This is a genomic window from Caenimonas sedimenti (genome assembly GCF_007833165.1).
In the GTDB taxonomy this organism is placed as follows: domain Bacteria; phylum Pseudomonadota; class Gammaproteobacteria; order Burkholderiales; family Burkholderiaceae_C; genus Ramlibacter; species Ramlibacter sedimenti.
In genome coordinates this window covers 55,647-111,175 of record NZ_VOBQ01000003.1, presented here as the reverse complement: position 1 = coordinate 111,175, position 55,529 = coordinate 55,647, and the positions used below count along the sequence as shown (strand labels likewise).

At 67.3% G+C, this 55,529-nt stretch carries 53 protein-coding genes and 1 pseudogene (2 of these 54 cut by a window edge); 25 read left to right on the top strand and 29 right to left on the bottom strand.

Annotated elements, in window-relative coordinates; translation table 11 throughout:
* Positions 1-379, bottom strand: the 5' portion of a protein-coding gene (gene pgsA, locus FN976_RS03695) for a CDP-diacylglycerol--glycerol-3-phosphate 3-phosphatidyltransferase (protein WP_145891106.1). Its footprint begins 191 nt before the window's first position; 379 of the gene's 570 nt are visible here — the first part of the coding sequence; its start codon is at positions 377-379; its stop codon lies beyond the left edge, outside the window.
* 95 nt (positions 380-474) lie between these two features.
* Here pgsA and FN976_RS03690 point away from each other — a divergent pair, with 95 nt between their 5' ends.
* On the top strand, positions 475-1,998 hold the full coding sequence (locus FN976_RS03690) for a hypothetical protein (protein WP_145891104.1): 1,524 nt from the start codon (positions 475-477) through the stop codon (positions 1,996-1,998).
* 11 nt (positions 1,999-2,009) lie between these two features.
* On the opposite strand, the gene uvrC is transcribed toward FN976_RS03690, so the two are convergent.
* Positions 2,010-4,127 carry an excinuclease ABC subunit UvrC gene (gene uvrC, locus FN976_RS03685; protein ID WP_145891102.1) on the bottom strand — a complete coding sequence of 706 codons (2,118 nt, stop codon included), beginning with the start codon at positions 4,125-4,127 and terminating at the stop codon, positions 2,010-2,012.
* Between the two features lie 21 nt (positions 4,128-4,148).
* Between uvrC and earP the strand changes: the two genes are divergently transcribed.
* The 4 genes from earP (at position 4,149) to FN976_RS03665 (ending at position 7,675) form a co-directional block, all read left to right on the top strand.
* A complete protein-coding gene (gene earP, locus FN976_RS03680) occupies positions 4,149-5,219 on the top strand; it encodes an elongation factor P maturation arginine rhamnosyltransferase EarP (protein ID WP_145891100.1) in 1,071 nt (356 codons plus the stop codon).
* Between the two features lie 146 nt (positions 5,220-5,365).
* Positions 5,366-5,920, top strand: coding sequence for an elongation factor P (efp, locus tag FN976_RS03675; protein WP_145891098.1), 555 nt, complete (start codon positions 5,366-5,368; stop codon positions 5,918-5,920).
* 61 nt (positions 5,921-5,981) lie between these two features.
* Complete coding sequence (locus FN976_RS03670) at positions 5,982-6,797, top strand: heme-dependent oxidative N-demethylase subunit alpha family protein (protein ID WP_145891096.1); 816 nt, start codon at positions 5,982-5,984, stop codon at positions 6,795-6,797.
* On the top strand, positions 6,797-7,675 hold the full coding sequence (locus tag FN976_RS03665) for an AEC family transporter (protein ID WP_222432770.1): 879 nt from the start codon (positions 6,797-6,799) through the stop codon (positions 7,673-7,675). Before FN976_RS03670 ends, FN976_RS03665 begins: the two co-directional genes overlap by 1 nt.
* An 8-nt stretch (positions 7,676-7,683) precedes the next feature.
* Here the strand turns inward: FN976_RS03665 and FN976_RS03660 are convergent, their stop codons facing one another.
* Positions 7,684-8,358: a hypothetical protein gene (locus FN976_RS03660; RefSeq protein WP_145891094.1), complete on the bottom strand. Its 675-nt coding sequence runs from the start codon at positions 8,356-8,358 to the stop codon at positions 7,684-7,686.
* A 104-nt stretch (positions 8,359-8,462) separates the two neighbouring features.
* Here FN976_RS03660 and FN976_RS03655 point away from each other — a divergent pair.
* Positions 8,463-9,325: pseudogene (locus FN976_RS03655) on the top strand (LOG family protein).
* On the opposite strand, the gene FN976_RS03650 reads toward FN976_RS03655, so the two are convergent.
* Genes FN976_RS03650 through FN976_RS03635 form a run of 4 tightly spaced genes read right to left on the bottom strand, consistent with a single transcriptional unit; the run spans position 9,300 to position 14,214 of the window.
* On the bottom strand, positions 9,300-10,478 hold the full coding sequence (locus FN976_RS03650; RefSeq protein ID WP_145891092.1) for an MFS transporter: 1,179 nt from the start codon (positions 10,476-10,478) through the stop codon (positions 9,300-9,302). The pseudogene FN976_RS03655 and the gene FN976_RS03650 overlap by 26 nt on opposite strands.
* Positions 10,462-11,802, bottom strand: a complete 1,341-nt coding sequence (locus FN976_RS03645) for a DNA recombination protein RmuC (RefSeq protein WP_145891090.1) — start codon at positions 11,800-11,802, stop codon at positions 10,462-10,464. The genes FN976_RS03650 and FN976_RS03645 overlap by 17 nt, the downstream gene beginning before the upstream one ends.
* Positions 11,803-11,809: 7 nt before the next feature.
* A complete protein-coding gene (locus tag FN976_RS03640; RefSeq protein ID WP_145891088.1) occupies positions 11,810-12,793 on the bottom strand; it encodes a 2-hydroxyacid dehydrogenase in 984 nt (327 codons plus the stop codon).
* A gap of 11 nt (positions 12,794-12,804) precedes the next feature.
* A complete protein-coding gene (locus tag FN976_RS03635) occupies positions 12,805-14,214 on the bottom strand; it encodes a sodium:proton antiporter (RefSeq protein WP_145891086.1) in 1,410 nt (469 codons plus the stop codon).
* A gap of 150 nt (positions 14,215-14,364) precedes the next feature.
* Here FN976_RS03635 and FN976_RS03630 point away from each other — a divergent pair, with 150 nt between their 5' ends.
* On the top strand, positions 14,365-14,616 hold the full coding sequence (locus FN976_RS03630; RefSeq protein WP_145891084.1) for a CsbD family protein: 252 nt from the start codon (positions 14,365-14,367) through the stop codon (positions 14,614-14,616).
* Between the two features lie 76 nt (positions 14,617-14,692).
* Positions 14,693-15,196, top strand: coding sequence for a hypothetical protein (locus FN976_RS03625; protein ID WP_145891082.1), 504 nt, complete (start codon positions 14,693-14,695; stop codon positions 15,194-15,196).
* Between the two features lie 36 nt (positions 15,197-15,232).
* Here FN976_RS03625 and FN976_RS03620 read toward each other — a convergent pair whose 3' ends face one another.
* Genes FN976_RS03620 through FN976_RS03610 form a run of 3 tightly spaced genes read right to left on the bottom strand, consistent with a single transcriptional unit; the run spans position 15,233 to position 17,324 of the window.
* Positions 15,233-15,961, bottom strand: a complete 729-nt coding sequence (locus tag FN976_RS03620; RefSeq protein WP_145891080.1) for a nitroreductase — start codon at positions 15,959-15,961, stop codon at positions 15,233-15,235.
* On the bottom strand, positions 15,958-16,398 hold the full coding sequence (locus FN976_RS03615) for an acyl-CoA thioesterase (RefSeq protein WP_145891078.1): 441 nt from the start codon (positions 16,396-16,398) through the stop codon (positions 15,958-15,960). Before FN976_RS03615 ends, FN976_RS03620 begins: the two co-directional genes overlap by 4 nt.
* On the bottom strand, positions 16,395-17,324 hold the full coding sequence (locus tag FN976_RS03610) for a histone deacetylase family protein (RefSeq protein ID WP_145891076.1): 930 nt from the start codon (positions 17,322-17,324) through the stop codon (positions 16,395-16,397). The genes FN976_RS03615 and FN976_RS03610 overlap by 4 nt, the downstream gene beginning before the upstream one ends.
* Positions 17,325-17,491: 167 nt before the next feature.
* On the opposite strand from FN976_RS03610, the gene FN976_RS03605 reads away from it, so the two are divergent.
* From FN976_RS03605 to ggt, 5 genes are all read left to right on the top strand, one after another.
* A complete protein-coding gene (locus FN976_RS03605) occupies positions 17,492-18,046 on the top strand; it encodes a phasin family protein (RefSeq protein ID WP_145891074.1) in 555 nt (184 codons plus the stop codon).
* Positions 18,047-18,310: 264 nt separating this feature from the next.
* On the top strand, positions 18,311-19,348 hold the full coding sequence (locus FN976_RS03600) for an extracellular solute-binding protein (RefSeq protein WP_145891073.1): 1,038 nt from the start codon (positions 18,311-18,313) through the stop codon (positions 19,346-19,348).
* A gap of 114 nt (positions 19,349-19,462) precedes the next feature.
* Positions 19,463-20,221: a 3-hydroxyacyl-CoA dehydrogenase gene (locus FN976_RS03595; RefSeq protein ID WP_145891071.1), complete on the top strand. Its 759-nt coding sequence runs from the start codon at positions 19,463-19,465 to the stop codon at positions 20,219-20,221.
* Positions 20,222-20,299: 78 nt separating this feature from the next.
* Positions 20,300-20,998, top strand: coding sequence for a hypothetical protein (locus FN976_RS03590; protein ID WP_145891069.1), 699 nt, complete (start codon positions 20,300-20,302; stop codon positions 20,996-20,998).
* Positions 20,999-21,093: 95 nt separating this feature from the next.
* A complete protein-coding gene (ggt, locus tag FN976_RS03585; RefSeq protein WP_145891067.1) occupies positions 21,094-22,878 on the top strand; it encodes a gamma-glutamyltransferase in 1,785 nt (594 codons plus the stop codon).
* Positions 22,879-22,898: 20 nt separating this feature from the next.
* Here ggt and FN976_RS03580 read toward each other — a convergent pair whose 3' ends face one another.
* Complete coding sequence (locus FN976_RS03580; RefSeq protein ID WP_145891065.1) at positions 22,899-23,774, bottom strand: YihY/virulence factor BrkB family protein; 876 nt, start codon at positions 23,772-23,774, stop codon at positions 22,899-22,901.
* 156 nt (positions 23,775-23,930) lie between these two features.
* Between FN976_RS03580 and FN976_RS03575 the strand changes: the two genes are divergently transcribed.
* Positions 23,931-24,908 carry a tripartite tricarboxylate transporter substrate binding protein gene (locus tag FN976_RS03575; protein WP_145891063.1) on the top strand — a complete coding sequence of 326 codons (978 nt, stop codon included), beginning with the start codon at positions 23,931-23,933 and terminating at the stop codon, positions 24,906-24,908.
* On the opposite strand, the gene FN976_RS03570 is transcribed toward FN976_RS03575, so the two are convergent.
* Positions 24,905-26,551 (bottom strand): acyl-CoA synthetase, encoded by a 1,647-nt coding sequence (locus FN976_RS03570; protein ID WP_145891061.1) that lies wholly within the window; start codon positions 26,549-26,551, stop codon positions 24,905-24,907. The two genes, FN976_RS03575 and FN976_RS03570, sit on opposite strands and share 4 nt — an antisense overlap.
* Before the next feature lie 76 nt (positions 26,552-26,627).
* Here FN976_RS03570 and dnaG point away from each other — a divergent pair, with 76 nt between their 5' ends.
* The 3 genes from dnaG to FN976_RS03555 all read left to right on the top strand — a co-directional run bounded on the left by dnaG (position 26,628) and on the right by FN976_RS03555 (position 32,309).
* The gene (dnaG, locus tag FN976_RS03565) at positions 26,628-28,475 is read left to right on the top strand and encodes a DNA primase (protein ID WP_145891059.1); all 1,848 of its coding nucleotides are present in this window, start codon (positions 26,628-26,630) and stop codon (positions 28,473-28,475) included.
* A 248-nt stretch (positions 28,476-28,723) separates the two neighbouring features.
* On the top strand, positions 28,724-31,087 hold the full coding sequence (rpoD, locus tag FN976_RS03560; RefSeq protein WP_145891057.1) for an RNA polymerase sigma factor RpoD: 2,364 nt from the start codon (positions 28,724-28,726) through the stop codon (positions 31,085-31,087).
* 127 nt (positions 31,088-31,214) lie between these two features.
* On the top strand, positions 31,215-32,309 hold the full coding sequence (locus FN976_RS03555; protein WP_432417845.1) for a serine hydrolase: 1,095 nt from the start codon (positions 31,215-31,217) through the stop codon (positions 32,307-32,309).
* A gap of 28 nt (positions 32,310-32,337) precedes the next feature.
* Here the strand turns inward: FN976_RS03555 and FN976_RS03550 are convergent, their stop codons facing one another.
* Positions 32,338-33,843, bottom strand: a complete 1,506-nt coding sequence (locus FN976_RS03550) for an amidohydrolase family protein (protein WP_145891055.1) — start codon at positions 33,841-33,843, stop codon at positions 32,338-32,340.
* A gap of 146 nt (positions 33,844-33,989) precedes the next feature.
* Between FN976_RS03550 and FN976_RS03545 the strand changes: the two genes are divergently transcribed.
* Positions 33,990-34,415: a hypothetical protein gene (locus FN976_RS03545; RefSeq protein WP_145891053.1), complete on the top strand. Its 426-nt coding sequence runs from the start codon at positions 33,990-33,992 to the stop codon at positions 34,413-34,415.
* Between the two features lie 20 nt (positions 34,416-34,435).
* Here FN976_RS03545 and FN976_RS03540 read toward each other — a convergent pair whose 3' ends face one another.
* The 5 genes from FN976_RS03540 to FN976_RS03520 form a co-directional block, all read right to left on the bottom strand.
* Positions 34,436-34,681, bottom strand: a complete 246-nt coding sequence (locus FN976_RS03540) for a hypothetical protein (RefSeq protein ID WP_145891051.1) — start codon at positions 34,679-34,681, stop codon at positions 34,436-34,438.
* 79 nt (positions 34,682-34,760) lie between these two features.
* Complete coding sequence (locus tag FN976_RS03535; RefSeq protein WP_145891049.1) at positions 34,761-35,129, bottom strand: SnoaL-like domain-containing protein; 369 nt, start codon at positions 35,127-35,129, stop codon at positions 34,761-34,763.
* Positions 35,130-35,209: 80 nt separating this feature from the next.
* Complete coding sequence (locus FN976_RS03530; RefSeq protein WP_145891046.1) at positions 35,210-36,589, bottom strand: ATP-binding protein; 1,380 nt, start codon at positions 36,587-36,589, stop codon at positions 35,210-35,212.
* Complete coding sequence (locus FN976_RS03525) at positions 36,582-37,274, bottom strand: response regulator transcription factor (protein ID WP_145891044.1); 693 nt, start codon at positions 37,272-37,274, stop codon at positions 36,582-36,584. Before FN976_RS03525 ends, FN976_RS03530 begins: the two co-directional genes overlap by 8 nt.
* Before the next feature lie 37 nt (positions 37,275-37,311).
* Positions 37,312-37,782, bottom strand: a complete 471-nt coding sequence (locus FN976_RS03520; protein ID WP_145891042.1) for a Spy/CpxP family protein refolding chaperone — start codon at positions 37,780-37,782, stop codon at positions 37,312-37,314.
* Positions 37,783-37,899: 117 nt separating this feature from the next.
* Here FN976_RS03520 and FN976_RS03515 point away from each other — a divergent pair, with 117 nt between their 5' ends.
* On the top strand, positions 37,900-38,763 hold the full coding sequence (locus FN976_RS03515) for a DMT family transporter (RefSeq protein WP_145891040.1): 864 nt from the start codon (positions 37,900-37,902) through the stop codon (positions 38,761-38,763).
* Here FN976_RS03515 and FN976_RS03510 read toward each other — a convergent pair.
* Positions 38,760-39,773, bottom strand: coding sequence for an aldo/keto reductase (locus FN976_RS03510; RefSeq protein ID WP_145891038.1), 1,014 nt, complete (start codon positions 39,771-39,773; stop codon positions 38,760-38,762). The two genes, FN976_RS03515 and FN976_RS03510, sit on opposite strands and share 4 nt — an antisense overlap.
* A gap of 105 nt (positions 39,774-39,878) precedes the next feature.
* On the opposite strand from FN976_RS03510, the gene FN976_RS03505 reads away from it, so the two are divergent.
* Positions 39,879-41,399, top strand: coding sequence for a hypothetical protein (locus tag FN976_RS03505; RefSeq protein WP_145891035.1), 1,521 nt, complete (start codon positions 39,879-39,881; stop codon positions 41,397-41,399).
* A 25-nt stretch (positions 41,400-41,424) separates the two neighbouring features.
* Here the strand turns inward: FN976_RS03505 and FN976_RS03500 are convergent, their stop codons facing one another.
* From FN976_RS03500 to FN976_RS03465, 8 genes are read right to left on the bottom strand one after another with little or no spacing between them, the layout of a single operon-like run.
* On the bottom strand, positions 41,425-42,381 hold the full coding sequence (locus tag FN976_RS03500; protein ID WP_145891033.1) for a Gfo/Idh/MocA family oxidoreductase: 957 nt from the start codon (positions 42,379-42,381) through the stop codon (positions 41,425-41,427).
* 1 nt (position 42,382) lies between these two features.
* Positions 42,383-43,237 carry a class III extradiol dioxygenase subunit beta gene (locus tag FN976_RS03495; protein WP_145891031.1) on the bottom strand — a complete coding sequence of 285 codons (855 nt, stop codon included), beginning with the start codon at positions 43,235-43,237 and terminating at the stop codon, positions 42,383-42,385.
* Positions 43,237-43,626 carry a protocatechuate 4,5-dioxygenase subunit alpha gene (gene ligA / locus FN976_RS03490; RefSeq protein ID WP_145891029.1) on the bottom strand — a complete coding sequence of 130 codons (390 nt, stop codon included), beginning with the start codon at positions 43,624-43,626 and terminating at the stop codon, positions 43,237-43,239. Before ligA ends, FN976_RS03495 begins: the two co-directional genes overlap by 1 nt.
* Before the next feature lie 14 nt (positions 43,627-43,640).
* Entirely contained in the window at positions 43,641-45,314 is a 1,674-nt protein-coding gene (locus FN976_RS03485) for a tannase/feruloyl esterase family alpha/beta hydrolase (protein ID WP_222432769.1), read from the bottom strand.
* The gene (locus tag FN976_RS03480; protein ID WP_145891027.1) at positions 45,311-46,237 is read right to left on the bottom strand and encodes an amidohydrolase family protein; all 927 of its coding nucleotides are present in this window, start codon (positions 46,235-46,237) and stop codon (positions 45,311-45,313) included. The genes FN976_RS03485 and FN976_RS03480 overlap by 4 nt, the downstream gene beginning before the upstream one ends.
* Entirely contained in the window at positions 46,234-46,917 is a 684-nt protein-coding gene (ligK, locus tag FN976_RS03475; protein WP_145891025.1) for a 4-carboxy-4-hydroxy-2-oxoadipate aldolase/oxaloacetate decarboxylase, read from the bottom strand. The genes FN976_RS03480 and ligK overlap by 4 nt, the downstream gene beginning before the upstream one ends.
* Position 46,918: 1 nt before the next feature.
* Complete coding sequence (locus FN976_RS03470; RefSeq protein ID WP_145891023.1) at positions 46,919-47,947, bottom strand: amidohydrolase family protein; 1,029 nt, start codon at positions 47,945-47,947, stop codon at positions 46,919-46,921.
* A 22-nt stretch (positions 47,948-47,969) separates the two neighbouring features.
* Positions 47,970-48,671 carry a substrate-binding domain-containing protein gene (locus tag FN976_RS03465; protein ID WP_255440095.1) on the bottom strand — a complete coding sequence of 234 codons (702 nt, stop codon included), beginning with the start codon at positions 48,669-48,671 and terminating at the stop codon, positions 47,970-47,972.
* 111 nt (positions 48,672-48,782) lie between these two features.
* Here FN976_RS03465 and FN976_RS03460 point away from each other — a divergent pair, with 111 nt between their 5' ends.
* A complete protein-coding gene (locus tag FN976_RS03460; protein ID WP_145891021.1) occupies positions 48,783-49,694 on the top strand; it encodes a LysR substrate-binding domain-containing protein in 912 nt (303 codons plus the stop codon).
* 23 nt (positions 49,695-49,717) lie between these two features.
* Positions 49,718-50,677, top strand: coding sequence for an aldo/keto reductase (locus tag FN976_RS03455; RefSeq protein ID WP_145891019.1), 960 nt, complete (start codon positions 49,718-49,720; stop codon positions 50,675-50,677).
* Between the two features lie 49 nt (positions 50,678-50,726).
* Here FN976_RS03455 and FN976_RS03450 read toward each other — a convergent pair whose 3' ends face one another.
* Positions 50,727-51,488 carry an IclR family transcriptional regulator gene (locus tag FN976_RS03450; protein WP_145891017.1) on the bottom strand — a complete coding sequence of 254 codons (762 nt, stop codon included), beginning with the start codon at positions 51,486-51,488 and terminating at the stop codon, positions 50,727-50,729.
* A 111-nt stretch (positions 51,489-51,599) separates the two neighbouring features.
* On the opposite strand from FN976_RS03450, the gene FN976_RS03445 reads away from it, so the two are divergent.
* The 3 genes from FN976_RS03445 to FN976_RS03435 are packed head-to-tail and all read left to right on the top strand — an operon-like array spanning position 51,600 to position 54,195.
* Positions 51,600-52,568, top strand: a complete 969-nt coding sequence (locus FN976_RS03445) for a Bug family tripartite tricarboxylate transporter substrate binding protein (RefSeq protein WP_145891015.1) — start codon at positions 51,600-51,602, stop codon at positions 52,566-52,568.
* A gap of 20 nt (positions 52,569-52,588) precedes the next feature.
* A complete protein-coding gene (locus tag FN976_RS03440; RefSeq protein WP_145891013.1) occupies positions 52,589-53,269 on the top strand; it encodes an RraA family protein in 681 nt (226 codons plus the stop codon).
* Complete coding sequence (locus FN976_RS03435; protein ID WP_145891011.1) at positions 53,266-54,195, top strand: NAD(P)-dependent oxidoreductase; 930 nt, start codon at positions 53,266-53,268, stop codon at positions 54,193-54,195. The genes FN976_RS03440 and FN976_RS03435 overlap by 4 nt, the downstream gene beginning before the upstream one ends.
* An 86-nt stretch (positions 54,196-54,281) precedes the next feature.
* On the opposite strand, the gene FN976_RS03430 is transcribed toward FN976_RS03435, so the two are convergent.
* Positions 54,282-55,529 carry the 3' portion of an ABC transporter substrate-binding protein gene (locus FN976_RS03430; protein WP_145891009.1) on the bottom strand. Its footprint extends 483 nt past the window's final position, so the window shows 1,248 of its 1,731 coding nt (coding positions 484-1,731); its start codon lies beyond the right edge, outside the window; it ends in the stop codon at positions 54,282-54,284.

The following is a 55,529-nucleotide window of genomic DNA, read 5'->3' as shown; positions in this document are numbered from 1 at the left end:
CCAGCATGTGGACGGCCACGCTCTTGGACGCGCCGATCTGCGCCATCCACTCGCGCAGGGCGGAGATCGCGATCTCGCGGCCGATGATGATCAGCGCCACGAACACATCGGTGCGTTGCAGGTGCACCAGCACCAGCAGCGACGCGCACACCAGGAACTTGTCGGCCACCGGATCGAGGAAGGCGCCGAACGACGAGGCCTGGTTCAGCTTGCGCGCCAGGTAGCCGTCAAGCCAGTCGGTCAGCGCGAACACCACGAACATGACCGTGGCGATCAGGTTCTGCACGGGATGCGCAAGCCCCAGGTAGAACACGCCCACCAGCAGCGGGATCGCGATGATCCGCGTCCAGGTGAGGATGGTCGGGATCGTGAAGAACATGAGGCCCGATTCTGACACGCGCGCGCAGGCGTCTGCCGTTTCTCCGCCACGCAGACTCCTAGGCTATAAATCCGCCATCGGAAGTGAAGGCGGGAATGGACATGAACGAGGCCGCGAAGCAGCTGCTCGGCGCGTTGGACGACAGCCGCGAGGTGCCTGGCGGGCTGGCCCTGCGGCAAGCCCTCCGGCAGGCGCGGCTCGACGGCTCGCTGGAGAGCCTGGACCGCATCGACCAGTTGCTCGCGCAGATCCGCACGCGGACCCGGCCCACCCGTGAATCCTGGGCCGAGAAGCCCGGCACCGCGAACTTCAACCTGCTGCTGGCTTTCTACCTCGGGGAGACGGTGGCACGCCTCGGCCAGACGACCGTGGACTGGATGACGAACGCGCAGGCGCAGGAGCGCCTGCCGGAACAGGCGCGCCCGCCCGAGGCGCCGTGGTCGCGCATCATCGGCGTCGTGGGCGGCAGCGTGGCCGTGCCGCTCGGCGTGGTGGAAGACGGCCTGTTCGGCACCGACGTCCAGGTCAGCTGCCGGGCCTATGTGGAACGGCTGGTGGCACGTGTCGCGCCGCAGGAAACGGACCAGAACGTGCTTTGCCGGCAGTTCCTGCATGCGGGGCGCGGGGCCGGCGAGGTGAATGGCGGGCTGGCCTTCATCGACGCGTTGAAGGAGCTGGCGCCGGATTTCAGCATCGGCAGCCTGGAACGCGTGGACGACCTGCTGCGGGCCATCCGCAAGCAGGCGGCGCCCGAGTACGCGGATTTCGTGAACCGGATCAACACGCAGAACTTCCTGCGCTGGACGGCCTACTATGCGGGCTCCACCATCGCCCACAGCTGCGGCCTCACTCTGCGCTGGCTGTCTTTCGATGAACTGAAGACGCAGTTTCCGGAACTGGAGCCCCAGTTCGAGACGGCGTTCGGCTGCGTCATCGACGACAAGATCTATTTCCCGCTGGGCATCGCCACCGAGCTGCTGTTCGGCGAGAAGCCGCAGCGCAATTTCCGCGGGCTGGCGGGCCAGATCCAGCAGAAAGCGTCGCCACCGATGGTGTCGATCCGGCGGCTGCATGCGTCCGACGAAGCCCCGGCCAACATCAGCGCCATTTTGGAGAAGGGCGTGAACCAGGCCGGCTTTCTGGCAGCGCACGGCATGTTCATGATGGAAGGCGGCGCGTCGCTGGCGCCGACCGTCCTCGTTCCGGGCGCCGACGGGACGGCGACGTTCGTGGACTTTTCGTTCCACGGCGACCAGGAAAGCATCCTCGCCGCGGCGGATGAGAGGATGCAGGCGAATCCCGACAATGCGATCTTCCAGGTGCTGGCCTACGACGGCTACGCGAACCTGCCCACCGGCCGCACCGACGCCCTGCTGCTCGCCCTGCACCTCTATGGCGGCGGCACTTTGTCGGGGCGGGAGAGTCTCGTCCTGCGCTTCGCCTGCCCGTACCGGCCGGCCAGCCATCCCGAAGGCATGCGGATCTACAGCCCCAAGCTCATGCAGTACCCGGTGCCGAAGGAAGCGCTCCCCGCCTTGCTGCGCAGCTTCTACCTCGGCGTGCTGCGCTACAAGTCCAACACCTTTTCCTGGATGAAGCTGCTGGACGAATCCATCTGAGGACCACGCGCTCAATGCAGCGCGCGGTAGATTTCCTCGGCCAGTTCGTGCGAGATGCCCTCCACGGTGGCGATGTCTTCCACGCTCGCGGCCGCCACCCCTCGCACGCCACCGAAGCGCTGCAAGAGGCGGGCCCGCTTCTTGGCGCCCACGCCGGGAATCTCTTCCAGCTGGCTGCCGCCCACCCGCACCCGGGCGCGCCGCGCGCGCATGCCGGTGATGGCGAAGCGATGCGCTTCGTCGCGGATCTGGGCCACCAGCATCAGTGCCGCCGAATCGCGGCCCAGGTAGACCTTCTCCCGGCCATCGGCGAACACCAGTTCCTCCAGGCCCACCTTGCGGCCCTCGCCTTTCTCGACGCCGACAATCACCGACAGGTCCAGCCCGAGTTCGGCAAACACTTCGCGCGCCATGCTGACCTGCCCGCGGCCGCCGTCCACCAGCACCAGGTCCGGCAGGCGCTGCGCGCTGCCGCCGCCACCGGGCTTGGCGCGCTTGGCCGGCGCGGCCGGTGCCGCCGTCGCCGCCTCCACCGCGGGCTCAGCCACCAAAGGCACGGCTGCGCCGGGCGCCTCCTGCACAGCCTCTACCGCTTGCTCCTCGCCTGCCGGCACGTCCAGTTCCTCCGGAGGCGTCGCATCGGGCGTGTCGCGGCCGGCCTGGGCCAGCTTCGCGTAACGCCGGCTCAGCACCTGGCGCATCGCCGCGTAGTCGTCGCCGGGCGTGATGTCGTCGATGTTGTAGCGGCGGTATTCGCGGTTCTGCATGGCGTGGTGATGGAACACCACGCAGGAGGCCTGCGTCGCTTCGCCGGCCGTGTGCGAGATGTCGAAGCATTCGACGCGGAAGGTGTCGAGATGGTCCGGCGCCAGGTCCAGCGCTTCCACCAGCGCGCGCGTGCGGGCCTGCTGCGATCCTTCCTCCGCCAGCAGCCGCGCCAGCTGCAGGCCGGCGTTCTTCTGCGCCATCTCCAGCCACAGGCGCCGCTGACCGCGCGGGTTGTGCACTGCCGCCACGCGCGCCTGCGACTGCAGGCTGAGCGCTTCGACCAGCGAGTCGGCCACGGGGTGGCTGGTGATCAGCGCCGCGGGCACCGGCACGCCCAGGTAGTGCTGCGCGATGAAAGCCTCCAGCACCTGTACCTCGACCGGCTGCGCCGCCACGGCGTCGGCGGCATCGTCGAAATCCTGCACCGCCGCCGCGTCCTCGACGTGGCTGGGGAAATACGCGCGGTCGCCAAGATGCCGGCCCCCGCGCACCATCGCCAGGTTGACGCAGGCCTTGCCGCCTTGCACCTGCACGGCCAGGATGTCGACGTCCTTGTCGGAGACGGTCTCGACCGACTGCTGGTGCAGCACCTTGGAGAGCGCGCTCATCTGGTTGCGCAGCTCCGCCGCCTGCTCGAACTCCAGCTGTTCGGCGTGCGCCATCATCCTGGCCTCCAGGCTCTCCAGCACGGCCTGCGTGTCGCCGCGCAGGAAGGCTTCCGCGTGGAGCACGTCGCGCCGGTAGTCGTCCGGCGTCACCAGGTTGACGCAGGGGCCGGAGCAACGCTTGATCTGGTACAGCAGGCAGGGCCGCGCGCGGTTCGCGAACACGGTGTCCTCGCAGGTCCGCAGGCGGAACACCTTCTGCAGCAACTGGATCGACTCTTTCACCGCCCAGGCGCTCGGGTACGGCCCGAAGTAGCGGTGCCTGCGGTCGACGGCGCCGCGGTAGTAGGCCACGCGCGGGAAGACCGCGGCTGAGGGGGCGGGCTTGCCACCACTGGAATCGAAGCCCTGTTTGTCAGGGGCGCCGGTGATCTTCAGGTAGGGGTAGCTCTTGTCGTCGCGGAACAGGATGTTGTAGCGCGGCGCGAGCGTCTTGATCAGGTTGTTCTCGAGCAGCAGCGCCTCGGCTTCCGAGCGCACCACGGTCGTGTCCATGCGCACGATCTTCCCGATCATGTGACCGATGCGGGTGCCGCCGTGGTTCTTCTGGAAGTAGCTGGACACCCGCTTCTTCAGGTTCCGGGCCTTGCCCACGTAGAGCACGCCGCCGTCGGCGTCGTAATAGCGGTAGACGCCGGGCAGCGCCGGCAGGGCCGCCACTTGCGCCAGCAGTTCGTCGGAATGCACTTGCACCATGCGCACTATTATCCGAGCGACATGCGCTGGGACCTTTTCTGCCGGGTGATCGACAACCATGGCGACGTGGGCGTCTGCTGGCGCCTGGCCGCCGAACTCGCGGCGCGCGGCGAGTCGGTCAGGCTGTGGCTGGACGATCCGTCCGCGCTGGAATGGATGGCGCCGGGCGGCCACGCCGGAGTGACGGTCGTGCCGTGGAACACTTCGTCCCCCGTGCCGGAACCGGGGGACGTCGTGATCGAAGCATTCGGCTGCGACCCGCCGCCGGGATTTGTCGGCGCGATGGCGGCAGCCCGGCCGGCGCCGGTGTGGATCAACCTGGAATATCTCTCGGCCGAAGGCTACGTGGAGCGCAGCCACGGGCTGCCGTCGCCGGTGCAGGGGCCGGGCGCGGGGTTGACGAAGTTCTTCTTCTATCCGGGATTCAGCGCGCGCACGGGGGGCCTGCTGCGCGAGCAGGACTTGGCGGCGCGCCGGGCGGCCTTCGATCGCGACCGATTCCTGCGCGCCCTGGGGATCGAAGCGCAAGCGGAAGACTCGCTGATGAGCCTGTTCTGCTACGAGCCCGGCCCATTGCCGGAACTGCTGCTCGCGCTGGCGAGGGAGGAACGAGCGACACGGTTGCTCATCACGGCAGGGCGGGCGCAAGCCGCTGCCGCGTCCGCCCTGGCCCGGTTGAATGCGACCCACCCCGGCTGGAACGCCGCCGGCCGCTTGCGCCCGCATGCATTGCCCCTGCTCACGCAGGCCGGCTACGACCAGTTGCTCTGGGCCTGCGACCTCAACTTCGTCCGCGGCGAGGATTCGCTGGTGCGCGGCCTGCTGGCCGGCCGCCCCCTGGTCTGGCATCTTTACCCGCAGGCGGACGGCGCCCATCTTCCCAAGCTGGACGCATTTCTCGACTGGCTGGAAGCTCCCGCGTCACTGAGGAATTTTCACGCGGCCTGGAATGCCACGGGGGAGGCGACGTTGCCCGCGCTCGAGGCCTCCGGCTGGCAGGCCACAGCGGAAGCGGCCCTGCGAAAGGTTCACGCTTTGCCAGAGCTGGCGGCGGGGCTCCTGCGCTTCGCCCGCGACCGCGTTAGAATCTAGAGCTTTGCGCTACAGCCCGGGTGACAACCGTTTCCGGGGGACGCAAGTAATCCGCCAAAGTAATCCGCCGAATTTCGCCGTCCAGGCGGCGGCGCCCCGTGCAGGCTCCTTTGCACGCGCCGCGGCTGAACCTCAAGACACCGCCCATGAAAATCGCTCAAGAAATCCGCGCCGGCAATGTGATCATGCACACGGCAAACCCGTGGGTCGTGCTGAAGACCGAATACTCCCGCGGCGGCCGCAATTCGGCCACCGTGCGGATGAAGCTGAAGAGCCTGCTCAACAACCAGGCCACCGAAGTCGTCTTCAAGGCCGACGACAAGATGGACCAGATCGTGCTGGAGAAGAAGGACTGCACGTATTCCTATTTCGCCGACCCGATGTACGTGTGGATGGACTCCGAGTACAACCAGTACGAGGTGGAAGCCGAAAACATGGGCGACTCGCTGAACTACCTGGAAGAAGGCATGCCCGCCGAAGTGGTGTTCTACGAGGGCAAGGCCATCTCCGTCGAGCTGCCGACCAGCGTCGAACGCGAGATCACCTGGACCGAGCCGGCCGTGAAGGGCGACACCTCGGGCAAGGTGCTCAAGCCCGCGAAGATCGCCACCGGCTTCGAGATCGGCGTGCCGATCTTCGTGGCGCAGGGCGACAAGGTCGAGATCGACACGCGCACGGCCGAATACCGGAGGCGCGTCTGAACGGCTGCTCCTGAGAGCGCCGCTTGCCGCACCGAACCAGGCTCCGCAAGGAGCCTTTTTCATGCCCTCCACCCCTTCCCTGCCCTTCGATTTCGGCCAGATCGCCGTTCCGTTCCGCATGCAGCCCGGGCTGCGGCGGCTTGGAGCGGGGGCCAGGCACCTGACGGCGCTGGATGCCGGCAGCCCGATGTGGCGCGAGAAGAAGCGCGTGTTCGATGCAGGCGCTTCGCGGTTGGCGGTGCCTGGGTTCGATGAGGGCCCCATCGTCGATGCCATCCTGGCCCGCGGCCGCACCGAAGGCCTGGCCACCGCGGATGAAGGTCCACCCGAACTTGCCTTCGAGCAGGACTTCGCCCTGCTCGATGGCACGAACACCACCCTGCCCTGGCTCTGCGTCTGCGTGCCGTCGCACTGGGCGCCGGAGGACAAGCTGGGGCAGGCGTTCGCGGCCGTGCACGCGCCCGTCGCGGACAACCCTGCCCTGCTGGCAGCCGCCGGCCAGCTGGTGCAACTGGTCACCGGCGGCGGCGAATGGGAGCGCTTCGTCTGGACGATCAGTCCCAGCGGCCGCTTCGACCAGCATCCGGGGCGGCACGCGCGCCCTGAATGGCCCGCCGAAAATGATCCGTCCCGCTTCGCCGCGCAGTGCTTCTTCCGGGCCGAGCGCCAGACCTTCTTCCCCCTCGGTGATGGCAGCCGCCGCGCAGTCTTCACCATCCGCGTGATGCTGCAGCCGCTCGCCGCCGTGGTCGACACGCCGGCAAAGGCCCTGCAACTGCACGGCGCGCTCGCGTCGATGTCCGATGCCGTCCTGGCTTACAAGAACCTGGCCACCGCGCGTGCACCGCTGCTGCGCTGGCTGGCGGAAAGGCATTGATGGAACTGGTCTGGCGCATCGCGCAGGTCATCATCCCCGTTTTCCTGATCGTGGCGGTGGGGTACGCCTATGCGCGCCGCACCCGGCCCGACCTCACGGCCTTCAACCGCATCGTGCTCGACGTGCTGTCGCCGCTGCTCGTCTACACGGCACTGGCCGCCAAGGAATTCCGGCTCGGTGACTACGGCCCGCTGCTGGCCGGCGGCGCGATCCTGATCCTGGCGACCGGTGCGGTGGCGTGGGTCCTGTCCCGCCTCACCCACACGCAGCCGCGCACGCTGGTCCCGGTGGTGATGTTCACCAATTGCGGCAACATGGGCCTGCCGCTGGCACTGCTGGCGTTCGGCCCCTCGCATTTCGGCGCCGCCGTCGCGCTGTTTTCAATCAGCAACGTCATTCATTTTTCACTCGGCGCGCGCATCACGAGCGCGCATGCCCGCACGCGCGACCTGCTGCTCAGCCCGCTGATGATCTCCAGCGCACTGGGCTTCGCCAGCGCGGCCACGGGCGTGCGGCCGCCGGACGTCATCTTCACCGGCATGAAGCTGCTGGGCGAGGCGATGCTGCCATTGATGCTGTTCGCACTGGGTGTGCGGCTCACGCTGCTGAAGCGCGAGGACATTCCGCGCGGCCTGCTGGGCGCATTCGCCCGCCCCCTGATCGGCCTCGCGGTCGCGCTGCCGCTGGCCTGGATGCTCGACCTGCAGGGCGAGGCCAAGGGCCAGCTGATCCTGTTCAGCGCGTTGCCGCCGGCGGTGATGCAGTTCCTGCTGGCCGAACGCTACCGGCAGGAGCCGGAGCGCGTCGCCGCCATGATCCTGCTGGGGAATGCGCTGGCGGTGGTCTTCGTTCCGATCGGGCTCGCGCTGTCGCTCTGAAGCGCGATTCAGTGGCGGGCCAGCACCCACAGCAGCACGGCCGTCACGACCAGGATGGTGCCGACGACCGCGCCCCAGAGGAGCGGATGTGCCGCCCCGATCTTGCGGGACTTGGCAGGTGTGCCTTGCGCGGCCGCGGCCGAGCCCGGCCACGGCTTCGCGCTGGGCAGCCAGTCCACGAACTCACCGGCTGACTCGGGGGTGAACAGCTCCAGGCAGACCGTCTGGAAACCCGGCTCGCCGTCCCGGCGCAGCCACAGGTCCACCAGGCTGCCGCGGACGCGGGCATAGGCGATGGCGGCGAGGGGCAGCTTGATGCGGTCCTCCTTCCAGCCCAGACCCTGGCGGAAGCGGCCGGCGATGCGCAGCACGTCGCTCTGGACGCGCGCCTCGATCTCGCCCTTGAACTCCGGGATATCGATGCCGCGGCCCTCGACCTCGACCAGGCTGGCCACGTAGGTCGCCTGCACCAGCGAGTAGGTTCCGCTGCGATCCGCCTGGAATGCCTGCTCGGCGTCCCGGTTCTTGAGCAGGTCCCCCACGGAGAGCCGCACGCCGTCCGACGTGACCACCACGTGGTCACTGGTCAGCGTCTTCTTGATGCGCATGCCGACGATGGTGCGGCGGTCGTAGGGGCCCACCATCTGCCCATCCAGCACGACGTGATACACCGCGTCGTCCAACGTGTTCGTCCCCTCTTGTGTTGCCCGGCTCCTGCCTCAAGGATAGCGGCAAACGCGGCCATTCCACCCCGGGTTGCGCCCGTGATTGGGTCCACAATGACGCCATGTCTTCGACCCGCAACATCCACGACCGGCGGCTGGCCGACGCCTGGGCCACCTTGAAGGCCCATGCCGATGAGGGCCTGCCTCTGGACCCGGAGGCCGACCGCCTCGCTTTCGCCGACCCTGAATTCATGCTGCGCCGCGAAACGCGCGGGATCCGCTTCCAGCTCGAATTGCTCAAGCCCGACCTCGGCCAGCAGGCCCTTGGCATCGAAAACACCATCGTTGTGTTCGGCAGCGCCCGCTTCCGCGATCCCGAGGGCGCCGCGGCCATGGTGGACGCGGCCGGCAAGAGCGGTGACGAAGCGCTGGTGCGCCGCGCCAAGGCCCTGCAACGCAACGCCCACTACTACGAACAGGCCCGTGCTTTCGGCCGGCTCGTGGCGGACTACAGCGCCGGGAAGGAACCGCACGACAAGCTCTTCGTGTGCACCGGCGGCGGCCCAGGCATCATGGAAGCCGCCAACCGCGGCGCGCACGACAGCGGCGGTGTCAGCGTGGGCCTGGCGATCGCGCTGCCGATGGAGGAGGCGGCCAACGCCTACGTCACGCCGGACCTGTCGTTCAAGTTCCACTACTTCGCGTTGCGCAAGATGCATTTCATGATGCGTGCGAAAGCGCTGGTCGCCTTTCCGGGCGGCTTCGGGACGCTGGACGAATTGTTCGAGGTGATCACGCTGGTCCAGACGCGCAAGGCCCGGCAGGTCCCGATCGTGCTGTTCGGCACCGATTACTGGAAGCGGCTGATAATTTCGACATGATGGTGGAAGAAGGCGTGATCTCGCCCACCGATCTCGACCTGTTCCAGTTCACCGACGAACCCCAGGTCGCGTGGGACCTCATCCGGACGTTCTATCGGCTGTGAGCCCGGCGGCAAGGCGCGAGCCCAGGCCGACCACCGCGCCCACGACCCAGAACACCGCGCTGACGCCGACCAGCGCGCCGGCGGCCCCGAACAGCAGGGGCATGGCCACGCTGGATGCGTTGATCGCCATCATGCGCATCGCCAGCGCCTCCCCATGGCGGTGCCCCGGCGTGAGCTGGTGCAGCAGGCTCATGATCATCGGCTGCACGATGCCGAGCGCCACGCCCAGCGCCACCGAACAAACGGTCATCTGCACGGGCCCCTGCAGGAACGGATAGACCGCGAACAGCACGGCGGTGGCCAGCATTGCGCCCGTCAGCATGCGGGCTTCGCGCAGGTGCGCGGCCACCAGCGGGAGCACGACGCGGATCAGCGCGGCGGCGATGGCGAAGGCGCCCAGGATCGTCCCGATCACCGAAGCCGAAAAGCCGCGTTCGTGGCCGAGCACCGGCACGATGAAGGTGTGGACGTCCCAGCACGACGAGAGCACCCAGTTCACGATCAGCAGCCGGCGGAACATGGGCTCGCGCAGCAGGTCCCAGGCTTTGTCCCCGCCCGCCCCGGCGGGAACGGCAGGAGGCTGCAGTTCCTGCGCGGTGCGCACCCAGAACCAGGCCACGAGCGGCAGCACCGCCATCAAGAGGAAGGCGTAGCGGAATCCCGCGTGGTCGATGACCAGTCCGGCCGAAAACGGACCGAGGAAGTTGGAGATCGCCGGCCCGATGGCCAGCCACGAGAACACCTGCTTCAGCTGCGTCGGCGTCTTGGCCGCGCGGCCCACGTGACGCTGCAGCGCGATGGAGGCGGCACCGGTCGCGCCACCCGTCAGCATTGCGCTGACGCAAAGGACCGGGAAGACCGGCCAGGCGACCGCGATGGCGCCACCCACCGTCGCGGCGATCACGGAGAAACCCACCGGCCGCTTCAGGCCGTGCCGATCGGCATAGCGGCCCGCGGGCAGCGAAAGGAACACCTGCGTCAACGCAAAGAGCGCCAGCAGGACGCCGACCGCCGCCTCGCTGTAGCCCTCGCGCAGCGCCAACAGCGGCGACGCCATGCGCATGCCGGCCATGCACGCATGCAGGAAGATGTGGCCGGCGATGAGGCGCGCGAGTTCGCGGCCGAAGCCGCTGCCCTCAGGCGCTGTCGTCATCGTGGCTGTCGTCGAGCAGCGGCAGGACGGCCTGGACCTGTGCCTCCGGCAGCGCCTCGACCTTTTTCAGCGCGCGCCGCATCTGCTTGGCCCGCGAATCGGCTTTGTCCAGCGTGTCGGCCGCCTTGTGGATCTGGTCCTTCACGGCCTCGACCCACTTGCCATAGCGCTCGAACTCGGTTTTGACGGCGCCCAGCACCCGCCAAACCTCCGAGGCCTGCTCCTCCAGCGCCAGGGTCCGGAAGCCCATGTGCAGGCTGTTCAACATGGCCAGCAGCGTCGTGGGGCCGGCCAAAGTCACCCGATAGTCGCGCTGGATCTTGTCCATCAGGCCCGGGCGCCGCAGCACCTCGGCGTAGAGGCTCTCGATCGGCAGGAACAGGATCGCGAAATCGGTGGTGTGCGGCGGCGCCAGGTAGGCCTCGCTGATGGACTTCGCCTCGTCGCGGATGCGCACCTCCAGCGCGCGGCCGGCCGTCTCCACGCCGACGGCATCCGCGCGGTCATGCGCATCGAGCAGGCGCTCATAGTCGTCCCGGGGAAATTTGGCATCGATGGGCAGCCAGACCGGCTCGCCATCGGCGATACGGCCCGGAAAGCGCACCGCGAAATCCACCCGCTGATTGCTGCGCGGCTTGGTCTCGACCTGCTTGCCGTATTGCTCCGGCGTGAGCACCTGCTCCAGCAGCGCCTCGAGTTGCACCTCGCCGAACATGCCGCGCGATTTCACGTTGGTCAGCACGCGTTGCAAGTCGCCCACGCCCTGCGCCAGGCTTTGCATCTGCCCCAGGCCCTGGTGCACCTGCTCCAGGCGTTCGGCGACCTGCTTGAAGCTTTCGCCGAGCCGCGCGTCCAGCGTGGTCTGCAGCTTCTCGTCAACCGTCCTGCGCATCTCGTCGAGCTTGGCGGAATTGGTCTGCTGCAGCACGCCGAGCTGCTGCTCCAGCGTGGCGCGTACTTCCGACAGCCGCCGGACGTTGGACTCGCTCAGGCCCGTGAGCTGCTGCGCCAGGGTGTCGTTCAGCGTCTTCTGCAGCAGCGCGAGCTGCTGACCGAAGGCGTCGATCTGCGCGTTCTGCGTCCGCGTGGCCTCGGCGCCCTGCCGCACCAGCGCCTCCTGGAACGTGGCGAGCGTATGGGTCAGCTCGGTGCGTGCGCCGCGCGAAGACTCGCTGATCTCGCGCCGCAACTCGCGTTCCAGGCGCTCGTTCGCCGACAGCAGTTCAGCCCGTGCGCCGTCCTGAGAAGGTGGCTTGCGCAGCAGCAGCGCGACCAGCAGGCCGATGGTGACCAGCCCGAGGCCGATGAGTAGCCAGATTTCCACGCGTGGCTCAGCCCTTCAGCACTTCGGGGTTCAGCGGCGTCAGCGGCTTGCCGTGCACGAGGAAGCCGACCAGGTTGTCGGCGGCCAGTTTCGCCATCGCCTGGCGCGTGGGCACCGTGGCGCTGGCGATGTGCGGCGTGAGGACGACGTTGGGCACGGTCAGCAGGTCGGGATGGACCTTGGGTTCGCCCTCGAAAACGTCAAGGCCGGCAGCGGCGATGCGCTTTTCCTTCAACGCCTTCGCCAGTGCCGCATCGTCGACGATGCCGCCGCGCGCGATGTTGATCAGGTTGGCCGTCGGCTTCATCTTCGCCAGTTCGGCCGCGCCGATCGCATGGTGCGACTCGGCGCTGTAAGGCAGCACCAGCACCAGGTGGTCCGCCTGGGCCAGCAGTTCGTCCTTGCCCACGTAGCGGGCCTTGCATGCGGCCTCGAGATCCGGCGTCAGCCGCGAACGGTTGTGATAGATCACGTGCATGCCGAAGCCGTGGGCCCCGCGCCGGGCGATGCCTTGCCCGATGCGTCCCATGCCCAGGATGCCCAGCGTGCTGCCGTGCACGTCGGAGCCGGCGAACATGTCGTAGCTCCACTTGCTCCATTTCCCCGCGCGCAGGAAGTGTTCGCTCTCCGTGACCCGGCGGGCCGTGGCCATCAGCAGCGCAAAGCCGAAGTCGGCCGTCGTTTCCGTCAGCACGTCCGGCGTGTTGGTCCCCAACACCTGGCGCGCGGTCATCGCCGGCAGGTCGAAGTTGTTGTAGCCGACGGCCATGTTGGCGCAGATCTTCAGTTCGGGGCAGGCGGCGAGCAGCTCGGCGTCGATGCGCTCGCCGCCGGTGGTGAAGGCGCCCGCCTTGCCGTGCAGCCGGGCGATGAGATCCGCCTTCGACCAGGCCGCGTCGGCCTGGTTGTGTTCCACCTCGAAGTGCTGCTCCAGCAGTTCGATGATGTGCGGAAAGACGGCGCGCGCGACGAGGATGCGGGGCTTGTTCATGGCGGAGATGGCTAGCGGAACCAGATGAAGGTCATGACGATGAACAGCGGGACCAGGATGCCGAAGGACCAGAGCATGTACCCGAAGAAGCTCGGCATTTTGACACCCCGGTCCTCGGCGATCGCCTTCACCATCAGGTTCGGGGCGTTGCCGATGTAGCTGTTCGCGCCCATGAAAACGGAGCCGGCGGAGATCGCCGCCAGGGTCGTGGCCATGGTGGTCATCAGCACCTTCGGATCGCCGCCGGCGGTATTGAAGAACACCAGGTAGGTCGGTGCGTTGTCGAGGAACGAGCTGAGCAGGCCGCTGGCCCAGAAGTACATCGCCGGGTCCGGCGTGCCGTCCGGCCGCGTCACGGCCGCGATGACCGCGCCGAAAGGCCCGTTCACGCCGGCGCGCAGCATCGCGATCACCGGGATGATGGTCAGGAAGATGCCAGCGAAGAGCTTGGCCACTTCCAGCATGGGGCCCCATGAGAACTGGTTGTCCGCGTGGACGCTCCCGGGAGTCACCTTCAGAGAGATCAGGGTGACGGCGATGAGGCCGACATCCCGCACCAGTCCGGGCAGGCCGACCGGCGTGCCGGCGATGTCGAAGACGATGGCGGACTTCCAGCTTCCGCTCAGGAGCACAAGCCCCACGATGGCGCCAAGCAGCCAGAAGTTGCGGGCACCGTCGAAGCCGATCGCCCGCGTGTCCGGCGTGGGGTCCACCGGCAGCGTCTCCTCCTTGTGATGATAGAACCACCAGTCGAGCGCGTAGAAGATGGCAAGCAGCGTGCCCACCAGGAACAGCGTCTCCGGGAAGATGTGCCGCAGCGTCCAGAAGAAGTCCACGCCCTTGAGGAACCCGAGGAAGAGCGGCGGATCCCCCAGCGGCGTGAGCGAGCCGCCGGCGTTCGAGACGATGAAGATGAAGAACACCACCACATGGGCGGTGTGCGTCCGGTTGTCGTTGGCCCGGATGAGCGGACGGATCAGCAGCATCGAAGCCCCGGTGGTCCCCATGATGCTGGCCAGGACGGCCCCGATGGCCAGGATCGCCGTGTTCAGCGCCGGCGTGCCGTGCAGGTTTCCGCGGATGTAGATGCCCCCCGCGACCGTGAACAGCGCGGTCAGCAGGATGACGAAGGGCACGTATTCCGCCAGCAGGACGTGCACGAGGCTGGTCCCCGCCAGACCCGGGCCGTAGACCGCGGCGAAAGGCACCAGGAACGCCAGCGCCCAGGCTGCCGCGACCTTGCCGAAGTGGTGGTGCCAGAAGCTGGGGGCGACCAGCGGCAGCAAGGCGATCGACAGCAGGATGCCGGCGAAGGGCAGGCCCCACAGGGGGGACATGCGGCTGGCGTCCAGCTCGGCGGCGGCGGCGAGGCCTGGGGCCATGCAGGCCAGGACGGCGATCACGGATCGCGCTTGATTCATGGGGGTCTCCTCCGGGAGCCGGAAGCATAGCAACTGCGGCCCAGAGTAGGTGGCGGCCTACCTCTGGCGCGGCGAAGCTCCTACCGGCAGAGCCGGGCCGCATTTCCTAAAGTCACGTTGCGGGATCCGCCGCGGAAGAAGGCTGCAGCGATGAACCAGGATCGACTCGAAGGACGCTGGAAACAGCTGAAAGGCAAGGTCAAGGAACAGTGGGGCAAGCTCACGGACGATGACCTCGACGTCATCGCCGGCCGGCGCGACCAGTTGCTCGGCCGGATCCAGCAACGGCATGGCCTGGCGCGCGACGATGCGCACAAGCAGGTGAAGCAGTGGGAGGAGAGCCACCCGGACCACCGGCTGGAGCCTTCCCGTGCCGGCGACTTCCCCTACGAGAAATCCTGAGATGCCGCGCCCATCATCCCTTCATTGGCTGGCGTTCGCGGCCTGCCTCGCCTGGAGTGCCCAGGCTCCCGCCGCCATGAGCAAGGACGCGCACCGGGCCCAGGGGAAGAGCATCGAAGCCCACTACGACGCTGCGCAGGCGCGCTGCAAGCCGTTGAAGCACAACGCCAAGGAGGTGTGCCTGGTCAAGGCCCGCGGTGCACGCGACGTCGCGATGGCCGAACTGGAGATGCAGTACAGGCCCACCGCCAAGAACGACGAGCGGCTGCGCGTGACGCGTGCGGAAGCCGCCCATGCACTGGCCCGCGAGATGTGCGAGCCGCTGGATGGCAATGCCAAGGATGTCTGCCGCAAGGATGCGAAAGCCGTGTTGGCGCAGGCGAAGGCCGAAGCCAAGCTCCAGACCGCCGCGGTGGAGGACAGCCTGCGCTCGACCCGGGTGGTGGAAGAGCGCACCGAGGCGGAAGACCGTCAGCGCGCGGCGTTGTTCGCCGCGGCGCGCGAACGCTGCGACGCACTGGCCGGCGAGCAGCGCGCCGATTGCATGATCAACGCCAACAAGCGGTTCGGCAAACTGTGACGCCACATCCCCGCGCAGGCGGGGATCCAGGCTCCTTCAGTCCAGCCAGCGGGTGAAGCCTTCCACGGGCTCGCGCGGGGTGTGGAAGCTGTTCACCGGCTCGCTCTCGATCGCATGGCCCAGCGACATCCCGCAGACCAGCATCTCGCTGTCCGACGCCCCGATGTGCGGCAGGATGATCTTGGCGAAGCCGTTCCACGCCGCCTGCGGGCAGGTGTGCAGGCCATGCGAACGCGCGGCCACCATGATGTTCTGCAGGAACATGCCGTAGTCCATCAACGAGCCCCGGCCCATCACCCGGTCCATCGTGAACATCAGGCCGACGGGCGCGTCGAAGAAGCGGTAGTTGCGCTGGTGCTGCGCATGCATCTTGTCCTTCTCGCCCTTGGCGATGCCCAGCAGGCCGTACAGGCTCCAGCCGTTCTCGCGCCGCCGGTCGATGTACGGCGACACCCATTTTTCCGGGTAGTAGTCGTACTCCTCGCGGAATTCGGCGGCGCGCGCCGGGTCGGCGTAGATGGCGTCGTGCGCCGCGCAGACCTTGTCCACCAGCGCGTCGCGGCTCGCGCCCTGCAGCACGTAGACCTTCCAGGGCTGGGTGTTGGTGCCCGAGGGAGACCGGCGGGCCAGCGCCAGCAGTTCCTCGATCTGTTCGCGCGCGACCGGCTTGTCACGGTGGAAGGCGCGGCACGAAAAACGGCTGCCGATCGCGTCCGCCACGCTGGCGGGGTCGGCGACCACGGTACTCACCTGGGTGGGGTTCAAGTCAGGGCCTCGAGGACGGTTTGAAGGGGCGCGCGCAGCGCGGTGGGCCGCCGGGTCGCCCGGTCGACATAGACATGGACGAAGTGGCCCTTGGCAGCGGTGAGGTCTTCGCCCTGGATGAACAGGCCGACCTCGTAGCGCACGCTGGATTTGCCGATGCGCGCCACGCGCAGGCCCGCTTCCACGGTCTGCGGGAACGCCACCGAGGCGAAGTAGTTGCACTGCGTCTCGATCACCAGGCCGATGGTTTCGCCGGCATGGATGTCGAGCACGCCCTCGTCGATCAGATGCGCGTTGACCACCGTGTCGAACCAGCTGTAGTAGACGACGTTGTTCACGTGCCCGTAGGCATCGTTGTCCATCCAGCGGGTGGTGATCGTGCGGAAGGTCTTGTAGGCGGCGCGGGGCTCCGGCTGCGGCTTGGCGGCTTCGGTCATCGCGGCCGATTGTGCCAGCGGCGCGCATAGTCCGCCGCCGCACGGAACGTGTTCACCTGCACCTGCACCGTGTCCTCGATGCGGTTGCCGTAGCCGCCGGCCATCGCGAAGGCGAGCGGCACGCCGCGCTGCCAGGCCCAGTCGAAGACGCGCCGGTCGCGTGCTTCCAGGCCATCCCAGGTGAGCTTGAGGCGGCCCAGGCGGTCGCCTTCGTGCGGGTCGGCCCCGGCCAGGTAGATGACGAGGTCCGGCTCGAAGCGGCGCTCCAGGTCGCCCAGCGCGATTTCCAGCGCGTGCAGGTAGGTCTCGTCGCCGGTGCCGTCCGGCAGGTCGACGTCGAGGTCGCCGGCTTCCTTGCGGAACGGGAAATTCTTCTGGCCATGGATCGACAGCGTGAAGACCGTCGGGTCCGCCTGGAACACGCGCGCCGTGCCGTTGCCCTGGTGGACGTCGAGGTCGATGATGGCCACGCGCAATGGCTGCCTGCGGCTCCTGGCCGCCTCGGCCTGCATCAGCCGGGCGGCCACCGCGGCGTCGTTGAACACGCAGAAGCCGCCGCCCTTGTCGGCGTAGGCGTGGTGGGTCCCGCCGGCGATGTTCGCCGCCACGCCGTCCCGCTGGGCCGACCGGCAGGCGGCGATGGTGGCGCCGACGGAGCGCCGGGCGCGGTCCGCCATGGCGGCGCTCCAGGGGAAGCCGATCTCCCGCATCACGGCAGGCGCGACCGTTCCGTCGCTGATCGCCGCGATGTAGCCAGGTGTGTGAACCAACGCCAATTCACCATCCGTCGCGGGTTCCGCCTGCATGAGCTGGACCTCAGGCACCTCGGCGGCGAGCCGGTCGCGGAGCAGCTGGTACTTGCCCATCGGGAAGCGGTGGCCGGCCGGCAGCTGCAAGACGAACTGGGTGGCGTAGAAGGCCTGCATTTAGAGCCTGGGTCCTAGAATGTTGCAATGCAACAAAAAGAGCTTGCAAACGCCAGGGGCGCCCCTATACTTCGATCCATGCTGCACTGCAACATGACGGGATGGCCCGGAATCAGGGCAGTCAACAAGTACCGCACCTCAACCCTCTTTCTAACCGGAGAATTCCCATGCTGACCGCTGACCAACTGCTGGCCGCCCAAAAAGCCAATGTCGAAACCCTGTTCGGCCTGACCACCAAGGCCTTCGAAGGCGTCGAGAAGCTCGTCGAGCTGAACGTCACCGCTTCCAAGGCTGCCCTGGAAGAAGCCGCCGGCACCGCCCAGACCTTCCTGAACGTCAAGGACGCCCAGGAGCTGCTGGCCCTGCAAGCCGCCCTGTTCCAGCCCCTGGCCGAGAAGACCGCCGCCTACAGCCGTCACCTGTACGACATCACCGCCGCCACCGGCGCTGACTTCGGCAAGACGTTCGAAGGCCAGGTCGCCGACGCCCAGAAGAAGTTCCTGGCCGTCGTGGACAACGCCGCCAAGAACGCCCCGGCCGGTTCCGAGACGGCCGTCGCCGTGTTCAAGAGCGCCGTTGCCGCCGGCAACAACGCCCTGGAATCCGTGCAGAAGGCCGTCAAGCAAGCCGCCGACGTCGCCGAAGCGAACTTCAACGCCGTCGCCAGCCAGGCCGTGAACGCCACCAAGGCGACCACCGTCAAGGCCAAGCGCGCCGCCTGAATCTTGAACTAGCAGGCTCCGGCTCCAGCTTCCTGGAGTCGGAACTCTACAGCTCAGGGAGCGTCTATCGGATACTCGGTTCACTCGAACCTTGAGTTCTTCAGGTTGTCTCCTCGGGTCCTTTCGACACCTCAACGGTTCAGGGATCCTTCAGCCTCCAGTCGCAAGACTGGAGGCTTTTTTATTGCGCTTGCACGCCAGCTATACGATTGAGAATGATTCGTGTTTGCCGTATCATTCGCGCATCCCATCGCAGGAATCCTCATGTTTGCCAAGGCCCTCTCCCTCGCATTGCTCGTTGCCGCCGCGCCTGTTCTGGCCCAGGACCAGGTCCTGAATCTCTACTCGGCTCGCCACTACTCGACCGACGAAGCCCTCTACGCCAACTTCACGAAGGCGACCGGCATCAAGATCAACCGCGTCGATGCGGACGACGCCGGCATCCTCGCGCGCCTGAAGGCGGAAGGTACCGCCTCCCCGGCCGACGTGATCCTGCTGGTCGATGCCGCGCGCCTGTACAAGGGTGAAGTCGACGGCCTTTTCAAGCCCATCAAGTCGAAGGCGCTGGAAGAAGCCATCCCCGCCCAGTACCGCGGTGTGGCCGGCGCCGACGGCACGAGCTGGTTCGGCTTCTCCACCCGCGCCCGCGTGGTGGTGTACGACAAGATCAAGGTGAAGCGCGAGGACGTGGACACCTACGAGGAACTGGCGGATGCCAAGAACAAGGGCAAGGTCTGCCTGCGTTCCGGTTCGCACCCGTACAACCTTTCGCTGTTCGGCGCCGTCACAGAGCATCTGGGCGAGCAGAAGGCGGAGGCCTGGCTGAAGGGCATCGTCACCAACATGGCGCGCGACCCCAAGGGCGGCGATACCGACCAGATCAAGGCCGTCGGCGCCGGTGAGTGCCAGATCGCCGTGAGCAACAGCTACTACATTGCCCGGCTGCTGCGCTCTTCCAATCCGGACGACAAGGCGCTGATGGAGCGTGTCGGCGTCGTGTTCCCCAACCAGGCGACCTGGGGCACGCACCTGAACATCGCCGGCGGCGCCGTCGCGAAGAATGCGAAGAACACCGCCGCCGCCGTGAAATTCCTCGAATACCTGGCGAGCCCGGATGCCCAGAACTACTTCGCCAACGGCAACAACGAATGGCCCACCGCGAAGGGCGTGAAGGTCGCCAACCCCGCCCTGCAGGCCATGAGCGGCGGCGGCGACTTCAAGTCGGAGACGATTCCACTGGCGGCGGTTGGCGCGAACACCGTCAAAGTCCAACAGATGCTGGACCGCGTCGGGTTCAAGTGACCTCGCGATGGTGAGGTCGTCCCGTGCAGGCGGGGATCCAGGAAGCCCGCGCAAGCGGGCTTTTTCGTTTGCGATAATTGACGTTAACGTCAACGTCACTCCTGGAGCGAGAACATGGAAATCCAAGGCAAGGTCTTTATCGTCACCGGCGGGGCCTCCGGCCTCGGCGAAGGCACGGCGCGCATGCTGGCTGCCAACGGCGGCAAGGTCGTCATCGCCGACATGCAGGTGGAAAAGGGCGAAGCCATCGCCAAGGACATCGGCGGCGCCTTCGTCAAGTGCGACGTCAGCCAGGAGGCCGATGGCCAGGCCGTGGTGGCGAAGGCCGTTTCCATGGGCAAGCTGATGGGGCTGGTCAATTGCGCCGGCATCGCGCCGGCCGAGAAGACCGTGGGCCGCAACGGCGCCCACAGCCTGGCCGTTTACTCCAAGACGATCACGGTCAACCTGATCGGCAGCTTCAACATGATCCGCCTGGCGGCCGACGCCATGTGCAAGAACGAGCCCGAAGCCACCGGCGAACGCGGCTGCATGATCTCCACCGCTTCGGTCGCGGCTTATGACGGCCAGATCGGCCAGGCGGCGTACAGCGCCTCCAAGGGCGGCATCGTCGGCATGACGCTGCCCATCGCGCGCGACCTCGCGCGCAACGGCATCCGCAACATGACCATCGCCCCCGGCATCTTCGGTACGCCCATGATGTTCGGCATGCCCAAGGAAGTGCAGGATTCGCTCGCGGCCAGCGTCCCTTTCCCCTCCCGCCTGGGCACGCCCGAAGACTACGCCAAACTGGCGAAGCACATCTTCGAGAACGACATGCTCAACGGCGAAGTGATCCGCCTCGACGGCGCCATCCGCCTGGCCCCCAAGTAAGTCCCCGCGTTCGGCCCATGGCGGGCATCGCCCCGTCGGATTAGAGTGCGAAGACTTGCACCTCCGCCGGGGACCGCCATGCTCCTTCGCTCCGTCATCGCAGCCATCGCCTGCGCGGCAACCCTCGCTTGGGCCGACGCCGCGCTCACCGGGTCGTGGACCGCCCTGGTCGATGGCCAGCGTGTCAACGCCACCTTCGACGGCAAAGGCGGAGGACAGGTCGATGGGCGGCCGATCCGCTACCAGGTGAAAGGCAACATGCTGCTGGTGGAAGACCAGGGCGAGGTCGCGATGTACCAATTCCAGGTCCAGGGCGGCCAGTTGATGGTGGCGGGCGGACAGTTGCCAGGCATGGTCACCTTCTCGCGCGGCACCATCGCGGCGGCGCCGCAAGCGGCGCAGGGGCGCGGCGGTGGCAGCGGCGGCGGTGCCGGCGACCTCGTCGGAAAGTGGTGCAAGTCGTCGAGCTTCACGGCCAACGCCGGGGGCGGCTCGCAGAGCTCCGCCTGCTTCGAACTCCGCGCGGACGGCAGCTATACCTACGGCTCGGAGCGCAGCGCCTCGGCGTACGGCGGCGGCGCCTGGGGCGGCACCTCCGGCTCGAGCGGCGACTCCGGCCGCTGGACCGCCACCGCCACCTCGATCACGGCGCACTCGCGCTCCGGCCAGGTCAGCACCTACCAGCTGCAAAAGCGCAATCACCCGAAGAACCGCGACCCGATGCTCTGCCTCGACGGCGAGTGCTACACCACCTACTGGCGCAAGGCGCCCTGGTAGCACCTGCTGGCAGTGCCTTCCCGGCCGCTCTATAGTGGCTGCACACGCGTCACCGCCGCGCGTGCACAACCACACGAGAGAGCCAAGGAGAAACGATGCGACGCCATGTCCTTACCGTGCTGGCCACGGCCAGCCTGCTGGCCGCCTGCGCCAGCGCGCCCAGCAACTTCGCCTACAGCGTGCCGACGCAGCCGGAGGGCGCTTCCGGCATCACCGCCAAGCCCGGATGGGCGACGAGCAAGTTCGCCGTCGCGGCCGCCAATCCGCTGGCCACCGACGCGGGATACCAGGTGCTGAAGGCCGGCGGTTCGGCCATCGACGCGGCGATCGCCGTGCAGATGGTGCTGACCCTGGTCGAGCCGCAGTCCAGCGGCATCGGCGGCGGCGCCTTCCTCCTGCATTTCAACGGCAAGGACGTCGAAGCTTTCGATGGCCGCGAAACGGCGCCGGCCGCCGCCGACGAGAAGCTGTTCCTCGGCGCCGATGGCAAGCCGCTGGCTTTCTACGACGGCGTGGTCGGGGGGCGCTCGGTCGGCACCCCAGGCACCGTGCGGCTGATGGAAGTGGCGCACAGGCAATACGGCAAGCTGCCGTGGGCGTCGCTGTTCGCCCCCGCGATCACGTTGGCCGAAGGCGGCTTCAAGGTGAGTCCGCGCCTCAACACGCTGGCCAAGGCCGACGCGCATCTGAAGAAGGATCCGGTGGCCGCCGCCTATTTCTTCAAGCCGGATGGTGAGGCGCGTGACGTCGGCTTCAACCTGCGCAATCCGGAGCTGGCGGCCGTGCTGCGGCGCATCGCCAATGAAGGCTCGGGCGCGTTCTACGAAGGCGAGATCGCGCAGGCGATCGTCGACAAGGTCCAGCGCCATCCCACCAACCCCGGCAAGCTCTCGATGGCCGACCTGGCCGGGTACCAGCCGAAAAAGCGCGAACCGATCTGCCACGACCACAAGGCGCGCGGCAAGGACTACCGGGTTTGCGGCTTCCCGCCACCGAGTTCGGGCGCCATCGCGGTGGGGCAAATCCTGGGCATTCTTGCCAGTGCCCACGCCGACGCGATTCCGCTCGAGAACGGCCTGCCATCGGCGAACTGGCTGCACCTCTATACCGAGGCGTCGCGGCTCGCCTTCGCCGACCGCGGCCAGTACCTGGGGGACCCCGACTTCGTGCAGCCGCCCGGCGGCAGCTGGATGAGCCTGCTCGACCCCGCCTACCTGGCATCACGCGCCCGCACTATCGGCGCGCAGAGCATGAAGGTGGCGCAGCCCGGCACGCCCGGCCAGCGCACGAGCCGGTACGGTCCCAGCCCCGACCAGCCTGAGTACGGCACCTCGCACATCAGCATCGTCGACGGGTACGGTAACGCGATCGCGATGACCACGACAATCGAGGACCAGTTCGGCGCCCGCCAGATGGTCAAGGGCTTCTTGCTCAACAACGAGCTCACCGACTTCAGCTTCGCCCCCGCCGATGCGCAGGGCCGGCCCATCGCCAACCGGGTGCAGCCGGGCAAGCGCCCGCGGTCCTCGATGGCGCCCACCCTGGTGTTCGACAAGTCCAACGGCCAGCTCGTGATGAGCGGCGGCAGCCCCGGCGGCGCGCTCATCATCCACTACACGGCCAAAGTGCTCTACGGCACCCTGAACTGGGGCCTGAACACGCAGCAGGCCATCGACCTGCCGAACTTCGGCTCGCTCAACGGTCCGAGCCTGCTGGAGGAAAAGCGCTTCCCGCCCGCGACGGTGGAAGCGCTGCGCGCGCGCGGCGCCGAGGTGCGCGAGCAGAATCTCACAAGCGGTCTGCAGGCCATCCAGCGCACGCCCACCGGCTTCTTCGGCGGCGCCGACCCGCGCCGCGAAGGCGTGGTGATGGGGGATTAGTCGGACGAGGACGCGGCCTGTCAGGCCGCGTCCTTTTTCCGTTCGATCCTTTCGTACTCCGAGATCACCTGCGCACCCAGCAGCAGCAGCGTCGCCGCGATTTCCAGGCTGAACAGCACGACGATCGCGGTCGTCAACGATCCGTAGACCACGCTCACCTGCGACAAGGTGCCGAAGTACCAGACCAGCAGGTGCCGCGTGATCTCCCAAAGCAGCGCAGCCGTCACGGCGCCGATCAAGGCATGCCGCCACGACAGCTTGCCCACCGGCATGACCATGTAGATCGACGCCACCACGAAGATCTCGCCTGTCAGGCCGAGCAGATAGAGCAGCACGCCCGACACGCCTTCGAGTGACCATTGGCGGCCCAGGAAATGGATGTTGTTGTCCGCGAGGGCTTGCAAGCTTCCCGCCACCAGAGTCACCACCAGCAGCCCCAGCCCCACGCACAGGATGTAGAGGTACGGCAGCACGGCCGAGAGCAGGAAGTGGCGCCGCCGGATGGCGATCCGGTGCAGGAAGATGACCGACATCGCCTTCTCGAGCACGGTGAAAGCGAGCGAACTGAAGAAGAGCATCGTGCCCAGCAGCACCCAGCCGATCACGTCGCGATGCTGGACGAAGTTGGAAAGCTCGCCGACGACGGCGCGCGACTGGCCGGGCATCAGCCACTCCAGGTAACGGCCCAGCGTTTCCAGCAGTTCGCCCTGGTCGACCCAATGCGACAGGGCGATCACGACCAGGATCAGCAGCGGAACCACGGAAAGCAGCGCGTAGTAAGCGACAGCGCCCGCAAGCAACAGGCCCTGGTTGTTGCGGAAGCCTTTCAGCACCCGCCGGGTGAATTCACCGGGATGGGCCAGCACGTGCGCGGCGGTTGGACTCAGCAGGGACATGCGGGGCAGTATGCCGGGTGGCGCGCCGGGGCGGTTCGGACTGTTACAGAGGAGCCGCGGCCCGCACTCTCCTGCGGTGCAGAAGCCGCCCTCAGGCTTTCCCCTCATGGGCGGTGACCCGCCGTGCACTAGATTCAACGGCTCAGGAGATTTCCCATGCCCCAACTCGACCGTTCACGCCGCCGCGTGCTGCAAGCCGGCCTTGCCGCCTCCGCCGCCGTCGCGCTGCCCGCTTTCGGCCAGGCTTTTCCCGCACGGCCGATCAAGCTGATCTGTCCCTGGCTCGCCGGAGGCGCCACCGACGCCGTCCTGCGCGCAATCGCCATGAGCGCGGCCAAGAACATGGGCGGGGACATCATCGTCGAGAACAAGGCTGGAGCCAGCGGCATGCTCGGCCCGAACGATCTGGTGAAAGCGCCACCGGACGGCTACACGTTGTCGCAGCTCACGATTGGCGTGGCGCGGTTGCCGCACATGCAGAAGATGCTCTTCGATCCGCTCAAGGACTTCACTTACATCGCCTGCCTGACAGGCTACACGTTCGGGCTCGTCGTGAAGAGCGACACGCCGATCAAATCGGTGAAGGAATACGTGGACTACGCCAAGGCCAATCCCGGCAAGCTGTCCTATGCGACGCCTGGCATCGGAACCACACCCCACCTTGCCATGGAAGAGTTCGCGTTCAAGGCTGGCATCAAGTTGCAGCACGTGCCCTTCAAGGCCTTCGCCGACGGCTTCCAGGCGCTGATCGGGGGCCACGTGATGTCGCAAAGCGACTCGACCGGATGGGCACCGCACGTCGAGGCTGGCTCCACGCGGCTACTTGCAACCTACGGGTCGAAGCGGGCGAAGCGGTTTCCCAACATCCCTACCCTCAACGAACTGGGTTACGACACCATCTCCGATTCGCCCTTCGGGATCGGCGGGCCGGCCGGCATGGACGTGGCCGTGCGCACCAAGCTGCACGATGCATTCAAGAAGACACTGGATGATCCGGCGGTGCTGGCCTCCTTCGAGAAGTACGACCAGTCCGTCATCTACATGAACTCCGCCGACTACGAGAAGTTCATCCGCGAGCAGTACGTGAAGGAAAAGGTGCTGATCGAGAAGCTGGGGCTCTCGGCCAAGACCTAGACGTCGATCGCGGCGGCTGAACCCGCCTGCTTGCGCAGCTCGAACTTCTGGATCTTGCCCGTGGAGGTTTTCGGCAGCTCGCCGAAGACCACCGCCCGCGGCACCTTGAAGCCCGCCAGGTGCTTCTTGCAGTGCGCGACCACCGCTTCCGCCGTCAGGGTGGAGCCCGCCTTCAGCTCGACGAAGGCACAGGGCGTTTCGCCCCACTTCGCGTCGGGCTTCGCCACCACCGCCGCGGCCAGCACGTCCGGATGGCGGTAAAGCACGTCCTCGACCTCGATGGACGAGATGTTCTCGCCACCCGAGATGATGATGTCCTTGCTGCGGTCCTTGATCTTGATGTAGCCGTCGGCGTACTGCACCGCCAGGTCGCCCGTGCGGTACCAGCCGCCGGCGAAAGCTTCCTGCGTGGCCTTGGGGTTCTTGAGATAGCCCTTCATGGTGATGTTGCCCTGGAACATGATCTCACCCATGGTCTCGCCGTCCAGCGGCACCGGCTTCATCGTCTCCGGATCCAGCACGCGGGCGCTGCGCTGCAGGTGGTAGCGCACGCCCTGGCGCGCATTCAGGCGGGCGCGCTCGCCGATGTCCAGGCCGTCCCACGCTTCATGCTTGGCGCAGGCCGTGGCCGGGCCATAGACCTCCGTGAGGCCGTAGACGTGCGTGAGGTCGAAGCCGAGCGTCTCCATGCCCTCGATCAGCGACGCCGGTGGCGCGGCGCCGGCCACCATCGCCTTCACGCCTTGCGGCAGGCCGGCCTTGATCTCCTCCGGCGCGTTCACCAGCATGCCGTGCACGATCGGGGCGCCGCAGTAGTGGGTGACGCCGTGGGTGCGGATCGCATCGGCCATGGCGCGGGCCTCCACCTTGCGCAGGCAGACGTTGACGCCGGCGCGCGCCGCCACCGTCCAGGGGAAGCACCAGCCGTTGCAATGGAACATGGGCAGCGTCCACATGTAGACGGGATGCTTGGGCATGTCCCATTCCAGGATGTTCGAAATGGCATTGATGGCCGCGCCCCGGTGGTGGTAGACCACGCCCTTGGGGTTGCCGGTGGTGCCGCTCGTGTAGTTGAGCGCGATGGCGTCCCATTCGTCCGCGGGGAGCTCCCAGGCGAATTCCGGGTCGCCCTGCGCCAGGAAGTCTTCGTAGGTTCCACTGCCGATGCGCTGTGCCGCGCCGGTGTACAGCGCGTCTTCCACGTCGAGCACCAGCAGCGGAGCCTGGTCCTTCCGCATGGCCATGGCCTTCGCCATCACGCCCGCGAACTCCACGTCGACGATCACCGCCTTGGCTTCGCCGTGATCCAGCATGAAGGCGACAGCTTCCGGATCGAGCCGCGTATTCATCGCATTCAGCACCGCGCCCGCCATCGGGATGCCGAAATGCGCTTCCACCATCGGCGGAGTGTTCGGCAGCATCACGGCGACCGTGTCGCCCTTGCCCAGGCCTGCCTTCCGCAGCGCGCTGGCCAGCCGCCGGCAGCGTGTGTAGGTCTCGCTCCAGGTCTGGCGCAGCGGCCCGTGCACAATCGCCACCCGGTCCGGATACACGTCGGCGGCCCGTTCGATGAACGACAGCGGCGACAGGGCGGCGAAATTGGCCGCGTTGCGCGGCAGGTCCTGGTCGAAAATGCTGGGCATGATGTTGTTGTCTCCTGGTTGCCGAGGTTAATGCGTTTTGCCGCATTGCAGAATTAGGTAGGACTACGCAGCCCCCATGGCGATCCCCCAGACTTTCATCCAGGACCTGCTCGCGCGCGCCGACGTCGTGGAGATCGTCGGCCGCCACGTGCAGCTGAAAAAGGGCGGCGCCAACTTCTCCGGGCTGTGCCCCTTCCACAGCGAGAAGTCTCCCTCCTTCACGGTGAGCCCGACCAAGCAGTTCTATCACTGCTTCGGCTGCGGCAAGAACGGCAATGCGCTTGGCTTCCTGATCGACTACGCGGGCATGAACTTCGTCGAGGCCGTCAAAGACCTGGCGGGCCAATACGGCATGCAGGTGCCCGAGGACGACGCGTCGCCGGGCGACCGCGCCCGCGCCGCCGAGCAGCGCCAGAAGCAGGCCACCCTGAACGACGTCCTGGAAAAGGCCGGAGCCGCCTATCGCAAACACCTGAAAGGCTCGCCCCGGGCCATCGAGTACTTCAAGCGCCGCGGGGTTTCCGGCGAGATCGCGAAGCAGTTCGGCCTGGGCTATGCGCCGGAAGGCTGGCGCAGTCTCGCGAGCGTGTTCCCGGAATACGACGACCCGCTGCTGGCCGAAAGCGGCCTGGTGATCGTCAATGAGGAAGATGACAAGCGCTACGACCGCTTCCGCGACCGGGTGATGTTCCCCATCCGGAACGTCAAGGGCGAGTGCATCGGCTTCGGCGGCCGGGTGCTGGGCGATGAAAAGCCCAAGTACCTGAACTCGCCCGAGACGCCGGTCTTCAGCAAGGGGCGTGAACTCTACGGCCTGTTCGAGGCACGCAACGCAATGCGCGAGCATGGCTACGCCCTGGTGACCGAGGGCTACATGGACGTCGTGGCCCTGGCGCAGCTGGGATTCCCGAACGCCGTCGCCACGCTGGGCACCGCCTGCACGCCGGATCACGTGCAGAAGCTCTTCCGGTTCACGGACAGCGTGGTTTTCAGCTTCGATGGCGATGCCGCCGGGAGGCGCGCCGCCCGCAAGGCGCTCGACGGCGCCCTGCCCTATGCCACCGATGTGCGGACGGTGAAATTCCTGTTCCTGCCGGCCGAGCATGACCCCGACAGCTACATCCGTGCAAATGGCGCCGAAGCGTTCCAGCGCTACGTGCAGCAAGCCGTTCCGCTCAGCACCTTCCTGCTGGAGGCCGCCGGCGAGGGCTGCGACCTGGCGAGCGCCGAAGGCCGCTCCAAGTTCGCCACCCAGGCCAAGCCCCTGTGGATGGCCCTGCCCGAAGGGGCGCTCAAGCTGCAGTTGCGGGGGGAAATCGCCGGCCGAACGCAATTGGGCGAGCACGAACTGCTGGGCTTGTGGGGCCTGGGCGGCGGCACCGGCAAACCGGCACGGCAACGCTCCGGCGCCGGCAGCTACGGCACGCGCCCCTTCGGTAGCGGCCGCCGCCAGGCGATCAAGCCCAAATCCATCGCCCTGGCCGAGCACATCGCACGCTTCGTGCTCCGCAATTCGGAGGGCTGGGCCGGGCTGACGGACACGGACCATCACCTGTTGTGCGAGCTGGAAGCCCCATTGGGCGACCTGTTCTCGTGGATCGACACGCAGTTCCACGAGCATGGCGGCCAGCCCTGGGCGGCACTGCAGATGGGGGTGCAGGAGCAACCGTTCGCCGAACTGGCGCAGCGGCTGATCGACCTGGACAACATGCAGCCCTCCAGCGCGGCCGTGATCCCGGAGGAAGAGATCGGGCCCGGCGACCTCCTTCGATCGATGCGGGGCATCCACCTGGACGCGGTGGCGGCGCAGATCGCGGAAGCGGACAAACTGCCGCGCAGCGACCCCGCGCGGGAGGAGAGACTGCGGGAATTGTCCCTGCGCCAGAAGGCCCTGATGCAGCTCGGCGGCAACACCGGATCTTGAATTTCCCGGCTGACGGTATAATGTAAGGTTGCTACCGGCAAGAGCGACAGCAGCACCTCCGGACCGGCCACCCGTGAACATCACGGCGCCCCAAAGCGGGCACGGCCAATCTACCGCAAGGACTGCACTCCAAATGTTCGCCCGCACATCTTGCCTGCAGGCCATCCTGGCCAAATTGTCTCCGTCCGCGCCCGCGTCTTCCGTGTGGGGCGCTTGAATGTTTCTGCAGTTTTTGTCCTGAGGTCCTCATGCCCGCTCAAAAGTCCGCGAAGCTTGCAAAGCCCGCCACGAAACCGGTTGCCGGAAAACCAGTCAAACCCGCAGTGTCCACTGGAGCCAAGGCCCAGCTGAAAGTCGTCAAAAGCGACAAGACCCAGCACAAAGCCCCAGCCCCACCCATGAAAGCCGCCACGCCCGTGCCCACCACCAAGTCCCCCGCCAAGCCCGCCGCCAAGGAAGAGCCCAAGAAGACCGCCAAGACCGCTGCCGTGGAGGAAACGCTGAAGAAGAAACCGGGCCGCCCGCCGAAGGCTGTGGCCGAGGTCGACGCGAAAGGCGGCGCCAAGCGCGGCCGCAAGCCGAAGGACGGCGCGGCCGCCAAGGGCCCCGGCGAGGAAGAAGACCTGACCGACATCGAAGCCGAATTCGCCGACAGCGAGCCGGTCGTCGTCGAGGCCGTGGCCGAGAAGGCCAAGCCACTGCGCATGAAGATCAGCAAGGCGAAGGAACGCGCCTTGATGAAGGAATTCGGGCTGGACGAAGCCGTCCTGTCCGAAGAGGACATGGCCAAGCGGCGCCAGCGCCTGAAGAGCCTGATCACCCTGGGCAAGACGCGCGGCTACCTGACGCACGCTGAAATCACCGACCACCTGCCCGAGAAGCTGGTGGATGCCGAGACGCTCGAAGTGGTGGTGTCCATGCTCAACGACATGGGCGTGGCCGTGTACGAGCAGACGCCCGATGCCGAGACGCTGCTGCTGACCAACACCGGCCCGACGGCCGCGACGGTCGAGGAAGCCGAGGAAGAAGCCGAAGCCGCCCTGTCCACCGTGGACAGCGAATTCGGCCGCACGACCGACCCGGTGCGCATGTACATGCGCGAGATGGGCACGGTCGAGCTGCTCACGCGCGAAGGCGAAATCGAAATCGCCAAGCGCATCGAAGGCGGCCTGATGGCGATGATGGACGCGATCTCCGCCTCCCCCGCCACCATTGCCGAAATCCTGCGGCTCGCCGCGGAAATCCGCGAAGGCAAGATCGTCATCTCCACCGTGGTGGACGGCTTCTCGAACCCGAACGAAGCGGACGACTACGTCGCCGAAGAAGATTTCGACGAGTTCGACGCCGATGACGACGACGACGGCTCGGGCGGCTCCAAGGCCCTGACCAAGAAGCTGGAAGAGCTGAAGGCCAACGCGCTGGAGCGCTTCGACCGGATCGCCAGCCTGTTCGAGAAGGTCCACAAGGTCTACGACAAGGAAGGCTGGGGCACCCCCGCCTACAACAAGGCGCAGCACGCCCTGTCGGAAGAGCTGATGACCATCCGCTTCACGGCCAAGACCATCGAGAAGCTGTGCGACATGGTGCGCGGCCAGGTCGACGACGTGCGCAAGAAGGAACGCGAACTGCGTCGCATCATCGTCGACAAGTGCGGCATGCCGCAGGAAGTGTTCGTCAAGGACTTCCCGCCCAACCTCTTGAACCAGAAGTGGGTCGAGAAGCAGGCCGCCGCCGGCAAGCCCTGGTCGATCATCATGGCCCGCAACGTGCCCCCCATCCAGGAACTCCAGCAGAAGCTGGCCGACCTGCAGTCGCGCGTGGTGGTGCCGCTGCCCGAGCTGAAGGAAATCAACAAGCGGATGAACGAGGGCGAAGCGTCCTCGCGCGAGGCCAAGAAGGAAATGATCGAGGCCAACCTGCGCCTGGTCATTTCGATCGCCAAGAAGTACACCAACCGCGGCCTGCAGTTCCTCGACCTGATCCAGGAAGGCAACATCGGCCTGATGAAGGCGGTGGACAAGTTCGAATACCGCCGCGGCTACAAGTTCTCGACGTACGCCACGTGGTGGATCCGCCAAGCCATCACCCGCTCGATCGCCGACCAGGCGCGCACCATCCGCATCCCGGTGCACATGATCGAGACCATCAACAAGATGAACCGCATCTCGCGCCAGCACTTGCAGGAGTTCGGTTTCGAGCCAGACGCCAGCATCCTGGCCGCCAAGATGGAGATCCCGGAAGACAAGATCCGCAAGATCATGAAGATCGCCAAGGAGCCGATCTCCATGGAAACGCCGATCGGGGACGACGACGATTCCCACCTGGGCGATTTCATCGAGGACACCGGCAACACCGCGCCGATCGAAGCCGCCATGCAGGCCGGCCTGCGCGACGTGGTGAAGGACATCCTCGATTCGCTGACGCCGCGCGAGGCCAAGGTGCTGCGCATGCGTTTCGGCATCGAGATGAGCACGGACCACACGCTGGAAGAAGTCGGCAAGCAGTTCGACGTGACCCGCGAGCGGATCCGCCAGATCGAGGCGAAGGCGCTGCGCAAGTTGAAGCATCCGAGCCGCAGCGACAAGCTGCGCAGCTTCATCGATACGCTGTAGGCGGCGACGCCTCTTGCAAAAAGCCGGAGCGATCCGGCTTTTTTCATGCACTGAGCGGCTGGCGACTACACCGCGCGCCAGCCTCCACCGTCACCACGGGCCTGCAGCCCGAGTCACAGTCGTGCCAATGCGCAAATACTGGTTGCTTCTTGTCCTGCTGACCACGCTCGTTGGCGTCGTGGTCTGGCGTGTGGACGAGGCGCTCCACCCGCCCGCCGCGATGGTGGCCGTGGCGCCACGCGAGCCGGCGGCGACCCAGGCGCCGGCTGGTACGCCGGATGGTCCCCCATCCACCGCGCCCGCGCCGCCCGCGCCGCCGCCAGCCACTGCGGCCCCGCGCGTGGACGACGTGGCCGTGGCCGACCGTGCCGGCCCGATCGAAAGAATCCTGCCACGCCGTTCGGCCGCTCAAGCAGCCGGCCTCGACAAGGTCACTGACCCGCTGGGACTGGACTCCAGTGCCGCCCTGGTGATCGACGCCGGCACGCGCGAAACGCTCCTCGCGAAAAACGAGGCTGCCGTCCTGCCGATGGCGTCCATCACGAAGCTGATGACGGGGCTGGTCATCGTCGAGGCCAACGTGCCGCTGTACGAGGTGATCGAGATCACGGACGACGACGTGGACGTCGAAAAGCACAGCCGGTCGCGGCTGAAAGTCGGCACATTGCTCAGCCGTGACGAGGCACTGCGCCTCGCCCTCATGTCCAGCGAAAACCGCGCGGCCCACGCCCTGGGCCGCACCTACCCCGGGGGCCTCCCGGCCTTTGTCGCGGCGATGAACGGGCGCGCCCGATCCCTGGGCATGATGCGGACGCACTACGTCGATCCGACAGGCCTGTCCAGCGCCAACCAGTCGAGTGCCCGTGACCTGGCGACGTTGGTCCTCGCCGCTTCGCGCGTACGCATCCTGCGCGAGTATTCGACGGCCGAGAACCGCGTCTTCAACTCAGGCCAAAGGGCGCTGCGATACACCAGTTCCAACCGGCTGGTGAAGAACCCCGTCTGGGACATCAGCCTGCAAAAGACCGGATACATCAGGGAGGCGGGCCATTGCGTCGTGATGCGCACCCAGGTGAAGGACCGTGACCTGGTGATGGTGCTGCTGGATGCGGGCAACCATGCCAAGCGCAGCGCCGATGCGGAGCGCATCAGGCACTGGATCGATCCGCAGGCGGTGGATCCCGAGCCAGCCCGCCCCGCCCGGGCGAAGGCTAAACGCTGAAAGCAGCCAACAGCTCCTGCTCGCGCTCTCAGCCCGTCGCCGGCTGCATGTATCCGTACCGCAGGTTCGTCCGCCCTTCCCCGTGCAGGTCGTACTCCGCCTTCGCCGTTGCCACGAAGTCGCTCGCCAGCGCCGCGCGCTGCTCCGGTTTGTAGTGATACAGCCGGGCCGAATTGCCGCCAAAGATGGCGCTCTTCACCGGCCCATCCGCCGCGCCCAGCGGCGCGAAGCCATGCTTCTTCTGCATCTCCTCGGGGATCTCCAGCCGCCTGAGCGCCTCGATCTGCCACTGCGGCGCGCCAGTCCACACGGCGTCCGTTCCCCACACCACGTGGTCAGCACCCAGCCCCATCACCAGCTGGCCCAGCATCGCGGCGCACAGGCGCGGCTCGGACACGGTGCTTTGCGCGAAGATCTGCCCCAGGTCGGCGTAGACGTTCTTCACGCCGTGCTTGCCGGCGATCTCCGACAGGTCCGTCACCCAGTCGATGCGGCCGGTGCGTTCGAACTGCTCCCACGAGGGCGCCACCGGACCCGAGCGGTACGCCGAGTGGTAGATGACGAAATTGAGCTGCGGCCAGTCCTTCGCGGCCTTGGCGACGTCGCGCACGTCCGCATGACGCAACAAGTCCGGGAAGCGCTGCGTGACCGACTCCGGAAACAGCCCCTTGTGCACGCACACGTTCGCCAGGCTGGGCCGGGTGCGCGCGGCCTTGGCCAGCTTCTCGTAGAACGGGTACAGCAGCTTCTCGTCGTCCAGGTGCCAGGGGTGGCGGGCCAGATGCTTGTTGGTGTTGTCGCCGACGGTGTAACCCTTGAACGAATCCGGCTTCAGCTTCTCGATGTCCTCGTCCACCTTGTCCAGCCAGCCCGGCAGGCCGGGCATGAAGATGGCGTGCGAGAACATCCGCCTGGCACCTGCCTTGCCGTTGACGTTGTCGCGCGCCTGCGCCTTCATCTCGTTGGTGAGAAACCAGTCGCGCGGCTCCTCGGAGCCCGAGCCGGAGATCAGCGCGACCTTGGTGTCGCTGTCGAGGTAGATCTCCTTGAAGTAGTTGGCGAACTTCAGGTCGTCCAGCGTCTGCGGCTTGCCCACCAGGGCCGGGTTCCAGCCGGCCTTGCCCACCGCTTCGCGTGAACGCACGAAGCCTTCCAGCCGCGTGTCGTCGCGCAGGAAGTGCGTGTGCATGTCCATGATGAACTGGCCCTTGAGCGATGCCGCCCGGGCGTTGGCCAGCTCGGGGGTCTGCGCTTCGGCGCGGCTCACCAGGTAAAGCGGGCCGAAGGTTTCGTTCATCGCGACGAAGGCCGCGGCCATGCCGGCTGCGCCCTGGAAGAAGCGGCGGCGCGAGACCCCCTGCTGGCGCGCCAGCTCGCTCCCGAGCGAGCGCACGCGCGCCTCGAACTCGCGCTGCTTCGCCGACTGCGGCGCGGGCAGGTACTCGTCGCTCGCCACCGGGCGCGTCGGGATCGGGCTGCGGAAACGGTCCTGTTCCGCCGGCACCAGCCGGGCGATGTCTTCGGGGGACAGCATGGCGGACTCCTCTGGTCGAGCTTGCGATACCAATGCCGATCGTACGTCCTGCGCTGGCAAGGCGTCAGGAAAATCGGGCTTTCACGAGACTTTCGCCTTGTGGTCCGGCGCGCGCGGGACTACCCTTTGGGATCGAGGGCAATGCAATGCACTCCATCGACCAGTGGCTGAAGGCGTCCGTCGCGGCGGCGGTGTTGATGGCGGGCGCCGGCATCTTCCACCACTACGTCATCTACCTGCCCGACGAGGTCAGCCGGGCCGAGGCACGTTCCACTGCCGGGCAGTCCGGACTCGACCATTGCCGGCAATCGGCGCGCCTGCACTATGACGTCACCTGGGCTTCGGCCTGCATGGCCGTGGCTTCGCAGGAAGAGCAGCGCCACGCGGAGTGCCTGCGCGACGGCCAGGGCGACCCTGCCCAGGTGCGCGCCCGCTGCGACCAGCTGCACGGCGAACGCGACGGCTCCAGCGACTGCACCCTGCCCGACGCGCGGGCCGCGGTGGTGAACGCGGCCTTCAAGGACGCCGACGACCGCTGCGTCGCCGAGGTGAAGCGGCGCGTGGGCCCCTGACCACGCAGTCGATCCCGGATTCAGAACATGGTTTCCTGGTAGCGGTCCTGCTTGCCGTCGCTGCGCGGCTTGAGCAGCCGCACCTCGGGCTCGACCGCGGATTCCAGCTCGTAGTGCTTGCCGCACTCCGGACAGGCATAGGCTTCGGGCACGTCCTGGCGCGGCAGGTGCGAGGCCAGCACGCGGAAGCGGGCCCCGCAGTAGGCACAGGACTTCTCGAAAACGCTCAGGCCCGGCATGTCGTCGGGTTCCGCGGAGTGGTTCATGGCCGTCCCCCAAAATCCAATCGGGACGGCATCAGGATACGCCGGCACGCCGGGTGTCGCAAGCGGCCGGCGGAGCGGCTCAACCGCCGTAGAAGAAGCGCTCCTCGGTGATCTTGCCATCCTTGACGGTGTAGAGGCCGACCTCGGTCATCTGGATCCGCTGGCCTGCCGTGTCGCCGGTTTTGGGCGTGATGTCCATGTTGAAACGCACCGCGAACTGGTCGCCGTGCACGTAGGGACCCTCGGTGCTGGTGGAGTGGATTTCATGGTTCGCATACCACCACTGGCCCTTGCCCTCCAACGCCTTGCGGCCCTGGGCGCGAGCCATCTCTCCTTCCATCGGTTCCAGCGAGACGACCTGCTCCGACCAGAAGCGGTTGCCCGCCTCGTCGAACTGGCCGTCCTGGCAGAGCTTGGTGAATTCGTGGGCCAGGGTCTTGGTGTCCATGATGGTTGCGCCTTGCGTGAGTAGGGGCGCCAGCTTGCGGCAAACGCGTGGCAGTGGCAAGTCGCGCGGCGCGGCAAATGTCAGGAGACTTTGGGTATCGGCAGCGTCACGAGCACTTCCAGGCCGGGCTCGGCCAAGCGGATCACCATGCGGCCGCCATGTGCCTGCGCGACCAGTCTGCAGAGATACAGGCCCAGGCCCGCACCGCCGGTCGCACGTTCACGCGCGCTGTCGGGGCGCCAGAAGGGTTCACCCAGATGCGGCAGCGCCGCGGCGTCCACCGCCGGGCCGTGGTCGCGCACGCTCAGGGCGACGATGGCGGGCTCGCCGGGCCCATGGAGGATGCGAAGCACCGGCGGCGTCTCACCGGCGCCGTGGCGCAACGCGTTGGCGAGCAAGTTGCGCAGCAACAGGCGGATGCGTGTCGGGTCCAGGCGAAGCATGGGCAGGCCCGGTGTCACGTCGAGCGTGACCGGTGGGGCGTCCGGCTGGGTCGCGGCCAGTGCGGCGACGACTTCGGCCGCGAGCGCGGCCAGGTCGGTGTCGGCGAGTTGCAGCGCCGCGTGTCCCGCGCCCAGGCGCTCGCTTTCCAGCAGGTCGGTGACCAGCGTGCTCATCTCGGCCAGGTCGCGCAGCAGGGCCTCCTTGCGCAGGCCACCCTCGCCGCCCTCCGGCAACAGCTCCGTGTGCAGGCGGGCCCGCGTGATGGGGCTGCGCAACTCGTGGCTGATGGCCAGCAGCAGCGTGCGCTTCGCCTCCAGCATGCCGTGCAGGCTGGAAGCCATTGCATTGATGTCGCCCGCGAGCTCACCGAGTTCATCGCGGCGGCGGATCGGAATGGCCTTCGTGAACTCACCATCGCCGAAACGGCGCGCGCCATCGCGGATATCGTCCAGCGGGCGCAAGAGGCGGCGCACATAGGCATAGGCCAGCGCCGTCAGGCCCAGCAGCACGGCCAGCGTGGCCCAGCCGACGATGCGCGGACGGCTGCGCCAGGGCCGCGTGTCCACGCCGAACTCGATCCGGTGCCCGTCGGCCGTGGTGCGGGCGAGCAGGCTCACCTCGCGGCCGTGTTCATCACGCCGGTTCCAGTAGCGGTGTTCGTCGTCGTCCTCGAAGTCGCCGCTCTGCCAGCGCAGCTCGGGGCCGGTGATGCGGATGCGCACCGGCAGCCGTTCGGCCAGCGACCGGGCGCGGTCGCGGCTCGGCGGCGATCCGATTTCCGCCGCCAGCCGATCCACGTAATCGCTCACCAGCGGCCGGGCCGCATCGCGCCAGCCGACGGTCAGCGCGCGCTGCGTGCCGAACAGGAAAGCACCGGTCATCCCCAGGGCGAGCAGGAGGAAGAGCGCGACCAGTCGTGCCTTGACTGTGTGGCGCAGGCCATGGCGGACGCGGCGATGCCACTGCGGCCGGGGGCGTGGTTCGCCCACGCCAGGGCGGCCCGATGCCTCAGGCATGGCTGCCGGCGCTCCGCTCAGGGCGTAGAGCCAGCGCATACCCGGCATTGCGCATCGTCTTGATGGCATCCACCGGCTCGAGCTTCTTGCGCAGCCGGCTGACGACGATGTCCACCGCGCGCGTGAAGAGTTCGGCCTCGTGGCCTCGCAGGTGATTCAGGATGTCGTCGCGCGTGAACACCTTGCCCGGCTCGCGGGCCAGCAGCAGAAGGAGGTCGAATTCGTTGCTGGTGAGCTCCACCGCGGCGCCCTGCCGCTGGACCCCGCGCGTCACCGGGTCGATCAGCAGCCCTTCAAACCGCAACCGCCCATCGGCTCCGGCCGGACCGCGCCGGCGGAGCACCGTCTGCAGCCGCGCCACCAGTTCACGCGGCTCGAAAGGCTTGGGCAGGTAGTCGTCCGCGCCCAGTTCGAGCCCGACCACGCGGTCCATCACTTCGCCACGGGCGGTCAGCATGACCAGCGGCAGATCGCTTTCCGCGCGGATGGCGCGGCACAACGCGAAGCCATCCATCTCCGGCAGCATCACGTCGAGGATCGCGGCGTCGAAGTGCTCCGCGCGCAGGCGCCGCAGGCCTTCCGAAGGCCGGAAGGCCTGGGTCAGGTCGAGCCCGAACCTGGCGACGTAGGCGGCGAGCGGTTCGCCCAGTCCCTGGTCGTCGTCGATCAGCAGGATGCGCGGCATGCCGGGCATTGTGGCACCGGCGCGCTGCGCGGCCGCTTCAGGAACGTCCCCAGCCGCGGCGCCTGTCCATGAACTCGCGCACCTTGGCCTGCTGCTGCGGATTCAGGCTGTCGTAGAAATCGCCGAGCGCGGCGACCACCTGCGGGCTCTTGCTCTGCACCGCCTCGGTCTTCTGGCTGACGAAGGCCTGGGCCTTGGCGCGATCGAACTTGTCGCCGGCCACCAGCGAGCGCACCTCGGCGCGCGGGTCGGTGCCCGCTGGCATCAGCGTGGCGCGCTGTTCCTGCAGGCGATCGGCCAGGACACCGAGTTTCGCCTTCTGCTCAGCGTTCAGGTCGAGCTTGCCGGCCACGCGGTCCACCATCTTCTCGCGCATCTTGGCGCGCTCTTCGGGCGTGGCCTTGCTCCAGGCATGGCGGTCGTGATGGTGCCCGCAGGCGGCGAGGCCGCCGAGGGCGATGGTGGCGCCGAAGACGGCGAGAACGGAACGGCGGATCCAGGTGCGCATGGCGGTTTCCTTGCAGAGTTGAGGCTGCCAAGGATGCGCGGGCGCCGGCGCGGCGTCATCGCGGTGGGGTTTCGCTCTTTTTCAGTTTGTTTCGGCGGCGGCCTATGATCAGCTGCCATGACGCCCAACCACCGCGGCATCCTGGCGATGGTCGCCGGCATGTGCGCCTTCGTCACCAACGACACGCTGGTCAAGTACGTGAGCCAGTCGCTGCCGGCGGCCCAGCTGATCTTCCTGCGCGGTGTTTTCGCGTCGCTGCTGTTGCTGGCCGCCGCGCAGGCGATGGGCCTGCTGGGCGGTGTGCCCGCCCTGCGCGACCGGCGGGTGCTGCTGCGGGCCTTCCTCGACGCCTGCGCCACCTTCACGTACCTGATCGCGGTCTTCAACATGCCGCTGGCCAACGCGACCGCGATCAACATGGCCACGCCGCTGGTCATCACGCTGTTCGCCATCCTGGCGTTCGGCGAGCGCGTGACCCCGGCGCGCTGGGTCGCCATCGCCGTGGGTTTCCTGGGCGTGCTCCTGGTGGTGCAGCCGGCCAGCGAGGGCTTCAACGGCTATGCCCTGCTCTGCCTGTTCGGCACGCTGCTGCACGCGGCGCGCGACCTGATGACGCGCACGATCCCGCGCAGCATCCCGTCGCTGCTCGTCACCCTCAGCACGGCGCTGGCGGTCACGCTGTTCGCGGGAAGCTGGACCCTGGTCCAGACATGGGTGCCGGTCGCGGCGTGGCAGCTGGGCCTGCTCGCCGCAGCCAGCCTGTTCCTGAGTGCCGGCTACTACCTGCTGATCGTGGCCATGCGCGACGGCGAGATGAGCCTGATCGCGCCTTTCCGCTACACCGGCCTGCTGTTCGCGCTCGTGCTGGGCTATGCCGTCTGGGGCGACGTGCCCAACCTGCTCGCCTGGTGCGGCATCGTGCTGCTGGTGGCCGCCGGGCTGCACGTGCTGCTGGCGGGGCGCCCTCGCCCGGCCCCCTAGACCGGCGGGTCGAATTCCTCGGTGTCCACCTCGGAGCGCGCCTGCGCACTGTAGCGATGCCCGGTGACCGTCCGCTGGTTGATGTGCGCCTCCAGCCGGATCAGCAAGTCCGGGGAAAGCTTCACATCGGCGGCCGCCAGGTCCTCCCGGAGATGCTCTACGCTGGTGGTGCCGGGAATGGGAACGATGTGCGGCGCCTTGTGGAGCAGCCAGGCCAGGGCGAGTTGCGCCGGCGTGCAACCCGCCTCCTGGGCCAATGCCTTGTAGCCGGGCAGCAGCTTCAGGTTCTGCGCGTAATTGGCCGGCTCGAACCGCGGCATGGTGCGCCGGATGTCCTTGGCGTCCAGCGACGAGACGTCGTGCAGCGCATCGCACAGGAAAGCACGCGCGACCGGGCTGAAGGCCACGAAGGCCGCCCCGATCTCGCGGCAGGTGTCCAGCACCGCGATCTCCGGGTTGCGCGTCCAGAGCGAGTATTCGGTCTGGACCGCCGTCACCGGATGCACGGCATGCGCCTTGCGAATGGTGGCGGCCGACACCTCCGACAAGCCGAGGGTTCGCACCTTGCCCTGTTCCACCAGCCGGCTGATCGCCCCAACGCTCTCCTCGATGGGCACCTTCTTGTCCCAGCGGTGCAGGTAGTAGAGATCGATCACGTCGGTCTGCAGCGAACGCAGGCTGTTCTCGCAATCGCGGCGGATGGCTTCCGGCCGGCCGTCGATGACGCGGCGCCGCACACCGTCGTCCCCTGTCACGCCAGCGAGCCCGCCTTTGCTGCACAGCGTGATACGCCCCCGATGCGGCTTCAGCACACGGCCGACCAGCAATTCGTTGCTGCCCAGGCCGTAGAGCGCCGCCGTGTCGAACAGGGTCACCCCCGAATCGAGCGCCGCCAGCAGCACCCGCTCACCCTGCTCCGGGGGCGGCGGCGTACCGTAGGCGTGGCTCAGGTTCATGCACCCGAGGCCGATGGCGCTGACGGTGAAAGGGCCAATGTTCCGAGTTTTCATGCGCGTGCATCCGTTGGTCGGCCCGACCGCATTCCACTCGTTCGAGGCTTGACGCCTTCCGCCATCCAGGCCTATGGTCGAGCCACGACCGGAGAGGAGATCGCGATGACGAAGTCGGGACTATGTGTTCGCTGGCTGGCGGCATTGTCGCTGTTCCTGGGACTCGCGGCATGCGGCGGCAGCGAGGGCTCTTCGGGTCCGGGACTTGTTCTCAAGGACGGTGGCCTGGAGCCGCAGACGGGGGTCTGGTGGAATCCGGCCGAGTCGGGCAGCGGCTTCGCCGTCGAACTCCAGGGCGACATCGTCAGCCTTGGCGCGTACATGTACGAGGCCGACGGCAAGGCGGCCTGGTATGTGGGCCCGCTGCCCCGCCAGAGCGATGGAAGCTACCGCGGCAACCTCACCCGCTATGCCGGCGGCCAGACCTTGACCGGCACCTATCGCGCCCCAAGCTCCTCGAGCACGGTGGCAACGGTCACCTTCACGCTCTCGAGCACCACGGCGGGTTCGTTGCGGTTCGACACGGCAACCGGCCAGCGCACGGTCCCCGTGCAGCGGTTCGCGCTGAGCGGCAGCGTGGCCTCCCCCTCGTCCGTCGGCCTGCAAGGCGGGCTCTGGTGGAACGAGGCTGAAAGCGGCCGCGGATTCTTCCTGGACATCCAGGGCACCACGGCCGCCATGTCCAGCTACATGTACGACGCGACAGGGCAACCGACCTGGTACCTCGCCGTGGGGACCATGACCAACCTGAGCTTCACGGCCGCGCTGCAGAGCTACCAGGGCGGTCAAGCCCTGGGCGGCACCTACCGGGCGCCGCAGGGTGCCGGCAGCCCGGGAACCATCACGTTCCGCGGCATCACCGGCACCACGGCCGAACTCACGCTGCCCGACGGACGCGTCATCCCGCTCAAGCGCCTGGTGTTCGCCACTCCTGCCGGCGGCGGGTCGACCAGCACTCTCAAGCTCGATGGCGCCTACGAAGGCACCGTCGTGAACGGCACCGACCCCGTGAAGGTGACCGCGCTCGCGCTGGAGAACGACGAGATCTGGCTCGCCTACGGCACCGGCGCCACGAGCTTGACGCTGCTGGAGGGGACCGTGGTGGCGAGCGGATCTTCGGGCAATGGGAGCTACAGCGGAAGCGTCCTCGATCTTCCCGGCGACGAGCACAGCAACACCGGGAGCGTGACCGCCACCTACGTCAACCGGTCCAGCCTCAACGGCCAGATCCTGATCACGGGCCAGACCGGCGCTGGGGTCCTGAGCGCCACTGGCGTGCCGGTCGCCCGCTACAACTATGACCAGGCAGCCAGCCTGGCCACGATCAGCGGCGGCTGGCCCTTCACCAGCACCCTGGGCGAGTCAGGAACGCTGACCGTGGCCGCCGACGGCGCCACCACGGTCGTGCTTCCGAACTGCACCCTCGTTGGCACCATCGTTCCCCGTCCCAGCGGCAAGAACGTCTTCAATATCTCCCTGACCGTGCCGAACCCGACGGAGCACTGCAGCCTTCCGCTGTCCGGGGTCGCCTACAGCACGCTCGACACCAGCGGCAACACACTGCTGTGGGTCGGCTTGAAGAACGCGGCCCAGAGCGAGGGCGGGACCCTGCGAGGACAGCGATAGGCGAATTGCTGCCGCGCAGACACCCTCAAGCGACGAGCTGCCGCTCCAGCTGGTCCAGCACCTCGTAGCAAGGCAGCACCTGCGCCACGCTGGCGTTCGGCTCGCGCTTCTCACGGATCGCAGCGACGAACTCGCGGTCCTGCAGTTCGATGCCGTTCATCGAGACGTCGACCTTGGACACGTCGATCTTCTCCTCCTTGCCATTGAACAGGTCGTCATAGCGCGCGATGTAGGTCGCGGTGTCGCCGATGTAGCGGAAGAACGTGCCGAGCGGGCCTTCGTTGTTGAACGACAGCGACAAGGTGCAGATGGCGCCGTTCTCGGCCTGCAGCTGGATGCTCATGTCCATGGCGATGCCCAGCGTGGGATGGATCGGCCCCTGGATCGCATTCGCCTTCACCACCTTGCTGCCCGTCTGGTACTGGAACAGGTCGACGGTATGCGCGGCGTGGTGCCACAACAGGTGGTCGGTCCAGCTGCGCGGCTGGCCCAGGGCGTTCATGTTGGTGCGGCGGAAGAAGTAGGTCTGCACATCCATCTGGTAGATGGCGAACTCGCCCGCCTTGATCTTCTTGTGGACGAACTGGTGGCTGGGGTTGAAGCGGCGCGTGTGGCCGCACATGGCGACCAGTCCGGTCTTCTTCTGCAGGGCGACCACGGCCTGGCCATCCGACAGCTTGTCGCACAGCGGGATCTCGGCCTGCACATGCTTGCCGGCGTTCATGCAGGCGATGGACTGCTCGGCGTGCATCTGCGTCGGCGTGCACAGGATGACGGCGTCCACGTCGGCGCGCGCCAGGGTCTCGCCCAGATCGGTCGTCGCGTGGCCGATGCCGTACTTCGCGGCGACTTCCTTGGTCTTGTCCAGCTCGCGACCGATCACCGATGTGACCTGCACGCCGTCGATCAGCTTGAGGGCATCCAGGTGCTTCTGGCCAAAGGCGCCCGCGCCAGCGAGGGCGATGCGTAGAGGTTGCGTCATGCTAATTGTTCTCCAGGATCATGTGGCCAACAGCCGTGTTCGAGGCGGGCACGTGATAGAAGCGATGCTTCAAGGTGGGCTTGGCACCGCCGGCAACATCTGCCATCGCACCCCGCGCGATCAGCCACATCACCAGCTCGATGCCTTCGCTGCCAGCCTCCCGCACGTAATCGATGTGCGGCTTCTGCGCCAGCGCTTCCGGGTCGGCCAGCAACTGGTCGAGGAAGCGGTTGTCGAAGTCCTTGTTGATCAGCCCGGCGCGCGGGCCCTGCAACTGGTGGCTCATGCCGCCCGTGCCCCAGATCTGCACGTTCACGTCTTCGTCGAAGCTTTCGATCGCCTTGCGGATCGCCTGCCCCAGCTTGAAGCAGCGCATGCCACTGGGCACAGGGTACTGCACCACGTTGACGGCGAAGGGGATGACCTTGAACGGCCATTCCTGCGGTTGCCCGCACATCAGGGAGAGCGGCACCGTGAGGCCGTGGTCCACATCCATCTTGTTGACGATGGTGAGGTCGAAGTCCTGCTGGATGACCGAATGCGCGATGTGCGAGGCGAGTTCGGGCGCGCCGATCACCTTGGGCACCGGCCGCGGTCCCCAGCCTTCGTCGGCCACCGCGAACTCGGCTGCGGTGCCGATGGCGAACGTGGGGATGAAATCCAGGCTGAACGCGGTGGCGTGGTCGTTGAAGACCAGGAACACGACATCGGGCTTGTTCGCCTTGATCCACTCGCGCGAAGGTTCGTAGCCGGAGAACACCTTCTGCCAGTACGGCTCCTGGGTCTTGCCCAGGTCCATGGCCGCGCCGATGGCGGGCACGTGCGAGGTGTAGACGGATGCGGTGATGCGGGCCATTACGGTTTGTCCTTCGCGGGTGGGGTCCAGGTCGAAGGGCGGCCGCCGGCGATCATCATCTCGCGGTAGGCATCCTCGCTCATCCCGGTCATGGAACCGGCCATCTGCTGGAAGCTCTTGCCGTCGGTGGCGCCGATCTTGGCCAGGAAGTAGATGTTGCCGCCCGCGGCGATCATGCGGTTCATGTCGCGAGTGAGCACGGCCTGCTTCTGCTCCTCGGTCATCGCCCACTCGTCGAGGTAGGCGCGCTCGTCCTTCTTGAAGCGCTCGCGGTTCTCGGCCTTCATCAGCGACATGCAGAACTGGTTGAGCCAGTAGCCCTTGCGGCTCTGCTCGGCGTCGAAGATGGTCGTGCCGGGGATGTCGGTGTATGGTTTGTCCAGGGGCATGTGCGGTCTCCTTGTCAATCGACGCACTCGAAACTCTCGGCCGCATTGACGTCGCCGCGGCGATAGCGCGGCCACTTCGGCCACTCGCAGAGCGGACGCGCACGGGTCACGCGGAAAGGCGGTTTGGCTTCCTGCTCGACGACGGCCAGACCGCCGGGCGCACGGCCGTTTTCGACCCAGTCCACCAGGGCGGGGAACAGTTCGGCGTTGCCGGGCGCGCCCGTGCCGACGTGATCCACGCCCGGCGCGGTGTAGAGCTTGAAGAAATCTTCGACGCGCGATTCGCCCATGCGCTTGACGACCGACTGGAAGTAGCCGATGCCGGCATACGGGCTCTGCGCGTAGTCGCCCATGTTCTCCAACATGATCAGCTTGCCGCCGCGCTGGCGGAACTCGGTGAGGTCGGGGTTGGTCGCGTCCATCAGCGCCGAGACCTGGCGGATGCGCGGCAGGTGGTCCTGCGGGTTGTATTTGCGGACGTCGAGGTTGGGGTCGCGCGCATAGAAGTACTGGATCGCGCCGGCGCCATAGAACCAGGCGATACCGTTCGCCTGCACCGGCGGGAAGGCTGGCGCCGCGTTGCCGGTCCACCAGGCCTGCCAGCCGCCGGTCGGGCCCGCGGCAGGCGTTCCTTCTCCGCTGGGGCCGCGGCCAGGATAGTCGCGCACGCCGTTGGCCAGGTCGAAATCGAAAGACAGCCGCGAATGCAGCGTGCGGATGGCCTTGACCTGCGCATCGTTGAGGCAGTGCGGCGACGTGGACGTGAGGCAACGCAGGCTGTCCATGTTGAGCCGGTTGCGGCAGCGCACAGGGTCGGAAATGATGCCGTCGGCCAGGCCATCGGCGGCGTCGCACGAGGCCAGCACCGCGTCATGCACGAACTTCACCTGGGCCGGGCGCAACCAGCCATCGCCCACCAGGGCCAGGCCATCGCGCAGGCCTGCGTGCTGCAGCCCGGTCCAGTTGAGGACCGGCACGCGGCTCAGGATGCCGTCGAAGTCGCGCGGGTAGCGCTGCGCCATCGTGAGCCCTTCGCGGCCGCCTTCGGAACTGCCCACGAAATACAGCTTGTCGGGACGCTTGCCGTAGGCGGACTGCATGATGGCGACGGCCACGTCGCGCACCTTCTTGTATGACGCGTGGGCGAAGTTCTCCAGCGCCTCCGGATGGAGAGCGAAGGCTTGCGGCGGCTCGCCGGGCTTGTTCTGATGGCCCGAGTCCGTGCCGTACGTGACGTAGCCGCGCATGAGCGGCGCGGGCTGCTCGAAACGGGCCGCGGGAACCAGTGCCGTGCCGGTGATCAGCACGCCGTTGAAGCCGCCGCCGCCGTACTGCACCGAACGGCCGTTCCAGTGGACCGGCAGGTTCACCTGGAAATGAATCGGCGGCGCATCGCCGTTCAGCGGCGCGATCCGCCCCAGCACCTTGCAGTGCACCGGCATGGCGGGTGTGATGGTCGCCGCGGGCGTCGGGCCGCGCTCAGCCACCACCTGCTCGCTGGCCGCGACCAGCACCGCCGTGTCGATCGTGGCGGCGCCGCTCGGCAACCCGATGGCGGCCGGAAGGATGGTGCGGCCGGCCAGAGCTGCGCAGACCGGCTCCGGGTTCGCGGTCAGCGGCGCGTTCGCGCATCCGCCCATCACCGCCAGAAAGGCGGACGCGGCCAAGAGCTTCGGGAGTGTTTTCATCGCTTGTTTTCTTCCGGCCAGTAGAGACGGGTCGGATTGTCCACGAGCAGCTTGCGCTGCAGCTCGGCGGTGGTCGCGATGTGCGGGATGAAGTCGACCAGCAGGCCGTCGTCGGGCATGTGGTCCTTCAGGTTCGGGTGCGGCCAGTCGGTGCCCCACAGCACGCGGTCGGGGAAGGTTTCCACGACCTTGCGCGCGAAGGGCACGACGTCGCGGTAGGCATTGCGTTCGCCGTTCAGGGCGGGCGGACCGCTCACCGACAGGCGCTCCGGGCAGCTCACCTTGCTCCAGACGTTCTCGTGCTCGCGCATGAATTTCAGGAACAGCTCGAACTCGGGGCCGTCGATCGGCTTGGTCACGTCGGGCCGGCCCATGTGATCCACGACCACAGTGGTCGGCAGCGCGGTGAAGAAGTCCCACAGCTCCGGCAGGTCCACCGCCTCGAAGTAGATGACGACGTGCCAGCCGAGCGGCGCGATGCGCGCGGCGATCTCCATCAGCTCGTCCTTCGGTGTGAAGTCGACCAGCCGTTTGACGAAGTTGAAGCGCACGCCGCGCACGCCGGCGGCGTTCATGTCCTGCAGTTCCGCGTCGGTGACCGAGCGCCGGACCGTGGCGATGCCCCGCGCCTTGTTGTTCGAGTGGCGCAGTGCGTCCACCATCGCGCTGTTGTCCGCGCCGTGGCAGGTGGCCTGAACGATCACGTTCTTGTCGAAGCCCAGGTGATCACGCAGCGCGAACAGCTGCTGCTTGCTGGCGTCGCACGGCGTGTATTTGCGCTCCGGCGCAAACGGGAATTCGGCGCCCGGGCCGAACACGTGGCAGTGCGCGTCGACGCTGCCGGGCGGCAGCTTGAATTGCGGCTGGGTCGGGCCCGAATACCAGTCGAGCCAGCCGGGGGTCTTCGTGAAGGTGGTGCTCAATCGATGTACCTCAGGCCCGCCTTTTCCAGCGGCTCGCGCATCTTGTACATGTCGAGGCCCAACACGCCCGAGGCCAGCTTCGCCCGCTTCTCGCCCTCGTTGGCTTCGCGCGCGGCGGCAGCGTCCAGCGTCTTCTTCGCCGTCGCGGCCGGCACGCAAACCACCCCGTCGTCATCGGCCACGATCACGTCTCCGGGCGTGACCAGCATGCCGGCGCAGACCACGGGGATGTTGACGGAGCCGATGGTCGCCTTGATCGTGCCCTTGGAGCTGATCGCCTTGCTCCAGACGGGGAAGCCCATCTCCTGCAGCGTCTTCACGTCGCGCACGCCGGCGTCGATGATCAGGGCGCGGGCGCCACGCGCCTGGAACGAGGTCGCCAGCAAATCGCCGAAATACCCGTCCGTGCAAGGTGCGGTGATGGCAGCCACCACGATGTCGCCCGGCTGGATCTGCTCCGCGACCACATGCATCATCCAGTTGTCGCCGGGGTGCAGCAGCACCGTGACGGCCGTGCCCGAGACTTGTGCTCCGGCATAGATCGGCCGCATGTAGGTCTGCATCAGGCCGACCCGGGCCTGCGCCTCGTGCACGGTGGCCGAACCCAGCCGGCCGAGTTCCTGCGCGGTCGCCGCGTCGGCGCGCTGGATGTTGCGGTAGACGACTCCGAGTTCGTACATTTCAGCGTCCTTGCTTCTTCAACAGCGCGTCGAGGCGCGGGAACACGCGGCGCGTGTTGCCTTCGAAGACCGCCTGCTTGTCCTCGGCGGACAGGATCTTCGAGGCGTCGATGTAGCGCTTGGTGTCGTCGTAGTAGTGGCCGGTGGTCGGGTCAATGCCGCGCACCGCGCCGATCATCTCGGAGGCGAACAGCACGTTCTTGACCGGGATCACCGTGTTCAGCAGGTCGATGCCCGGCTGGTGGTACACGCAGGTGTCGAAGAAGATGTTGTTCATCACGTGCGTATCCAGCAGCGGTTTCTTCATCTCCTGCGCCAAACCGCGGAAGCGGCCCCAGTGGTAGGGCACGGCGCCGCCGCCGTGCGGGATCAGGAAGCGCAGCTGCGGGAAGTCCTTGAACAGGTCGCCCTGCACGCACTGCATGAAGGCCGTGGTGTCCGCGTTCAGGTAATGCGCGCCGGTGGTGTGGAAGCACGCATTGCACGACGTCGACACGTGGATCATCGCGGGGATGTCGTACTCGACCATCTTCTCGTAGATGGGGTACCAGAGCTTGTCGGTCAGTGGCGGGCTGGTCCAGTGGCCGCCCGAAGGGTCGGGGTTCAGGTTGATTCCGACGCAGCCGTACTGCTCCACGCACTTCACCAGTTCGGGGATGCAGGTCTTCGGATCCACGCCGGGCGACTGCGGCAGCATCGCCACCGGCACGAAGTGCTCCGGGAACAGCTTGCTCACCCGGAAGCACAGCTCGTTGCAGATCGCGGCCCAGGTGCTGGAGACCTCGAAGTCGCCGATGTGGTGCGCCATGAAGCTCGCGCGCGGCGAGAACAGCGTCAGGTCGTTGCCGCGCTCCTTCATCAGGCGCAGCTGGTTGTTGACGATGGTCTCGCGGATGTCGTCGTCGCTGATCTTCAGCTCCGACGCCTTGGGCATCGCGGACGGGTCCTGGATGCCGGCGATCTGCTTGTTGCGCCACTCTTCCAGCGCCTTGGGGGCGGTGGTGTAGTGGCCGTGGCAATCGATGATCATGAGGGTCCTTCGCTTCGTGAGGTCAGGCCGGCTCCATGCCGTGCCTGCGTTTTGTCTCCTCCACCCCGGACGAGGCGAAGTACTGCAGCAGGTCGCGCACCGCCGCGCCCTGCGTGGACGCCGCGCAGACGGCGCCTGAAAACGTGGTGACGATCTTCACCGGCTCCGGCAGCGCGCCAAGCACCTGGATGCCCTCGAGGTGCATCAGCTCGCTCCATTGCTGGAAACCAAGCTCGACTTCGCCGGCCGCCACGAGCGTGCCAACGGGCACGCCGGGCGGCGCCTGGACCATGCGCGGCGCGATGTCGCCGGCGATGCCCCAGCGCTGGAACAGCTTCGCCAGCGCCACGCCGCTCGGCCCGGTGGAAAGGCTGATGCTGCGGGCCGCGAGCACGGCACGCTTCAGGGCCTCCTCGGAGGCGATGTCTGGCGCCGGCGCCCCGGACCGTATCGCGACGGCCACGCCAGACCGGAACAGGTCCACCCGGCTGCCAGCAACGACGTGCCCCGCGGCCTCGAGTTGGTCGATCGCGTCGGACGCGAGCAGCACGACGTCGAACGGCTCGCCCGCCGCTACCCGCTTCGCGGCATCGACGCCCCCGACCGATTCGATGTCGACGACGACGCCGCTGCGTTCGCGATACGCCGCGGCCAGCTCCGCGAGCACCAGCCGCGTCGCCATGGACGAAATCCCGCCCAAACGCATTTGCGTGTCTTCTGCCATGGGAGCGGATTCTGAGCTTGCCAGCGTCCGGGAGTAAGCCGCCGGGCCCGCTATCAGCTAGAACAAGCACTTATATCTGCCTGCATGCTATGTCACTACACTGAGGGCAGGATGGACCTGAAACAGCTCGAATACTTCGTTCGCGTCGCCGAACTGGGCAGCTTCACGCGCGCGGCCATCGAGCTCGACGTGGCCCAGCCGGCCCTCAGCCGCCAGGTGCGGCTGCTGGAGGTGGAGCTGCGCCAGACCCTGCTGGTGCGCAATGGCCGGGGCGCGGTCCCGACCGAGGCCGGCAAACTCCTGCTGGACCATGGCCGCGGCATCCTGCACCAGGTCGAGCGCGCCCGCGAGGACCTGGGCCGATTGCGCGGCGGCCTCTCCGGCCGCGTGGCCGTGGGCCTGCCCAGCAGCGTGGCGCGCGTGCTCACCGTCCCGCTCTCCCGCGCCGTGCGCGAGGCCTTGCCGGAAGCGCGGCTGTCCATCAGCGAGGGCCTGTCGGGCGGGCTGCAGGAAGGCCTGGTGGCCGGGCGGCTGGATATCGTCGTGCTGTACAACGCGCAGGCATCCCGCGAACTGGACGTGAGTCCGCTGTTGGAGGAGGAACTCCTCCTGGTGCGCGCCCGCCCCGCCGGCCTGCACGAAGACCCGCCGCCCGGTCCCATCGAACTGGCCGAGGTGGCCCAGCTGCCGCTGGTCATCCCCACCCGGCCCAACGCGATCCGCATGCACGTCGAAGCGCAGATGGCCGACATCGGCTGCCGCCCCAACGTGGTCTTGGAGATCGACGGCGTCTCGGCCATCCTCGAGCTGGTGCTCGATGGCGCGGGCTGTGCCATCCTCTCCCGCAATGCGCTGCTGAATTCACCGAGGCCTTCCGCCTACACCGCCCAGCGCATCGGCACGCCCGCCATGACGATCCGGCTTTCGCTCGCAACCAGCCTGCAGCGTCCGGCGACGCCGGTGCAGAAGGCGGCGCTGGACCTGATCCGGCAAACTGCGCCCAGCGTGGTGGCGCACGCCTGACCCGACAAATCGAAGGAATCGACATGGAACTCCGTCCCCTGGGCCGCTCCGGCCTGAAGGTCTCGCCCCTGTGCTTCGGCGGCAACGTCTTCGGCTGGACGGCCGACGAGCGCACCTCCTTCTCTCTGCTCGACGCCTGGCTGGACGCCGGCTTCAACTTTGTCGACACGGCCGATGTCTATTCGCGCTGGGCCCGCGGCCACAGCGGCGGCGAATCGGAGACCGTCATCGGGCGCTGGCTGGCCCAGGGCGGCGGGCGCCGCGACCGCATCGTGATCGCCACCAAGGTCGGCATGGAGATGGCGCCCGGCAAGGTCGGCCTGGCGCCAGCCCGCATCCGCGAAGCGGTCGAAGGGTCGCTGCGCCGGCTGCAGGTGGACCGCATCGATCTCTACCAGGCGCACAAGGACGACCCGGAGACGCCGCTGGAAGCCACCCTGGAAGCCTTCGCGAAGCTGATCGAGGAAGGAAAAATCCGCGCGATCGGCGCTTCCAACTACACCGCGGCCCGACTCACGGAGGCCCTGGCCATCAGCCAGCGCATGGGCCTGCCACGTTTCGAATCGCTGCAGCCGCTCTACAACCTCTACGACCGCGCCGTCTACGAGGACGAGCTCGAGCCGCTTTGCGTCCAGGAGAACATCGGTGTCATCAACTACTACACGCTGGCGGCCGGCTTCCTGAGCGGCAAGTACAGCGGCGGCGGCGCGATCGACGCCAGCAAGACCGCGCGCGGCGCGACGGTGAGCCGGTACCTCACCGCGCGCGGCCTGAAGATCCTGGCCACACTGGACGAGGTCGCCAAGCGGATCCGCAGCACGCCCGCGCGCATCGCGGTGGCGTGGGTGATGCAGCAACCCGCGGTGGTGGCCCCCATTGCCAGCGCAACATCGCTGGCGCAACTGGAAGACCTGGTGCAGGCCGCGCAACTGTTTCTGGATCCGCAGTCGATGCAGATGCTGGACGCGGCCAGCGCGGAGTAGTCGGACGGATCAAAGGGCACGCGCCATGGGTGACGGCGCCATCGACCGTTCACGGATGCCATTTCGAAACCGCCTTCGGGGTGGCCGCCGATCTTCCGCCTGCCAGGGCGTAGGACAACTCGTTCGCCGCGCGGATCACGCTCTTCGCGTGCTTCTCGAGTTTCACCTTGGTCAGCCGGGATGTCGGGCCCGAGATGCACATCGACCCCAGCAACCGCCAGTTCAGCGCGAAAACCGGAGCCGCCACACTCGAGACTTCCGACTCGCGTTCCCCCATCGAAATGTGGAATCCGCGCTCGCGAATCCCTTCGTACGGTTCACCGGCCGCACCGCTGAAGGCCAGGATCACACGCCCCGGCGCACCACGGTCCAAGGGCAGCCGCTCGCCGATCCTGACGTTGTGCCGCACTGACTGCGGCCCTTCCACGCGGGCGACGCAAGAGCGGATGTCCCCCTCGCGCACATAGAACGATGCGCTTTCCCCGGTGGCTTTCACCAGTTCGTGCAGTGCCGGCTCCACCACGTTGTTGACGTCGAAGCCGGCCTGGTAGCGCGCCCCCAGCCACCCCGCTGCAGGCCCCAATCGCCAGAGTCCGTCATCGGTCTGGACCATGTAGTTCGACAAGGCCAGGGTGCGTGCCAGGCGCAAGGCGGTGGTCTTGTGCATGTGGGCGCGGCGGCTCAATTCCGCGAGCGAGAGCGCTGACTCGCCGATCGCAAACGCTTCCATCAACGACAGCGCGCGTGAAACCGCGATCACGCCGCCAGCCGGCTCGCCGTCCGCTTCGGGTGTGGTGGATGAGTTGCGCATGCCGCACCTTGGTTCACTGTGTGAACCATGATTGTACTGTGCGGAACACTCGCCTAAAGTCGCTCCCATCGCGCGCCATGGGGTGCGCGGCCATCCCAGGAGACAAGACCCATGACGATTTCCCGCCGCTGCCTGATCGCCTTCGCATCCGCCTGCGTCCTTGCCGGCACCGCCCACGCCCAGGCGTGGCCGTCCAAGCCCGTGCGCCTCGTCGTGCCGTTCCCGGCCGGCGGCGGCACCGACATCATCGCCCGCGAAGTCACCAACAAGATCGGCAAGTCCGGCTACAACTTCATCGTGGAGAACAAGCCCGGATCCGGCGGCAACCTCGGCGTCGATGCGGCAGCAAAGTCACCCGCCGACGGCTACACCCTCGTCCTGGGCCAGACCAGCAACCTGGCGATCAATCCCACGCTCTATTCGAAGCTTCCGTACGATCCCCTGAAGGATCTGACGCCTGTGAGCATGGTGGCCAGTTCCCCGCTGGTGATCGTCACGGCGTCGGACTCCAGATTCAAGACGCTCGACGATGTGGTGAAGGCTGCGAAGGCCAACCCGGGCAGCATCAACTACGCGACCTCCGGCAACGGCACCGTCGCGCACCTGGCCGCCGAATCGTTCCAGAAAGTCGCGGGCATCAAGCTCACGCACATCCCGTACAAAGGCGCCGCGCAAGGGGCCACCGACGTGATCAGCGGCCAGGTGCAGCTGTACGTATCGTCCATTCCGACCCTGCTGGGCCACATCAAGAGCGGGAAGATGCGGCCGATCGCCGTGACGTCCGCCAAGCGCGCCGACGACCTGGCCCAGGTCCCGACCATCGCCGAGTCCGGCTACAAGGGCTTCGAAGCCGTCACCTGGTTCGGCATCCTGGGCCCGGCCAACCTGCCGAAGGACATCACCGCCAAGCTCAACGCCGACATCAACAAGGCGCTGCAAGACGCCGAGCTGCAGAAAAAGCTGGGTGACCAGGGTGCCGATGTGGCCGGCAGCACGCCGGAAGCCTTCGGCAAGTTGATCCGCGACGAGATCGCCCGTTGGTCGCCGATCGTCAAGGAATCGGGCGCCAAAGTCGACTGAGTGCAGGAATCGAGAACACCATGAGCCAAGACATCCTGCGCGACTTCGAGCGCGTTTCGCCCGGCCTCGTGCGCCAGGCCGCCGCGTTCCAGGCCGCGATCCTGGCCGACGTCGCGGGCCGCCGCGGCGCCATGCACGGCCGCATCGCGCCGCTGCGCCCCCGCATGAAGCTGGCGGGCCCCGCATTCACCGTGGACGTGCGTCCCGGCGACAACCTGATGATCCATGCGGCCATCGCGCTGGCCAAGCCGGGGGACGTGCTGGTGATCGACGGCAAGGGCGACCAGACGGCCGCGCTGATGGGCACGATCATGATGACGGCCTGCAAGCAGCTCGGCATCGCCGGTGTGGTGATCGACGGTGCCGCGCGCGACAGCCTGGAAATCGACGAGATGGACTTCCCCGTGTTCTGCGTGGGAACCAACCCGAACGGCCCCACGAAAAACGTGGCCGGCCGCATCGGTCACCCGATCACCTGCGGCGGCGTCACGGTGCATGCCGGCGACCTGATCGTGGCGGACGCCGACGGGGTGACGGTCGTCGAACGTGTCCGGGTCGAGAGCCTGCTGCCGCTCGCCCACAGGAAGGTGGCCGACGAGGCGGCACGCATCGGCCAGATCCTGGAGGGCAACACCGCGGCGCCGTGGCTCGCCAAGGCGCTGCAGGCCGCGGGCGTCCTGAAGGAAGGGGAGACGCTTTGAGCGCGCGACCCGCCATCCTGGTGACGGGAGCCGACCTGGCGCCTCAAGCATTGGCGCTGCTCACGGAGTTCGAAATCGTCTACGCCGGCAGGACCCCGCAGGAGCCGGACCTCATCGCCCTGTGCCGCAGCCACGACCCGGTCGCCATCATCGTGCGCTACGGCAAAGTCGGCGCCGCGGTGATGGACGCCGCGCCGTCGCTGCGCGTGATCTCCAAGCACGGCAGCGGCACGGACACCATCGACAAGGAGGCCGCGGGGGCACGTGGCATCGAGGTGCGGGCCGCTGCCGGCGCCAATGCGGCTGCCGTCGCCGAGCAGGCGCTGGCGCTGCTGCTGGCCTGCGCCAAATCGGTGGTGCGGCTGAATGCGCGCATGCATGCCGGGCATTGGGACAAGGCGACGCACAAGAGCGTGGAACTGGGCGGCCGCACCATCGGTCTGGTGGGCCTGGGCGCCATCGGGCTGCGATTCGCGCGCATGTGTGACGCGATGGGCATGCGGGTGCAGGGGCACGATCCTTACGCGAAAGACCTGCCTTCGCATGTGCAGCCCGTCGACCTGGCGACGCTCTGGCGCGAAGCGGATGCGATTTCGCTGCACTGCCCGTTGACGCCGGACAACAAGGGGTTGCTGAACGCGACGTCTCTGGCTGCCTGCAAGCGCGGCGTGATCGTCGTCAACACGGCACGCGGCGGCCTGGTCGACGAGCCGGCGCTCCTGGCGGCCCTGCGCACCGGCCACGTCGCCGCCGCGGGGCTGGACAGTTTCGCGGTCGAGCCCATGGCGGCGCCGCATCCGTTCCACGGCGAGCCGAATCTCGTCTTGAGCCCGCACATCGGCGGCGTCACTTCCGATGCCTATGTGAACATGGGCGTCGGTGCCGCGAACAATGTGCTGGCCGTGCTCTCGTCCGCCACCGCCTGAGAGCCTCCCGGGCCCCGCCTACGCGGCGATGAGCGCAAAAAAAGGGCCGCGCCCCAAGCGCGGCCCAACCCTACATCGTCAGGAAATCAGCGCGCCTTGCCGGCCTTCCAGGCGGCGAGCAGCTTGTCGTAGGCGATGGTCTCGCCCTTCGGCTTTTCATTCGCCAGCTTGGCCCAGGGCGCGGCCTTGTCGCTCAGCCACTTGGCCGGGTCGCCCTTGGCGTTGAGCTTGGGCGGGCACTTGGCCATGCCGGCGCGCTCCAGGCGGGCCAGCACGTCGTCCATCTCGCCGGCCAGCGTGTCCATGGCGCCCTGCGGCGTCTTCTCGCCGGTGACGGCCTGCGCCACGTTCTTCCACCAGAGCTGCGCGAGCTTCGGATAGTCCGGCACGTTGGTGCCGGTCGGGCTCCAGGCCACGCGCGCCGGGCTGCGATAGAACTCCACCAGGCCACCGAGCTTGGGCGCCATGTCCGTCATCGCCTTGGACTGGATGTCCGACTCGCGGATCGGCGTCAGGCCCACCAGCGTCTTCTTCAGGGACGTCGACTTGGCCGTGATGAACTGGGCGTACAGCCAGGCGGCCGCCGTCTTGTTCTCGTCGTGGTTGGCGAAGAAGGTCCAGGAGCCGACGTCCTGGTAGCCGTTCTGCATGCCCTGCTTCCAGTACGGGCCGTTCGGGCCGGGGGCCATGCGCCACTTCGGCGTGCCGTCGTCGTTGACCACGGGCAGGCCCTTCTTGGTCATGTCGGCCGTGAAGGCCGTGTACCAGAAGATCTGCTGCGCGATCTGGCCTTGCGCCGGTACCGGGCCGGCTTCGCCGAAGGTCATGCCGGTGGCTTCCTTGGGCGCGTACTTCTTCATCCAGTCCACGTACTTCGTCAGCGCGTAGACGGCCGCCGGCGAGTTGGTGGCACCGCCGCGCGCCACCGACGCGCCGACCGGCGTGCACTTGTCGGCACCCACGCGGATGCCCCACTCGTCGATCGGCAGTCCGTTGGGCGCGCCGATGTCGGCCGTGCCGGCCATCGACAACCAGGCGTCCGTGAAGCGCCAGCCCAGCGACGGGTCCTTCTTGCCGTAGTCCATGTGGCCGTAGATCGGCTTGCCGTCGATGGTCTTCACGTCGTTGGTGAAGAACTCGGCGATGTCCTCGTAGGCGCTCCAGTTCAGCGGCACGCCCAGGTCGTAGCCGAACTTGGCCTTGAACTTGTCCTGCAGGTCCTTGCGCGCGAACAGGTCGGCGCGGAACCAGTACAGGTTGGCGAACTGCTGGTCGGGCAGTTGGTACAGCTTGCCGTCCGGCGCGGTGGTGAACTTGGTGCCGATGAAGTCCTT

Excerpts from the sequence above, each read along its gene's own strand:
- FN976_RS03690 (WP_145891104.1), top strand. The coding sequence starts at position 475 with ATGGACATGAACGAGGCCGCGAAGCAGCTGCTCGGCGCGTTGGACGAC.
- uvrC (WP_145891102.1), bottom strand. The coding sequence starts at position 4,127 with ATGGTGCAAGTGCATTCCGACGAACTGCTGGCGCAAGTGGCGGCCCTG.
- earP (WP_145891100.1), top strand. The coding sequence starts at position 4,149 with ATGCGCTGGGACCTTTTCTGCCGGGTGATCGACAACCATGGCGACGTG.
- efp (WP_145891098.1), top strand. The coding sequence starts at position 5,366 with ATGAAAATCGCTCAAGAAATCCGCGCCGGCAATGTGATCATGCACACG.
- FN976_RS03670 (WP_145891096.1), top strand. The coding sequence starts at position 5,982 with ATGCCCTCCACCCCTTCCCTGCCCTTCGATTTCGGCCAGATCGCCGTT.
- FN976_RS03665 (WP_222432770.1), top strand. The coding sequence starts at position 6,797 with ATGGAACTGGTCTGGCGCATCGCGCAGGTCATCATCCCCGTTTTCCTG.
- FN976_RS03650 (WP_145891092.1), bottom strand. The coding sequence starts at position 10,478 with ATGACGACAGCGCCTGAGGGCAGCGGCTTCGGCCGCGAACTCGCGCGC.
- FN976_RS03640 (WP_145891088.1), bottom strand. The coding sequence starts at position 12,793 with ATGAACAAGCCCCGCATCCTCGTCGCGCGCGCCGTCTTTCCGCACATC.
- FN976_RS03635 (WP_145891086.1), bottom strand. The coding sequence starts at position 14,214 with ATGAATCAAGCGCGATCCGTGATCGCCGTCCTGGCCTGCATGGCCCCA.
- FN976_RS03630 (WP_145891084.1), top strand. The coding sequence starts at position 14,365 with ATGAACCAGGATCGACTCGAAGGACGCTGGAAACAGCTGAAAGGCAAG.
- FN976_RS03625 (WP_145891082.1), top strand. The coding sequence starts at position 14,693 with ATGAGCAAGGACGCGCACCGGGCCCAGGGGAAGAGCATCGAAGCCCAC.
- FN976_RS03615 (WP_145891078.1), bottom strand. The coding sequence starts at position 16,398 with ATGACCGAAGCCGCCAAGCCGCAGCCGGAGCCCCGCGCCGCCTACAAG.
- FN976_RS03610 (WP_145891076.1), bottom strand. The coding sequence starts at position 17,324 with ATGCAGGCCTTCTACGCCACCCAGTTCGTCTTGCAGCTGCCGGCCGGC.
- FN976_RS03605 (WP_145891074.1), top strand. The coding sequence starts at position 17,492 with ATGCTGACCGCTGACCAACTGCTGGCCGCCCAAAAAGCCAATGTCGAA.
- FN976_RS03600 (WP_145891073.1), top strand. The coding sequence starts at position 18,311 with ATGTTTGCCAAGGCCCTCTCCCTCGCATTGCTCGTTGCCGCCGCGCCT.
- FN976_RS03595 (WP_145891071.1), top strand. The coding sequence starts at position 19,463 with ATGGAAATCCAAGGCAAGGTCTTTATCGTCACCGGCGGGGCCTCCGGC.
- FN976_RS03590 (WP_145891069.1), top strand. The coding sequence starts at position 20,300 with ATGCTCCTTCGCTCCGTCATCGCAGCCATCGCCTGCGCGGCAACCCTC.
- ggt (WP_145891067.1), top strand. The coding sequence starts at position 21,094 with ATGCGACGCCATGTCCTTACCGTGCTGGCCACGGCCAGCCTGCTGGCC.
- FN976_RS03580 (WP_145891065.1), bottom strand. The coding sequence starts at position 23,774 with ATGTCCCTGCTGAGTCCAACCGCCGCGCACGTGCTGGCCCATCCCGGT.
- FN976_RS03575 (WP_145891063.1), top strand. The coding sequence starts at position 23,931 with ATGCCCCAACTCGACCGTTCACGCCGCCGCGTGCTGCAAGCCGGCCTT.
- FN976_RS03570 (WP_145891061.1), bottom strand. The coding sequence starts at position 26,551 with ATGCCCAGCATTTTCGACCAGGACCTGCCGCGCAACGCGGCCAATTTC.
- dnaG (WP_145891059.1), top strand. The coding sequence starts at position 26,628 with ATGGCGATCCCCCAGACTTTCATCCAGGACCTGCTCGCGCGCGCCGAC.
- rpoD (WP_145891057.1), top strand. The coding sequence starts at position 28,724 with ATGCCCGCTCAAAAGTCCGCGAAGCTTGCAAAGCCCGCCACGAAACCG.
- FN976_RS03555 (WP_432417845.1), top strand. The coding sequence starts at position 31,215 with ATGCGCAAATACTGGTTGCTTCTTGTCCTGCTGACCACGCTCGTTGGC.
- FN976_RS03550 (WP_145891055.1), bottom strand. The coding sequence starts at position 33,843 with ATGCTGTCCCCCGAAGACATCGCCCGGCTGGTGCCGGCGGAACAGGAC.
- FN976_RS03545 (WP_145891053.1), top strand. The coding sequence starts at position 33,990 with ATGCACTCCATCGACCAGTGGCTGAAGGCGTCCGTCGCGGCGGCGGTG.
- FN976_RS03540 (WP_145891051.1), bottom strand. The coding sequence starts at position 34,681 with ATGAACCACTCCGCGGAACCCGACGACATGCCGGGCCTGAGCGTTTTC.
- FN976_RS03535 (WP_145891049.1), bottom strand. The coding sequence starts at position 35,129 with ATGGACACCAAGACCCTGGCCCACGAATTCACCAAGCTCTGCCAGGAC.
- FN976_RS03530 (WP_145891046.1), bottom strand. The coding sequence starts at position 36,589 with ATGCCTGAGGCATCGGGCCGCCCTGGCGTGGGCGAACCACGCCCCCGG.
- FN976_RS03525 (WP_145891044.1), bottom strand. The coding sequence starts at position 37,274 with ATGCCGCGCATCCTGCTGATCGACGACGACCAGGGACTGGGCGAACCG.
- FN976_RS03520 (WP_145891042.1), bottom strand. The coding sequence starts at position 37,782 with ATGCGCACCTGGATCCGCCGTTCCGTTCTCGCCGTCTTCGGCGCCACC.
- FN976_RS03515 (WP_145891040.1), top strand. The coding sequence starts at position 37,900 with ATGACGCCCAACCACCGCGGCATCCTGGCGATGGTCGCCGGCATGTGC.
- FN976_RS03510 (WP_145891038.1), bottom strand. The coding sequence starts at position 39,773 with ATGAAAACTCGGAACATTGGCCCTTTCACCGTCAGCGCCATCGGCCTC.
- FN976_RS03505 (WP_145891035.1), top strand. The coding sequence starts at position 39,879 with ATGACGAAGTCGGGACTATGTGTTCGCTGGCTGGCGGCATTGTCGCTG.
- FN976_RS03500 (WP_145891033.1), bottom strand. The coding sequence starts at position 42,381 with ATGACGCAACCTCTACGCATCGCCCTCGCTGGCGCGGGCGCCTTTGGC.
- FN976_RS03495 (WP_145891031.1), bottom strand. The coding sequence starts at position 43,237 with ATGGCCCGCATCACCGCATCCGTCTACACCTCGCACGTGCCCGCCATC.
- ligA (WP_145891029.1), bottom strand. The coding sequence starts at position 43,626 with ATGCCCCTGGACAAACCATACACCGACATCCCCGGCACGACCATCTTC.
- FN976_RS03485 (WP_222432769.1), bottom strand. The coding sequence starts at position 45,314 with ATGAAAACACTCCCGAAGCTCTTGGCCGCGTCCGCCTTTCTGGCGGTG.
- ligK (WP_145891025.1), bottom strand. The coding sequence starts at position 46,917 with ATGTACGAACTCGGAGTCGTCTACCGCAACATCCAGCGCGCCGACGCG.
- FN976_RS03470 (WP_145891023.1), bottom strand. The coding sequence starts at position 47,947 with ATGATCATCGATTGCCACGGCCACTACACCACCGCCCCCAAGGCGCTG.
- FN976_RS03465 (WP_255440095.1), bottom strand. The coding sequence starts at position 48,671 with ATGGCAGAAGACACGCAAATGCGTTTGGGCGGGATTTCGTCCATGGCG.
- FN976_RS03460 (WP_145891021.1), top strand. The coding sequence starts at position 48,783 with ATGGACCTGAAACAGCTCGAATACTTCGTTCGCGTCGCCGAACTGGGC.
- FN976_RS03455 (WP_145891019.1), top strand. The coding sequence starts at position 49,718 with ATGGAACTCCGTCCCCTGGGCCGCTCCGGCCTGAAGGTCTCGCCCCTG.
- FN976_RS03450 (WP_145891017.1), bottom strand. The coding sequence starts at position 51,488 with ATGCGCAACTCATCCACCACACCCGAAGCGGACGGCGAGCCGGCTGGC.
- FN976_RS03445 (WP_145891015.1), top strand. The coding sequence starts at position 51,600 with ATGACGATTTCCCGCCGCTGCCTGATCGCCTTCGCATCCGCCTGCGTC.
- FN976_RS03440 (WP_145891013.1), top strand. The coding sequence starts at position 52,589 with ATGAGCCAAGACATCCTGCGCGACTTCGAGCGCGTTTCGCCCGGCCTC.